This is a genomic window from Cupriavidus sp. CP313, from assembly GCF_054072015.1.
The window spans coordinates 1-57671 of the sequence record NZ_JBSVZB010000028.1; the positions used below are offsets into that span (position 1 = coordinate 1).

At 60.4% G+C, this 57671-nt stretch carries 49 protein-coding genes and 3 pseudogenes (1 of these 52 running past the window's edge); 34 read left to right on the plus strand and 18 right to left on the minus strand.

Annotation, left to right across the window (positions count from 1 at the left end):
* From ACW4E8_RS30105 to ACW4E8_RS30135, 7 genes and pseudogenes are all read left to right on the plus strand, one after another.
* Nucleotides 1-278, plus strand: a 278-nt coding sequence (locus ACW4E8_RS30105) for a zinc-binding dehydrogenase (protein ID WP_456807854.1), incomplete at its 5' end; no start/stop codon positions are given.
* Between the two features lie 33 nt (nucleotides 279-311).
* Nucleotides 312-1106 (plus strand): TauD/TfdA dioxygenase family protein, encoded by a 795-nt coding sequence (locus tag ACW4E8_RS30110; RefSeq protein ID WP_456807855.1) that lies wholly within the window; start codon nucleotides 312-314, stop codon nucleotides 1104-1106.
* 105 nt (nucleotides 1107-1211) lie between these two features.
* Entirely contained in the window at nucleotides 1212-2330 is a 1119-nt protein-coding gene (locus ACW4E8_RS30115) for a Re/Si-specific NAD(P)(+) transhydrogenase subunit alpha (protein ID WP_456807856.1), read from the plus strand.
* 10 nt (nucleotides 2331-2340) lie between these two features.
* A complete protein-coding gene (locus ACW4E8_RS30120; protein WP_456807857.1) occupies nucleotides 2341-2694 on the plus strand; it encodes an NAD(P) transhydrogenase subunit alpha in 354 nt (117 codons plus the stop codon).
* Nucleotides 2691-4160: an NAD(P)(+) transhydrogenase (Re/Si-specific) subunit beta gene (locus ACW4E8_RS30125; RefSeq protein ID WP_456807858.1), complete on the plus strand. Its 1470-nt coding sequence runs from the start codon at nucleotides 2691-2693 to the stop codon at nucleotides 4158-4160. The genes ACW4E8_RS30120 and ACW4E8_RS30125 overlap by 4 nt, the downstream gene beginning before the upstream one ends.
* Nucleotides 4161-4409: 249 nt before the next feature.
* On the plus strand, nucleotides 4410-4880 hold the full coding sequence (locus ACW4E8_RS30130) for a hypothetical protein (protein ID WP_456807859.1): 471 nt from the start codon (nucleotides 4410-4412) through the stop codon (nucleotides 4878-4880).
* A 387-nt stretch (nucleotides 4881-5267) separates the two neighbouring features.
* Nucleotides 5268-5798: pseudogene (locus tag ACW4E8_RS30135) on the plus strand (Rieske 2Fe-2S domain-containing protein); the annotation flags it as partial.
* Here the strand turns inward: ACW4E8_RS30135 and ACW4E8_RS30140 are convergent.
* Nucleotides 5780-6514, minus strand: coding sequence for a caspase family protein (locus tag ACW4E8_RS30140; protein ID WP_456807860.1), 735 nt, complete (start codon nucleotides 6512-6514; stop codon nucleotides 5780-5782). The pseudogene ACW4E8_RS30135 and the gene ACW4E8_RS30140 overlap by 19 nt on opposite strands.
* Before the next feature lie 4 nt (nucleotides 6515-6518).
* A complete protein-coding gene (locus tag ACW4E8_RS30145; protein ID WP_456807861.1) occupies nucleotides 6519-7706 on the minus strand; it encodes a hypothetical protein in 1188 nt (395 codons plus the stop codon).
* 681 nt (nucleotides 7707-8387) lie between these two features.
* Between ACW4E8_RS30145 and ACW4E8_RS30150 the strand changes: the two genes are divergently transcribed.
* Complete coding sequence (locus tag ACW4E8_RS30150) at nucleotides 8388-8486, plus strand: helix-turn-helix domain-containing protein (RefSeq protein WP_456807862.1); 99 nt, start codon at nucleotides 8388-8390, stop codon at nucleotides 8484-8486.
* A gap of 71 nt (nucleotides 8487-8557) precedes the next feature.
* Here the strand turns inward: ACW4E8_RS30150 and ACW4E8_RS30155 are convergent, their stop codons facing one another.
* A complete protein-coding gene (locus ACW4E8_RS30155) occupies nucleotides 8558-9439 on the minus strand; it encodes a LysR family transcriptional regulator (RefSeq protein WP_456807863.1) in 882 nt (293 codons plus the stop codon).
* Nucleotides 9440-9573: 134 nt separating this feature from the next.
* Between ACW4E8_RS30155 and ACW4E8_RS30160 the strand changes: the two genes are divergently transcribed.
* The 11 genes from ACW4E8_RS30160 to ACW4E8_RS30210 all read left to right on the plus strand — a co-directional run bounded on the left by ACW4E8_RS30160 (nucleotide 9574) and on the right by ACW4E8_RS30210 (nucleotide 22647).
* On the plus strand, nucleotides 9574-10689 hold the full coding sequence (locus ACW4E8_RS30160; protein WP_456807864.1) for an NADH:flavin oxidoreductase: 1116 nt from the start codon (nucleotides 9574-9576) through the stop codon (nucleotides 10687-10689).
* Nucleotides 10690-10928: 239 nt separating this feature from the next.
* Nucleotides 10929-11864, plus strand: a complete 936-nt coding sequence (locus tag ACW4E8_RS30165) for a Bug family tripartite tricarboxylate transporter substrate binding protein (RefSeq protein WP_456807865.1) — start codon at nucleotides 10929-10931, stop codon at nucleotides 11862-11864.
* Entirely contained in the window at nucleotides 11848-12561 is a 714-nt protein-coding gene (locus ACW4E8_RS30170; RefSeq protein ID WP_456807866.1) for an isochorismatase family protein, read from the plus strand. Before ACW4E8_RS30165 ends, ACW4E8_RS30170 begins: the two co-directional genes overlap by 17 nt.
* A gap of 24 nt (nucleotides 12562-12585) precedes the next feature.
* On the plus strand, nucleotides 12586-13497 hold the full coding sequence (locus ACW4E8_RS30175; RefSeq protein ID WP_456807867.1) for a LysR family transcriptional regulator: 912 nt from the start codon (nucleotides 12586-12588) through the stop codon (nucleotides 13495-13497).
* Nucleotides 13498-13727: 230 nt separating this feature from the next.
* Entirely contained in the window at nucleotides 13728-14621 is an 894-nt protein-coding gene (locus tag ACW4E8_RS30180) for an NAD(P)-dependent oxidoreductase (protein WP_456807868.1), read from the plus strand.
* Between the two features lie 25 nt (nucleotides 14622-14646).
* Nucleotides 14647-16356: an IlvD/Edd family dehydratase gene (locus ACW4E8_RS30185; RefSeq protein WP_456807869.1), complete on the plus strand. Its 1710-nt coding sequence runs from the start codon at nucleotides 14647-14649 to the stop codon at nucleotides 16354-16356.
* A 22-nt stretch (nucleotides 16357-16378) separates the two neighbouring features.
* Entirely contained in the window at nucleotides 16379-17725 is a 1347-nt protein-coding gene (locus tag ACW4E8_RS30190) for an NAD(P)H-dependent oxidoreductase (RefSeq protein ID WP_456807870.1), read from the plus strand.
* A 74-nt stretch (nucleotides 17726-17799) separates the two neighbouring features.
* Complete coding sequence (gene leuC / locus ACW4E8_RS30195) at nucleotides 17800-19242, plus strand: 3-isopropylmalate dehydratase large subunit (protein WP_456807871.1); 1443 nt, start codon at nucleotides 17800-17802, stop codon at nucleotides 19240-19242.
* Entirely contained in the window at nucleotides 19239-19874 is a 636-nt protein-coding gene (leuD, locus tag ACW4E8_RS30200) for a 3-isopropylmalate dehydratase small subunit (RefSeq protein WP_456807872.1), read from the plus strand. Before leuC ends, leuD begins: the two co-directional genes overlap by 4 nt.
* Nucleotides 19875-19930: 56 nt before the next feature.
* A complete protein-coding gene (locus ACW4E8_RS30205) occupies nucleotides 19931-21586 on the plus strand; it encodes an MFS transporter (RefSeq protein WP_456807873.1) in 1656 nt (551 codons plus the stop codon).
* Nucleotides 21587-21624: 38 nt separating this feature from the next.
* A complete protein-coding gene (locus tag ACW4E8_RS30210; RefSeq protein ID WP_456807874.1) occupies nucleotides 21625-22647 on the plus strand; it encodes a carbon-nitrogen hydrolase family protein in 1023 nt (340 codons plus the stop codon).
* A 367-nt stretch (nucleotides 22648-23014) separates the two neighbouring features.
* On the opposite strand, the gene ACW4E8_RS30215 is transcribed toward ACW4E8_RS30210, so the two are convergent.
* On the minus strand, nucleotides 23015-24775 hold the full coding sequence (locus ACW4E8_RS30215) for a DUF4041 domain-containing protein (RefSeq protein WP_456807875.1): 1761 nt from the start codon (nucleotides 24773-24775) through the stop codon (nucleotides 23015-23017).
* 319 nt (nucleotides 24776-25094) lie between these two features.
* Here ACW4E8_RS30215 and ACW4E8_RS30220 point away from each other — a divergent pair, with 319 nt between their 5' ends.
* The 3 genes and pseudogenes from ACW4E8_RS30220 to ACW4E8_RS30230 form a co-directional block, all read left to right on the plus strand.
* Nucleotides 25095-25913, plus strand: a complete 819-nt coding sequence (locus ACW4E8_RS30220) for a hypothetical protein (RefSeq protein ID WP_456807876.1) — start codon at nucleotides 25095-25097, stop codon at nucleotides 25911-25913.
* Between the two features lie 145 nt (nucleotides 25914-26058).
* Entirely contained in the window at nucleotides 26059-26391 is a 333-nt protein-coding gene (locus ACW4E8_RS30225) for a helix-turn-helix domain-containing protein (protein ID WP_456807877.1), read from the plus strand.
* Nucleotides 26392-26665: 274 nt separating this feature from the next.
* Nucleotides 26666-26956: pseudogene (locus tag ACW4E8_RS30230) on the plus strand (GSU2403 family nucleotidyltransferase fold protein); the annotation flags it as partial.
* A 101-nt stretch (nucleotides 26957-27057) separates the two neighbouring features.
* Here ACW4E8_RS30230 and ACW4E8_RS30235 read toward each other — a convergent pair.
* The gene (locus tag ACW4E8_RS30235) at nucleotides 27058-27312 is read right to left on the minus strand and encodes a hypothetical protein (protein ID WP_456807878.1); all 255 of its coding nucleotides are present in this window, start codon (nucleotides 27310-27312) and stop codon (nucleotides 27058-27060) included.
* A gap of 136 nt (nucleotides 27313-27448) precedes the next feature.
* On the opposite strand from ACW4E8_RS30235, the gene ACW4E8_RS30240 reads away from it, so the two are divergent.
* A complete protein-coding gene (locus ACW4E8_RS30240; protein ID WP_456807879.1) occupies nucleotides 27449-27712 on the plus strand; it encodes a hypothetical protein in 264 nt (87 codons plus the stop codon).
* Between the two features lie 170 nt (nucleotides 27713-27882).
* On the opposite strand, the gene ACW4E8_RS30245 is transcribed toward ACW4E8_RS30240, so the two are convergent.
* From ACW4E8_RS30245 to ACW4E8_RS30255, 3 genes are all read right to left on the minus strand, one after another.
* Complete coding sequence (locus ACW4E8_RS30245; protein WP_456807880.1) at nucleotides 27883-29292, minus strand: GIY-YIG nuclease family protein; 1410 nt, start codon at nucleotides 29290-29292, stop codon at nucleotides 27883-27885.
* A 689-nt stretch (nucleotides 29293-29981) separates the two neighbouring features.
* Nucleotides 29982-30671 (minus strand): hypothetical protein, encoded by a 690-nt coding sequence (locus ACW4E8_RS30250; protein ID WP_456807881.1) that lies wholly within the window; start codon nucleotides 30669-30671, stop codon nucleotides 29982-29984.
* 535 nt (nucleotides 30672-31206) lie between these two features.
* Nucleotides 31207-32109, minus strand: a complete 903-nt coding sequence (locus ACW4E8_RS30255) for a restriction endonuclease (RefSeq protein WP_456807882.1) — start codon at nucleotides 32107-32109, stop codon at nucleotides 31207-31209.
* Between the two features lie 262 nt (nucleotides 32110-32371).
* On the opposite strand from ACW4E8_RS30255, the gene ACW4E8_RS30260 reads away from it, so the two are divergent.
* The 7 genes and pseudogenes from ACW4E8_RS30260 (at nucleotide 32372) to ACW4E8_RS30290 (ending at nucleotide 46142) form a co-directional block, all read left to right on the plus strand.
* Nucleotides 32372-32947, plus strand: coding sequence for a DUF1294 domain-containing protein (locus ACW4E8_RS30260; RefSeq protein WP_456807883.1), 576 nt, complete (start codon nucleotides 32372-32374; stop codon nucleotides 32945-32947).
* Between the two features lie 349 nt (nucleotides 32948-33296).
* Nucleotides 33297-34409, plus strand: coding sequence for a DnaJ domain-containing protein (locus tag ACW4E8_RS30265; RefSeq protein ID WP_456807884.1), 1113 nt, complete (start codon nucleotides 33297-33299; stop codon nucleotides 34407-34409).
* 186 nt (nucleotides 34410-34595) lie between these two features.
* Nucleotides 34596-37943, plus strand: a complete 3348-nt coding sequence (locus ACW4E8_RS30270) for an STY4851/ECs_5259 family protein (RefSeq protein WP_456807885.1) — start codon at nucleotides 34596-34598, stop codon at nucleotides 37941-37943.
* Nucleotides 37944-37951: 8 nt separating this feature from the next.
* The gene (locus ACW4E8_RS30275; protein WP_456807886.1) at nucleotides 37952-44218 is read left to right on the plus strand and encodes a DEAD/DEAH box helicase; all 6267 of its coding nucleotides are present in this window, start codon (nucleotides 37952-37954) and stop codon (nucleotides 44216-44218) included.
* A 180-nt stretch (nucleotides 44219-44398) separates the two neighbouring features.
* The gene (locus ACW4E8_RS30280) at nucleotides 44399-44536 is read left to right on the plus strand and encodes a DUF5710 domain-containing protein (RefSeq protein WP_456807953.1); all 138 of its coding nucleotides are present in this window, start codon (nucleotides 44399-44401) and stop codon (nucleotides 44534-44536) included.
* Nucleotides 44537-44750: 214 nt separating this feature from the next.
* A pseudogene (locus ACW4E8_RS30285) lies at nucleotides 44751-45641 on the plus strand (IS110 family RNA-guided transposase); the annotation flags it as partial.
* 198 nt (nucleotides 45642-45839) lie between these two features.
* Nucleotides 45840-46142: a hypothetical protein gene (locus ACW4E8_RS30290; RefSeq protein ID WP_456807887.1), complete on the plus strand. Its 303-nt coding sequence runs from the start codon at nucleotides 45840-45842 to the stop codon at nucleotides 46140-46142.
* Between the two features lie 51 nt (nucleotides 46143-46193).
* On the opposite strand, the gene ACW4E8_RS30295 is transcribed toward ACW4E8_RS30290, so the two are convergent.
* The 5 genes from ACW4E8_RS30295 to istA all read right to left on the minus strand — a co-directional run bounded on the left by ACW4E8_RS30295 (nucleotide 46194) and on the right by istA (nucleotide 50968).
* A complete protein-coding gene (locus ACW4E8_RS30295; protein WP_456807888.1) occupies nucleotides 46194-46577 on the minus strand; it encodes a hypothetical protein in 384 nt (127 codons plus the stop codon).
* 104 nt (nucleotides 46578-46681) lie between these two features.
* The gene (locus tag ACW4E8_RS30300; protein ID WP_456807889.1) at nucleotides 46682-47521 is read right to left on the minus strand and encodes a hypothetical protein; all 840 of its coding nucleotides are present in this window, start codon (nucleotides 47519-47521) and stop codon (nucleotides 46682-46684) included.
* A complete protein-coding gene (locus tag ACW4E8_RS30305; protein WP_456807890.1) occupies nucleotides 47521-48348 on the minus strand; it encodes a hypothetical protein in 828 nt (275 codons plus the stop codon). Before ACW4E8_RS30305 ends, ACW4E8_RS30300 begins: the two co-directional genes overlap by 1 nt.
* A gap of 303 nt (nucleotides 48349-48651) precedes the next feature.
* Nucleotides 48652-49407: an IS21-like element ISRme9 family helper ATPase IstB gene (gene istB, locus ACW4E8_RS30310; RefSeq protein WP_456807891.1), complete on the minus strand. Its 756-nt coding sequence runs from the start codon at nucleotides 49405-49407 to the stop codon at nucleotides 48652-48654.
* A gap of 7 nt (nucleotides 49408-49414) precedes the next feature.
* Complete coding sequence (gene istA, locus ACW4E8_RS30315; RefSeq protein ID WP_456807892.1) at nucleotides 49415-50968, minus strand: IS21 family transposase; 1554 nt, start codon at nucleotides 50966-50968, stop codon at nucleotides 49415-49417.
* Between the two features lie 96 nt (nucleotides 50969-51064).
* Here istA and ACW4E8_RS30320 point away from each other — a divergent pair, with 96 nt between their 5' ends.
* The 3 genes from ACW4E8_RS30320 to ACW4E8_RS30330 all read left to right on the plus strand — a co-directional run bounded on the left by ACW4E8_RS30320 (nucleotide 51065) and on the right by ACW4E8_RS30330 (nucleotide 52170).
* Nucleotides 51065-51208 (plus strand): hypothetical protein, encoded by a 144-nt coding sequence (locus tag ACW4E8_RS30320; protein WP_456807893.1) that lies wholly within the window; start codon nucleotides 51065-51067, stop codon nucleotides 51206-51208.
* Between the two features lie 275 nt (nucleotides 51209-51483).
* Nucleotides 51484-51741, plus strand: coding sequence for a hypothetical protein (locus ACW4E8_RS30325; RefSeq protein ID WP_456807894.1), 258 nt, complete (start codon nucleotides 51484-51486; stop codon nucleotides 51739-51741).
* Between the two features lie 117 nt (nucleotides 51742-51858).
* Nucleotides 51859-52170, plus strand: a complete 312-nt coding sequence (locus ACW4E8_RS30330; protein WP_456807895.1) for a hypothetical protein — start codon at nucleotides 51859-51861, stop codon at nucleotides 52168-52170.
* Between the two features lie 82 nt (nucleotides 52171-52252).
* Here the strand turns inward: ACW4E8_RS30330 and ACW4E8_RS30335 are convergent, their stop codons facing one another.
* The 5 genes from ACW4E8_RS30335 to ACW4E8_RS30355 form a co-directional block, all read right to left on the minus strand.
* Entirely contained in the window at nucleotides 52253-52978 is a 726-nt protein-coding gene (locus ACW4E8_RS30335; RefSeq protein ID WP_456807896.1) for a hypothetical protein, read from the minus strand.
* Nucleotides 52979-53400: 422 nt separating this feature from the next.
* On the minus strand, nucleotides 53401-54159 hold the full coding sequence (gene ybgF, locus ACW4E8_RS30340; RefSeq protein ID WP_456807897.1) for a tol-pal system protein YbgF: 759 nt from the start codon (nucleotides 54157-54159) through the stop codon (nucleotides 53401-53403).
* A gap of 77 nt (nucleotides 54160-54236) precedes the next feature.
* Nucleotides 54237-54500 carry an H-NS histone family protein gene (locus tag ACW4E8_RS30345; protein WP_456807898.1) on the minus strand — a complete coding sequence of 88 codons (264 nt, stop codon included), beginning with the start codon at nucleotides 54498-54500 and terminating at the stop codon, nucleotides 54237-54239.
* 175 nt (nucleotides 54501-54675) lie between these two features.
* A complete protein-coding gene (locus tag ACW4E8_RS30350; protein WP_456807899.1) occupies nucleotides 54676-55941 on the minus strand; it encodes an H-NS family nucleoid-associated regulatory protein in 1266 nt (421 codons plus the stop codon).
* 213 nt (nucleotides 55942-56154) lie between these two features.
* The gene (locus tag ACW4E8_RS30355; RefSeq protein ID WP_456807954.1) at nucleotides 56155-57333 is read right to left on the minus strand and encodes a DNA-binding protein; all 1179 of its coding nucleotides are present in this window, start codon (nucleotides 57331-57333) and stop codon (nucleotides 56155-56157) included.
* A 104-nt stretch (nucleotides 57334-57437) separates the two neighbouring features.
* Between ACW4E8_RS30355 and ACW4E8_RS30360 the strand changes: the two genes are divergently transcribed.
* Nucleotides 57438-57671 carry the start of a tyrosine-type recombinase/integrase gene (locus tag ACW4E8_RS30360; RefSeq protein ID WP_456807900.1) on the plus strand. It continues 1041 nt past the right edge of the window, so 234 of the gene's 1275 nt are visible here — the first part of the coding sequence; it begins with the start codon at nucleotides 57438-57440; its stop codon lies off the right edge, out of view.

Genomic DNA, 57671 nt, shown 5'->3' on the forward strand with positions numbered 1-57671 from the left:
TCAATATCGCCCGCCTGGGCGCCAACACCGGCCCGCTCGACATGAGCCTGCTCTGGCTCAAGCGCCTGAAGCTCATCGGCGTGACCTTCCGCACCCGCACCGAGGAGGAACGCCTCGAGTGCATCCAGGCCTGCGCGCGCGACATGCTGCCCTTCCTGCGCCAAGGACGCGTGCGCCTGCCCGTCGATCGCACCTTCCCCATGACCGACGTCCTTGCCGCTCATGCCTACATGAAGCAGGACCAGCATGTCGGCAAGATCGTGCTGCTGGTCGATTAATCCTTTGAAGATAAAGATAGACAGGAGACATTCATGAGCATCAAGGTCACCCCGCTCACCGGCTCTGTTGGCGGCCTGGTCGAAGGTATCAACCTGAACGAGCCGCTTAACCGGGCGAACTTCGAGGCGGTGCACCGCGCCTTCCTCGAACACGGCGTACTGGTGTTTCGCAACCAGTTTCTCGAGCCCGGCGCTCACGTCGAGTTCGCCAAACTCTGGGGCACCCCGGCCCAGAACAATCCCCTGGACCCGAGCGTGCCGGGCTTCCCGGGGCTGATCCAGATCACCAAGATTCCCAAGGCAACCGCGTCAACCGAAGCCTGGCACTCCGACTCCATCTACACGGCTGTGCCGCCCAAGATCTCGATCCTGTCGGCCATCGTGGTGCCGAACGGCGGCGACACGATGTGGTGCAACCAGTACCTGTCATATGAGCGCCTATCGCCGTTGATGAAGAGCCGGCTCGAAGGGCTGCGCGCCCGCTTCACGGGACTGCGGCTGGCCCGCATGAAGGGTATCGATCAAGTGCCATCGGCTGTCCATCCGATCGTTCGCACCCATCCGGAGACCGGCCGCAAGGCGCTCTACGTCGGTCACCGGGAAACCGCGCAGTGCATCGAGGGCATGACCGAGGCCGAGAGCCGCCCGCTGCTCGATTTCCTGTATGAGCATTCGACGCCCCCCGACAACGTCTACCGCCATATGTGGCAGGAAGGCGACGTGGTCATGTGGGATAACCGCTGCACCATGCACTACGCCGTCCATGACTACGGTGAGGCCGAGCGCGTGCTCAACCGCATCACCATCGAAGGCGAAGTGCCGGCCTGAGCGTCGCCATGGCATGACACCGCATGCCGGCCCAAGGCGCCGGCATGCGCCCCCTGCGCCCGGGTGCCAGAAGCGGCACCGGCCGGGCCAATCGGAGACAGGACAATGCAGATAGGGATCCCGACTGAGATCCGGCCGGGAGAGGCGCGTGTTGCCGCCACACCGGAAACCGTCAAGAAATACGTTGCACAGGGCCACCAGGTCGTCGTGCAGGCCGGCGCCGGCGTGCACGCCAGCCAACCCGACAGCGCCTACGAGGCCGCAGGCGCCCGCATTGGCACCGCCACTGAGGCGCTGGGTGCCGACCTTGTGCTGAAGGTACGCGCGCCGGAAGTGGCCGAACTCGCCCATATCAGGCGCGGCGCCGTGCTGGTGGGCATGCTCAACCCTTATGACGGGGAGAATACCGCGCGCGTCACCGCCGCCGGCATCACCGCTTTCGCGCTGGAAGCCGCGCCGCGCACCACGCGCGCGCAGAGCATGGACGTGCTCTCCTCGCAGGCCAATATCGCCGGCTACAAGGCAGTGCTGGTCGCCGCGCATCACTACCAGCGCTTCATGCCGATGCTGATGACTGCCGCCGGTACCGTCAAGGCGGCACGCGTGCTGATCCTCGGCGCCGGTGTGGCGGGCCTGCAGGCCATCGCCACGGCCAAACGCCTTGGGGCGGTGATCGAGGCCTCCGACGTCCGCCCCGCCGTCAAGGAGCAGATCGAGTCGCTGGGCGCGAAATTCCTCGACGTGCCGTTCCTCACCGACGAAGAACGCGAGATCGCCCAAGGCGTGGGCGGCTATGCCCGCCCGATGCCGCCCGACTGGATGAAGCGCCAGGCCGAGCTGGTCCACCAGCGCGCGATCCAGGCCGACATCGTCATCACCACCGCGCTGATTCCGGGCCGCAAGGCGCCGGTGCTGCTGCAGGAAGCCACCGTGCAGCAGATGAAGCCGGGCTCGGTAGTGGTCGACCTGGCCGCCGTGCAGGGCGGCAACTGCCCGCTGACCGTGCCCGACGAAGTGGTCGAGCGCCACGGCGTCACGCTGGTCGGCCACACCAACCTGGCAGGCATGGTCGCCGCTGACGCCTCGGCGCTCTATGCGCGCAACGTGCTCGACTTTCTCAAGCTCATCATCAACAAGGAAGGCAAGGTCGCCATCGACCTGCAGGACGACATCGTCGGGGCCTGTCACATCACCGGCCGCCGCGAAGGCGCACTGGCAAGTTAAGGAGTTCCCAATGGAAATGATCAATCACACGGTGATCAACCTGATCATCTTCGTGCTGGCGATCTACGTGGGCTACCACGTGGTCTGGACGGTCACGCCCGCGCTGCACACCCCTCTGATGGCGGTGACCAATGCGATCTCGGCCATCATCATCGTCGGCGCCATGCTGGCCGCCGGCCTCACCCAGGGCGAAGTCGGCCGCCTGATGGGCACACTGGCGGTGGGCCTCGCCGCCGTCAATGTCTTCGGCGGCTTCCTCGTCACCCAGCGCATGCTGGAGATGTTCCGCAAGAAGGCCCCCAAGGCCGTCCCAGCCAAGGGACACGCGCACGCCGAAGGCACGCTGGTGGAGGTGGCGCGATGAACGCTCTCTCCATGAACGCGGTGACGCTGCTCTACCTCTGCGCCTCGGTCTGCTTCATCCAATCGCTCAAGGGCCTGTCGCACCCCACCTCGGCGCGCAAGGGCAACACCTTCGGCATGATCGGCATGGCGATTGCCGTGGTCACCACGGTGGCGCTGATCATCAAGCTGAAGAGCGAGTTCCTGGCGGCCGGCACGGCGCAGTCCTCGGTGGCCTCGGGCCTGGCGCTGATCCTCGGTGCGCTGGTGGTCGGTGGCGGCATCGGCGCCTACGTGGCGAAGAAGGTCGAGATGACCAAGATGCCCGAGCTGGTCGCGGCGATGCACTCGCTGATCGGTTTGGCTGCGGTCTGCATCGCGGTGGCGGCAGTGGCCGAGCCCTCGGCCTTCGGTATCGCTCCGGCCGGCTCGCGCCTGATCCCGACCGGCAATCGGATCGAGCTGTTCATCGGCTGCTTCGTCGGCGCGATCACCTTCTCCGGGTCGGTCATCGCCTTCGGCAAGCTCGCCGGGCGCTACAAGTTCCGCCTGTTCCAGGGCGCGCCGGTGGTGTTCGCCGGCCAGCACTGGCTGAACCTGGCGCTGGCCGTGGCGATGTTCGGCTTCGGTGTCGCCTTCTTCATGACGCAGGAGTGGATGCCCTTCCTGGTGATGCTGGCGATCGCCTTTGTGCTGGGCGTGACGATCATCATCCCGATCGGCGGCGCCGACATGCCGGTGGTGGTGTCGATGCTGAACTCGTACTCGGGCTGGGCGGCAGCGGGCATCGGCTTCTCGCTGACCAACCCGATGCTGATCATCGCGGGCTCGCTGGTGGGTTCGTCCGGTGCCATCCTTTCGTACATCATGTGCAAGGCGATGAACCGCTCGTTCTTCAATGTGATCCTGGGCGGCTTCGGCGCCGATGCCTCGTCGGCGGGCAAGACCGGCGGCGGCGAGCAGCGCCCGGTCAAGTCGGGCTCGCCGGATGACGCAGCCTTCCTGATGGGCAACGCCGAGACGGTCATCATCGTGCCGGGCTACGGCCTCGCCGTGGCGCGCGCCCAGCACGCGCTGAAGGAGCTGACCGACCTGCTGCACGAGAAGGGCGTGACCGTGAAGTACGCCATTCACCCGGTGGCGGGCCGCATGCCGGGCCATATGAACGTGCTGCTGGCCGAGGCCGAGGTGCCGTACGACCAGGTCTTCGAGATGGAGGACATCAACAGCGAGTTCGGCCAGGCCGACGTGGTGCTGGTGCTGGGCGCCAACGACGTGGTGAACCCCGCTGCCAAGACCGATCCGAACTCGCCGATCGCCGGGATGCCGATCCTGGAGGCGTACAAGGCCAAGACCGTCATCGTCAACAAGCGTTCGATGGCGTCCGGCTATGCCGGCCTCGACAATGAGCTGTTCTACATGGACAAGACCATGATGGTGTTCGGCGACGCCAAAAAGGTGGTCGAGGGCATGCTCAAGGCTGCCTGACAACAGTCGCGCAAGCTGCCGGTAGCATTGGCGGGGCGGCGAGTTGGCAAAGGCGAAGCCCCGCTTGCACCCCCCTGCACGCGGGGCGTGCGTGACTGCGAGTCCGCCGTCAATTTGAAGGATCCAGCCTTCCATCGCCCCCCGCCTTCAGGCCGACGCGAGCACCTCTCTGTAGGCATTCAACGTGCACGCCCCGCTTCCATTGCTGGTGACCGGGGCGATTCGTTAGATGAACTAAAGAGACTGAAATTGCATTCCGCACTGCGCCGCTGGGCGCCCACATTGTCTTCCGTGTATCTCTTGGCCTTAATCCGGCCCTCAGTCGGCTCCACGCACACGCAGAAAAAGGGCGCGTATCAAAAAAGGATATTCAGGCAGGTGGCCCACATGTTTCGATTCGAGTACGGAGCGGATAACGTTTATGCGCAGCTTGGCTTGGCGGATGCAGCAGACGCCCCCCTCAAGGCAGAAATCGTGACGGACATTGCCGGACGTATGCGCTCCGCCGGCATTCTGCTACAGGACGCCTCTGCCATTCTCGGCGTGCCTCAATACGAAATTGCACTCGCCCTCTGCGGGAAGTTCCAGAACTTTCGCGCTGATGAATTGCGGTGTTGGTTGGCTCGCCTCACTTCGGCGTCCGCAAAAACGGCCTACCGTCGCCGAGAAGCGCCTATGACCGCGTCGGCTAATGACCTGCCGAGCGACTTGAAGGAGTGAACGGGCGGGATGCGTGCGCTACACGAACCGTGGGGCGCTAATCGACCAACTCTGGCTGACACAGTCGGGGGAATTCCGGGGGCGCGCAGTCAGCGCTTCGCGAGTCGACCTAAGATGGTGGCTGGCCGCTGTGCGGCCAAGGCGTCGCGACGTCGTGACTCATTTTGGCTGCTCGGGCTTCCGCTTTCGGCCGAACTTCGGTCGTTCGCTGAGCGGTGCGCCAATGACCGAGAAGGGTCGGCAAGCGCCAACCGGCACATCATCGGAAATGGGGGATTTCTGTAAGTTCGTCAGATTTCGCGTAAACTGCGCGCTGATCTCCGTTCGCTTATTCGTCCGCTCTGTAGGCGACGGTCGAAGCTCACGTCTTGCAAGGAGGCGTCACGCATGGATGCAATGCCATTGTTGGATAGCAATGCCATCAATCTGCGCGCCAGCGCGGACGTGCGCGATCTGCGCCGTGTGCCCATCCACCCCGATCACTGGTATCCACTGGCCTGGTCACGCGAGCTCAAGCGGGGCAAAGCCCTCGGCGTGCGCTTTGCCGGCGATCCGATCGTGCTGGTGCGTACCGGGTCCGGCACCATATTCGCGCTGGAAGATCGTTGCGCACACCGGCAGGTTCCGCTGCACGCGGGCGTGGTGGAAGGCGAGTCCATCCGCTGCGGCTATCACGGCTGGACTTATGACTGCACCGGCCGTTGCGTCGATGTGCCATACCTCGGGCGTGAGCGCCTGCCCAACGGCGTGCGTGCCTATCCCTGCCGCGAGGCGCGCGGCCTGATCTTCGTCTTTCCCGGCGATGCGGCACTTGCCAGGGAGCGGCCGCTGCCCGCTCTGTCTTCGGTTGCGGACAAGGCGTACAAGACGCGCCGCTTCGGCCGTGAGGTCAAGTGCCACTACTCCTTCATGCACGAGACCCCGTTGCTGTCTCCGTAAGCCGGTTCGCCTTCGGTGGTGGATTCGATCCAGGTCGTTCCACGATTGACGTTGGCCGAGGAGGCTCCATCGTCCAACAACGCCGCCGGCCGTGAGCTGAGTCGTTCACCCACGCGCCGGCCATAGGTACGGCAGGCGTCGACGAAGACGTAGAGCTGGGCCGGTACCTGCCGCCATAGCGCGCGCACAGTGTTGGACAGGTCGAAGCTACCGGTCTGGAAGGGGCGATTACGATTGGCGCCGTAGTCATCCAGAAGCAGGATGTGCTCCGGGCCATTGCCCATCACACCGTGGCCGCAGAAGTACAGTACGCCCACATTGTTGGGGTGGCGTTGCACCTCGTCGAGCCAGCGGTCGAAGCCTGCCTGGACAAGGGGCAGCGAGGCCCGCTCGATGTCATGCATGGCGCCGGCCGCGTTGAGTTGCTCGCCTTGTTCCGAAGAGACCAGGATCTCCAACGTCGTAAGCGGCGCGTTCGGGTTGTGCAGGCCGCTGCCTGGTGCGCCATTGCCGTTGAGTATCCAGCGCGCCAAGTGCATCGCGGAGATCGGCGGCGACTGCAAGACATTGAGCCCGAGGTGCACCCCGCTGCGCGGCTCCGGCCCACCGCGCAGATGGCGGTAGTAACCGACGCCGATGATTAGCACATGCGTGCCCGGTGTCTCGTCGATGGGGCGCAGTCGAATCTGTGTCATCGTATCATTGTCCTCCTAGGCGCTGGCCCAGTCGCTTGTAGAAGCTTGGCCACTTGAAGTAGCCGGAATGCGCACCGGTGACGGGGTAGCCGGTGTTGTACTTGAAGTCATGGACCGTGTCGGGTACGGCCGCAGTAAAGACCGGCAGGACCAGGAAGCCCAGTACGTCATTGGTGTCGACGATATTCAGCCAGCGCTTGGCCCGAGTCGGCGATGCGATGGCTTCGCGAGGGGTTGCCGCACGGTCCACGCGACCGGGACTGCTCCACAGCAGCGACATCTCCTCGAACAGACCAACCTGAGAGCCGACGGTGACCCAGACGTCGATTTCCAGGTCGGAGTCCTTAGCATAGTGGGTCAGGATGTCGTAGACGATCTCACCACCGAAGCTGTGGCTGATGACCACCAGGGGTTCCTTCTTCTCGCGCGCGAGTGCCGCAGCATGCTGAAGTGTTTGAAGGACGCTCAAAGCAATCGGGCCTGGCTGCGCGCCACCCTCCCGCTCGGTCAGGTAGCGGAAGGCGTCGCCGATGAACGTCGCGAGTTTGCGGGTCAGGGGCCGGCGCGAAGGGCCGACAATGGCGTGGGACAGTTGATCCGGCCCCAGCAGCTTCAGCCGTTTGGCGCCTTCTTCCAACATGGCCCAGAAGCCGGCGCCGCCAAAGGTCTCGTCCTTGCCAGCAGGCTGCAGCGGACTGACGACATCGAGGACTTGGTCGAGTACATCGTCCTCCGTGGCCTGCGCCAGCCAGGGCACTGCCGTATCGGCTAGGCGATCCTGAGCCAGTTGATACGCCTTGGCTACAGCCAGGATGTCTGCGTCGCTCTTAGCATCCTGGATGAGGGCATCGAACAGTAGATCGATCGCCACATCCGGATGCTTGCGCGCTAGGGTGTGCAGAGTGTCTCCTGTCTGCACGGCGCCCTCGGTCACCGCAATCCCCAACGATGGCGGCAGTTCGTTCTCATCCGATCCGAATGTCTCGACCTCGCTGCCTTTGGGAATCACCGCTAGGTCGCGCCAGAAGCTGACCCCGTCGCCGCCCCAATATGGCGCGAATACCGGGTGTGCTGGATCAATACCGACGACGGGCGCGACGATTTCCGTGAGGAAAGCCGCCCGCATTTTCTCTTCCCGCAGATAGTCGGCGTCCTGGCGATTGTTGACGCCGTGAACAAACACGAATGGCATGAAATGCCCTCCTAACGCTGTTGCGATGGCACCTTGGCCGGAAACCGACAGTTGGGGCCGCGCAGAGATCTGCACCGAAGCGCGTCGCGCAGAACAATCGATCGCGATCAGTTGATCGCCTTTGTCCACAAGAACATACTTGAAGAAGGGCGATTAGGCCACCCTTCCGACGGCCGCTTGAACTCCAAATCGGTCGTGCGCCAAGATCACATGTGAACGGCCGAGAAGGGTCGGGAAGAGACGACCGGATAGAGGCGGAGATCCCTTGGGCGTGCCGCGCCGCGCTGCCCCTCCGGTGATGAAGACTCTCGCCGGGGCCCAAGGTCGGCGATGCCGCCGACCGTTCATGAGACATACCCGGCAATTATGTCTAAAGTTTGTTTGGGGTAGTGAAAACTAACGTTCGGGTGAATCTTCCTATCCGGCTAGGACAGCCTCGCGTCCTTTGAGGTCGAGATGGCAGAGAGCGGGTGCTTGATGGCGCTGTCAACTGGTAGTCGCTCACTGATCCGAGAACTGGAGAACATGATCGAACGTGGCGGTGCTCCGGCTGCCGCGTCGGCGGCCGATCGTTCCCCGAGCACCAGCCGGGAACGGCGGAGGCACCGCAGGATGCCGAAGCCCTGTTTCAGAAGCTGCTGGCCCAGCAGGTGTCGCTGACGCAGATAGAGTCCAAGGCTGATGAAGCTGGCCATCGACACGGCGCGTGGCGACCTGCCATCGGCAGCGCGCGTGCTGGGCATCACGCGGCCCCAGTTGGCCTATCGGCTGAAGAAGTGAGAACGGGCTGGCGCAACGCCAGCCCCATCCGAGAAATACGCGCCCCGGTAAGTACAGCGCAGGTGGCGAGCTCAACGAAGGCGCGCGAGCTCAGCCTCTAGCGCATCCAGGAATACCTTGACGCGAGTCGGTACATACCGCCTGGTCGGAGTAATGGCCCACACGCTAAGGTCTTCCATCGATGCGTCTCCCAGTTCGACCTGCACGAGCGACCCGTCAGCGAGCTGCCTGAAGACATCCCAGTAGGTCAGCATGGCGATTCCCAGACCCTGGATGGCCGCGCTGCGCACGGCATCAACGCTGCTGGTGTTGACCCGGACATTAACCCGCTTGCGCTCCAGTACGCCATGGATAACCAGCGGCCAGCGCGGCACGGCCTGCAGCCCGATGCACTGATGGCTGTCGAGTTCCGCCACCGTAGACGGATAGCCATGCCGTTTCAGGTAGCCCGGGGCGGCGCAGATCAGCCGCGGGTTGGGCGCGATCTCCCTTGCCACCAACTCTGAATCCGCCAGCGGCGCGACGCGCAACGCCAGGTCCAGCCCACGCCCTACGATATCCACGACGCGGTCGGAGACGTCCAGATCGATGCGCAGCTCGGGATGCCGTTCCAGCAGGCGGGGCAGCAATGGCAACACGATGCTCTGCCCGAACACGCTCGGGGCTGTCACGCGCAGTACGCCGGACGCTTTGGCCGGCGAAGGACTAAGTTCGCCCCTGGCACTTTCCTCGGCCTCGGTCATGGTGGTTGCGTAAGGCAAAAAGGCCTCGCCTTCTGCGGTCAACGACACCGAGCGCGTGGTCCGGTGGAACAAGCGCACGCCCAAGTTCTCTTCCAGCGCCGCGATCCGACGCGATACCTGCATCGGCACCACGTCGAGCTGCCGCGCGGCGGCTGACAAGCTGCCGGTGGAGGCCACCCCAAGGAAGATACGAAGGTCAGAGATCTGCACTTTTTATATCCGAATACGTTATGGTGGCTTCACCATTTGCCGCCTTGGTCTTGGCAGTACCACCGCCTAGCATGACTATGACACTGCAATTACCCCGAAATCGCAGGCGGAACTTTACCGAGGCAAGCCCAGGCATGACCGATTCCACTATTAGGATTCTATCCTCGCACGATATAAAAGGCGCAGTAGTGCGCAACCGCCTAGCCGTAGCGCCCATGACCCGCGTGACGGCCACGGAGGGAGGTCTGCCGACGCAAACCATGCGGGACTATTACCTGCGATTTGCCAAAGGAGGCTTCGGGCTGGTGGTCACCGAGGGACTGTATACGGACCAGGCCTTCTCGCAGGGCTACCGCTTTCAGGCCGGGCTGGCCGACGATGCGCAGGCACGGGCGTGGGCGCCCATCACCCGCCAAATGCACGCGCACGGCGCACTGGTGTTCGCTCAGCTGATGCACGCCGGCGCGCTCAGCCAGGGAAACCGCTTCCGCACGCACACGGTCGCCCCCTCCCCCATCCGGCCCAAAGGCCAGCAGATGACGTTCTACTACGGCGAGGGCCTCTACGCCGAGCCCGTGGAGATTACCGAAGCGGAAATCGCCGAGGCGATTCAGGGCTTCGTCGACGCAGCCCGTCGCGCCGTGCGGCTTGCCGGGTTTCATGGGGTAGAGATCCACGGCGCCAACGGCTACCTGCTCGACCAATTCCTGACCGCGCATACCAACCGGCGCACGGATCGCTGGGGCGGTGACGCTAGCGGGCGCGTGTCGCTGCTTGCTGAGATCGTCAGGGCGGTCAAAGCCGAGATCGGCGATGCCTTCCCTGTTGGCATCCGCATCTCCCAGGGCAAGGTGAACGACTTCGCCAGTAAGTGGCCGGGCCGCGAAGTGGACGCCGAAGTCATCTTCGGCGCGCTCGCTGCAGCCGGGACCGACTTCATCCACGTGACGGAATTCGAGGCCTGGCAACCGGCCTTCGAAGGCAGGAAGGACAGCCTGATGGCGCTGGCACGCCGCTACGCACCGGGCGTCTCGATCATCGCGAATGGCAGCTTGCACACTGACGGACGTGCGGCCGAGGCGTTAACATCCGGCGCGGACATCGTTGCGATCGGCCGCGGCGCGCTGGCCAATCCCGACCTGCCGAAGGTGTTCGAGTCCAGGCGTGAGCCGAGAAGCTTTGACAGCACGATTCTGGGACCTATCGCGAACATCAAGGATAGTGAGCTCGCATTTGAGCTGACGACGTAGCCGCCGAACCGCCCAGGCAAGCGGCCTCGTAGAAACCCTAGATACCTCATTCTGCGAAGAGGCCATGACCACTCGGCAATTCTGTTTCTCGCAGCATCCGCACTAACCTGACGGCGGCTGCTTGTGGACCGGAGTGCGTTTCATCCGAAACACCTTCGCCATTCCACAAATGAAGTCCCTGACTATATTGGAGACAATGCATTATGAGACGGAGTGTGGTGAGAAACCTGGGGTCCTTGATGGCTTGCCTGGCCATTTCCGGCGTGGCCGGTGCCCAGGATTACCCTTCGAAGGCTGTCACGATCATCGTTCCCCACGCCCCTGGCGGGGCGAATGATGCGGTTGCCCGCCCTATCGCTCAGAAGCTGGGCGCAGCCTTGGGCCAGTCCTTTGTCGTGGATAACAGACCAGGGGCAGGCGGCAATATCGGCACCGGCATCGCCGCTAAGGCGCCTCATGACGGATATACGCTGTTGCTCACAGTCGGAAGCAGCCACACAATCAATCCGTCCGTATACAAGACGGTTCCCTTCGATCCAATCAAGGACTTTGAGCCGATTGCGTTGGTCGCTACGGCGCCCTATGTCCTGGTTGTCAATCCATCGCTGCCGGTCAAATCCGTCACAGACCTCATTCAGTTTGCAAAAGAGAAGCAGGGGCAATTGACGTTTGCTTCCGCCGGCAATGGTTCGCTCGATCATTTGCTTGGGGAGATGTTCAAGCGCGCTGCGGGCGTCGAGATGCTGCATATCCCTTATAAGGGTGCGGCGGCGGCGAATACCGACCTTGTTGCCGGTCGCGTCTCTGTTGCCTTTGGCAGCCTTCCTGGTGTGATGCCCTTCGTCAAGGCCGGAAAATTGCGGCTAATTGCCGTGGCTACCGAAAAGCGTTCCCCACTTGTTCCCGAAGCACCAACCATTGCGGAAACCCTGCGCGGGTTCAGCGCCGAGTCCTGGTACGGACTGCTTGCCCCCGCGGGAACACCGAAAGAAGTGATCGCGCGGCTGCGAACCCAGACGGCGAAAGTCCTACAGGACAGGGGACTGAAGGAAACGCTGGCGAATCAAGGTGCCGAAGTGGCATCGGCGTCGACGCCTCCATTCGCGGATCTCATCAAGAGCGACCTGAAGAAATGGGCGGTGATCGTCAAGGATTCTGGTGCAAGAATCGATTGACCACCGCGCTGTCAATGACCGGACTTTCAGCGAGATGACGATGATGATCAGCGTGACAGAGAACTATCAGGGCGTGTGGGGAAACAGGGTCGGCTTCGGCAACAGGCCGGCGGTGATCGTCATCGACTTTGTCAAGGCCTACACCATTGAAGGATCGCCCTTGTATGCCGACGGGGTGATGCCGGCAGTGCGGAACAGTATCGATGTGTTGCGTGCCGCCAGAACAGCGGGGGTTCCGATAATGCATACGACCATTCGCCATCACCCCAGTGGCTTTATCGACGGGGGTGCATGGTTAAGAAAATCGCCGGTCGTGCAATGCCTGGCCCAGCCGCCCTACGATGAGTTCTGCCCGGGCGTGGAGCCGTTGGCAAGCGAAATCGTCATCCAGAAACAGTATGCAAGCGCGTTCTTCGGGACAAGCCTGGCAAGCACCCTGACGGCGGCCGGCATCGACACCATCATCCTGTTGGGCTGTTCGACAAGCGGCTGCATACGGGCTACCGCGGTCGACGGCGTGCAGCACGGATTCAACGTGATTGTCCCGCGCGAATGTGTTGGCGACCGCCATCCGGATCCGCATGAAGCCAACCTGTTCGATATCGACAGCAAATACGGCGACGTGGTGCTGAAAGACGACGTCCTGCGCTACTTGCGGGATGCCCATCCGGATCGCGGCGCCGTAGCAAGCTCGTAAGCGCACCTCTTGCCATATCCTCAGATGGATCGCTTTGTTATCAACCCCGCGCGGATAGATTTCGTCACGCTGCGACTATTTTGCCTGGTGGCTCAGTCAAAAAGCATAACGAAGGGTGCCGCACAATGTAACCTGGCGGTCTCCGCGGCGAGCCGGCGTCTGGCCGATCTGGAAGTAACAACCGGCTCGGTGCTGTTGGAGCGCTCCGCCCAGGGCGTGCAACTGACACCGGCAGGCCACATGGCGATGCAGCACGCGATGCGGCTGTGCCATGGCTTTGAGCTGTTCGGCGCCGAGCTGTCGGACTTTTCCCATGGCTACCGGGGCCATGTCCGGCTGTGGGCCAACATGTCCGCCCTGACGGAATGCCTTCCCGAAGCGCTCTCCACCTTCATGGAACGGCGCCCTGATATCAAGGTCGAGCTCGAAGAGCAGCTCAGCGGCGATACGGTTCGGGCGCTCGTGGACGGCTATGCCGACATCGGCATCCTGGCCGAAGGAACACCGGCCCATGGGCTGGAAGCGGCGCCTTTCCATGTCGACGAGTTGGTCGTCATCTGCCCCGCAAACCATGAACTGGCGTGCCACGAAGCAGTCCCGTTCTCGGCGTGCCTTGCCTATCCCTTCGTGGGCCTGAACCGCGGCAGCTCCTTGCTTGAGCTGATCACCCGGACCGCCCTGGACCATGGAACGACACTGCAATTGCGTGTACAGGTCCGCAGCTTTGGCGCAATGTGCCGCATGGTGGGCGCCAGGCTTGGTGTAGGCGTCATCCCTCGCGCCGCATGCGAGCCGCTGCTGACCGCGTATGGCATCAAGGCCATCAGGCTCACGGATGCCTGGGCTCGCCGCAAGCTGGTCATCGCGCACAATCCCGACCACCCCTTCTCGGCCGCCGCCGAACTGCTCTGGAATCATCTGCGCGGCCCGCTGTAAGCGTTGCGTCCTGACTGACTGGTGACGCCCCCTCTCCTTTGAGCAACGGACCTAGCCGAAAGCCGGTTCGATGCACGCATGTACGCGAGTAGCCGGCACCGTCAGACATAGGCGGCTAGGTATAAACCCCAGCGTCCTCATTTCGCGAAGACATCGTCTCCAGACAGCAATTTTCGGGGCTCCTGATCGCAAATATCCTGACGTTATCGAAACCTTAGCGACTTGAGATCATGAGAATCGGCTTCGTTGGGCTTGGCCAGATGGGCAAGCCAATGGCGATGAACCTGCTGAAGCGCAGCGGCGCTTCTGTCACGGTCTACTCCGTTGAACAATCCTCTTACCCCGACTTCAGGAAGGCTGGCGCATCCGCCGCGTCAAGCCCGGCGGAGCTGGCCGACGCACAGATCGTGCTCCTGTGCCTGCCGAACGGCGACGTCGTGCGGGACGTGCTGTTCGGTGAGGCCGGCCTGGCCGCTGTGTTGCAGCGGGACGCCATCGTTGTCGACACCAGCACGATCGAACATTCAGCAACGCTCGCCATCGCGAGTGACCTGGCCGCCCGGGGCATTAGCTTCATCGACGCGCCGGTGTCAGGCATGGAGGCGCGTGCCATCGACGGCACGCTGACGGTCATGTGCGGCGGCGAGCGATCGACATTCGAGCGCGTCGAACCGTATCTGCGCTGCTTCGGCAACAACATCCTCTTCATGGGCAAGACCGGCAGCGGACAGCTGACCAAGCTCATCAATCAACTGCTGTTCGACATCAACTGCGCCGCCATCGCCGAGATTCTTCCGATGGCGCTCAAGATGGGACTCGATGCCAGCAAGGTTGCATCGGTGGTGAACAGTGGTACCGGTCGCAGCTATGCCTCGGAGTTCTTCATTCCGCGCGTATTGCAGGGAGACTTCTCCAACGGCTACCCGCTGCGCAATGCCTACAAGGATCTGGTGAGTGCAGCCGAACTCGGCGCACGCCAATGCATCCCCATGCCGGTGCTGGCCGCTGCGACCGCGTCTTATCAGTTCGCGTTGCTGGAAGGCCATGGCGCGCTGGACAAGGGCGCCATGATCCTGCCGTTCGAGGACTGCTTGCAGGTCAGGTTTCGCGCCAAGGCCGATTAAGTACGTTATTCATACGGAGCAAGAGATGACGAAAGAGGACGTGGGGCTAAACCGGGGCCTTACCAATTACGGGGACCGGGAGTTCGCCCGGTACCTGCGGCGATCGATGGCGCGGTCAATGGGCGTTTCGACGGACCTGTTGGACAAGCCCGTCATCGGCATTGCCACATCGCCGAGCCAGTTCAACAACTGTCATCGCTACATGCCGGAACTCGCAGAGGCAGTCGCCCGCGGCGTCCTGGCCGCCGGCGGCCTGCCCAGAGAGTTCCCGACCATCTCCCTCGGTGAAGTGTTCCTGAATCCGACCAGCATGGTGTTCAGGAACCTGATGTCGATGGACGTGGAAGAGATGATCCGGGCGCAGCCCATGGACGCAGTGGTGCTGATCGGCGGCTGCGACAAGACTGTCCCGGCTCAACTGATGGGAGCGGCATCGGCCGGGCGTCCGGCCGTGCAGCTTGTCACGGGCCCGATGATGACCGGCCGCCACAAGGGTGAACGGCTCGGTGCCTGCACCGACTGCCGCCGCTACTGGGGAAAGTTCCGCGCGGGCGAAATCGACGCCACGGAGATTCAGCAAGTCGAGGGACGGCTTGCCACTACGGCAGGCACTTGCGCAGTCATGGGTACGGCCAGCACGATGGCGTGTATTGCCGAAGCGCTTGGCATGTCGATACCTGGCACGGCGACGATTCCCGCAGTCGACTCCCAGCGCCTGGTCGCCGCGGAGGAAGCGGGCAAGCGCGCCGTCTGGCTCGCCCGGAACCCCATCACGCCCGATCGCATCATTACCCAGGCCTCGGTCGAGAACGCATTCCGCGTGCTGATGGCCTTGAGCGGCTCGACCAATGCCATCGTTCACCTGACCGCCATCGCCGGCCGCCTGGGCATCCGCATTTCGCCGGAACGGCTGAACCAGATCTCGGATGAAACCCCAGTACTGGTTGACCTAAAGCCGGTCGGTGAAGGCTATATGGAGGACTTCCATGCTGCCGGCGGAGTCGGCGCGGTGCTGCGGGAACTGCGTCCGCTGCTGAATCTGGATTGCCTGACGATCGATGGCACGACCCTCCGGGAGCGGCTGGATGCCCCGGCCGGTTGGGTCGACCGCAAGGTCATCCGCGCGTTCGACAACCCCGTCAGTCCGGTGGGTGGCCTGATTGCGCTGAGCGGCAACCTGGCGCCCGGCGGTGCCATCTTCAAGCGGGCCGCGGCTACCCCTTCCCTCTTCGAGCACGAGGGCCGGGCGGTGGTATTCGAAGGCTTGCAGGACCTTGCGCAAAGAATCGACGACCCGGATCTCGATGTGAATCCCGACGACATCCTGGTCTTGAAGAACGCCGGTCCGTTGGGCGCTGGCATGCCGGAGGCCGGTTACCTTCCGATCCCGTCAAAACTGGCGCGCGCGGGTGCCAAAGACATGGTGAGAATCTCCGACGCGCGCATGAGTGGCACGGCCTACGGCACCGTTGTCCTCCACATAGCCCCCGAAGCCGCCGCCGGCGGACCGCTGGCTGCCGTGCGCAACGGCGACCGCATCCGCCTGTCCGTAAGCGCGAAGCGCATCGAACTCCTGATCGATGAAGCAGAGATCCAACGGCGGCTCTCGGGATGGACACGCCCTGCCGAGCCGGCCCGCGGGTACCAGCGACTCTATCACCGCACGGTGACACAGGCGCCCGAGGGCTGCGACCTCGATTTCCTGATTCGCGACCCCGACCAACGAACGCTCTGACAACCCTTCTCCAGCCACCATCATGAACCTGTTCTCGAAACTTACCCAGCTCGGCCAAGAAGGTCGCCCCCTGCGCATCGGTCTGATCGGCGCAGGCAAATTCGGTTCGATGTACCTTGCCCAGGTCCCGCGTACGCCGGGTGTGCACCTGGCCGGCATCGCGGATCTGTCGCCCACGAATGCGAAGGCAAACCTCGAACGCGTGGGTTGGCCAGCATCGCGCTTCGAAGCCGCATCGCTGGACGAGGCGATGAAGCATGGCACTACGCATGTCACTGACGACTGGCGCGCCGTGGTGGCGCATCCCGAAGTCGAGATCATTGTCGAATGCACCGGCAATCCTATCGCCGCGGTCGAGCATTGCCTGGCCGCATTCGCAGCCGGCAAACACATTGTCAACGTCACGGTGGAAGCCGATGCATTCTGCGGGCCGCTGCTGGCAAAGAAGGCCGAACAAGCTGGTGTCATCTATTCGCTCGCATACGGCGATCAGCCGGCGCTTGCGTGCGAACTGGTCGACTGGGCTCGGGCCAGCGGCTTCCCGGTGGTCGCCGCCGGCCGCGGCCACAAGTGGTTGCCGAAGTACCGCGAATCGACGCCAGATACGGTGTGGGATCACTGGGGCGTGAGCGCCGAGCAGGCACGTATCGGCGGCATGAACCCCAAGATGTTCAACGCCTTCCTGGACGGGTCGAAGCCGGCCATTGAAAGCGTGGCCATTGCGAACGCGACCGGCTTGGAGGCGCCCGACGACGGCCTGACCTTCCCACCCGGCTCGGTTGAGGACATCCCGAGCCTGATGCGTCTCAAGGAAGATGGCGGACACCTGGCGAAGAAGGGTGTCGTCGAGGTGATCTCTTCGCTGAAGACGGATGGCACGCCGGTGGGGTATGACATCCGCAAAGGGGTCTGGGTCTGCGTCGAAGCGCCAAACGAATACATCAAGCGCTGCTTCAAGGAGTACCAGGTCGTCACGGATCCTGGCGGCAACAACATGGCGCTCTATAGGAAGTGGCACCTGATCGGCCTGGAGCTTGGTATCTCGGTCGCGTCGATCGGCTTGCGCAGCGAAGCCACGGGCGTGCCCCGGTATTTCAATGCCGATGTGATCGCTACCGCCAAGCGCGACCTCAAGCCCGGAGAGACGCTGGACGGCGAAGGCGGCTATACCGTCTTTGGCAAGCTCTTCCCGGCGAAAAAATCGCTGCAGCTCGGCAGCCTGCCATTGGGCCTTGCGCATAACCTGCGCATCGTCCGACCCGTCGCGAAGGACCAGTCGCTGACCTGGCTCGATGTTGAAATCGACCCCACCCTGCCAGCCTACCGCGTTCGCCGTGAAATGGAACAGATGTTCTCGCGAAACGCCTGAGCGTGAAGCCGCCGCTGGCGGTCGTGCCAGCGGCGGCTGCCGCGCGGAGCCTGAATCCAGAATGAGCGTTAAACATGAACTCCCCTACACCAGTTGTCGTTCCTGATTCACCCCGAACGCTGTTGCAGAAGCTTTGGGATCGGCACATCGTTGAGCTGGGTCCGGACGGCGTTGCCTTGTTGTATGTTGACCGGCACCTCGTGTACGAGGTCACCAGCCCGCAAGCCTTCGAGGGGCTGCGGCTTGCCGGCAGAAGCCCATGGCGAAGCGAAACCGTCCTCGCCACCGCCGACCACAACGTCCCTACTCAGGCCCGCGAGCGCGGCATTCCGGACCCGTTGGCCAGCCGGCAGGTTGCCCAGCTGAGCGCGAACTGCGAGGAATTCGGGATCCTCGAATTCAAGCTCTCGGACCGCCGGCAGGGCATCATCCATGTCGTCGGCCCCGAGCAAGGTGCGACGCTGCCGGGAATGACCGTGGTCGCCGGCGATTCGCACACCAGCACCCACGGTGCCTTTGCTGCGCTGGCATTCGGCGTCGGGACCTCGGAGGTCGAGCACGTACTGGCAACGCAATGCCTGTCCATGGCGCCGATGCGAGCCATGCGCGTCAGCGTCGACGGCCAGTTGCAGCCAGGCGTTACCGCCAAGGACCTGATCCTGGCGATCATCGGTCGCCTCGGTACCGGTGGCGCTACCGGCTACGCGATCGAGTTCGCCGGAAGCGCCATCGCAGCGCTATCGATGGAAGGCCGGATGACCCTGTGCAATATGGCCATCGAGGCCGGGGCACGGGTTGGACTGGTCGCTGTCGATGACAAGACCATCGACTATCTCCACGGCCGCCCGTTCAGCCCGAGCGGCACCTTGTGGGCTCGAGCCGTCGCCTATTGGCGCACCCTTCATAGCGATCAGGGCGCAGTCTTCGATCGGGAGATCTCCGTCGATGCGTCCGCGGTGCGGCCCATGGTGACCTGGGGCACCTCGCCGGAAATGGTGGTCTCGATCGACGGCCTGGTGCCGGACCCCGCCAATGAAGCAGATCCAGTCCGACGCGGCGATATGGAGCGCGCGCTTGCGTACATGGCGCTCGAGCCAGGTACTCCGATGACCGATATCCGGCCGGACAAGGTCTTTATCGGCTCCTGCACCAACGCACGGATCGAGGACCTGCGTGTCGCTGCCGCCATTGTGCGCGGACGCCGCGTCGCCCCGACGATCCGCCAGGCGCTGGTTGTCCCGGGCTCCGGGCTCGTCAAGGCGCAAGCGGAGGCAGAGGGTCTGCATCACCTCTTCCTGCACGCGGGCTTCGAGTGGCGGGAGCCAGGTTGCTCGATGTGTCTGGGCATGAATGAAGACCGTCTCCTGCCAGGTGAACGCTGCGCCTCGACATCCAATCGGAATTTCGAAGGACGGCAAGGCGCCGGCGGCCGCAGCCACCTGATGAGCCCGGCCATGGCGGCCGCCGCCGCGATCGCAGGCCATTTTGTCGAGATCACCCCGGAGGGCGCAGCATGAAAGCGTTCACAAGAATGGTTTCGCGTGCGGTGCCGATCGATCGTGCCAACGTAGACACCGACGCGATCCTGGCCAAGCAGTTCATGAAATCCATCTCACGTACCGGGTTCGGCGCCAACCTGTTCGATCAGTGGCGCTATCTCGACAAGGGCGAACCGGGCATGGACCATGAAACGCGTCCGAAGAATCCGGATTTCCCGCTCAACATGCCCCGGTACGCGGGCGCCCGCATTCTCCTGGCGCGAGACAACTTCGGCTGCGGATCAAGCCGAGAGCATGCGGTATGGGCGCTCGCCGACTATGGCATCCGCGCCCTGATTGCACCGAGCTTTGCCGACATTTTCTACGGCAACTGCTTCAAGAACGGCCTCTTGCCGATCCAGCTTGACCATGCCCTGGTCGACAGCCTGTTTGCGCAGGCCCGGGACGAAGGCGGATTGACGCTCGTTATCGATCTTGAGAGGCAGACCATCGAAGGTTCCGGCGAAGGGGTCATCGAGTTCGCCATCCCGGCAGAGCGCAAGCGCAAGCTGCTGGCTGGCCTGGACGACATCGCGCTGACGCTGGAGAAGGCCGGCCGCATCCGTGAATACGAGACCTGGCGGAGGTTGGAGGAGCCGTGGCTCTTCTGAAGTCGCCGGTCAACGTTGCTACCTAACTATTAGAGATTCCGTTTCGGGGAGACACTATGTCCACCACTGCCACATCCCAACCTCAGCCTATCGCTGAGGATCACCACAGCCTGTCGGCCAGGGAGGAACGCCAGGTCGTCCTGGCCTCTACGCTCGGCACCTTGTTCGAGTGGTACGACTTCTACATCTATGGGTCGCTTGCGGTCTTCATGAGCTCAGTCCTGTTCCCGCCGAATAACCCGACTGCAGCGCTGCTGGCCTCATTGGGCGCGCTGGCCGCCGGTTTTGTCATTCGCCCGCTCGGGGCCATCTTCTTTGGATACCTTGGCGATTTGCTGGGCCGGAAAGTCACCTTCCTGATGACGGTGGTGATGATGGGCGGCGGCACTGTACTGATGGGCTGCATCCCGTCATACGAAAGCATCGGCCACCTTTCATGGATCCTGCTGATCCTGCTGCGGCTGGTGCAGGGCCTGGCCGTGGGCGGCGAGTATGGCGGTGCGGTGATCTATGTGTCGGAGCATTGCGTGCCGAAGCGTCGCGGGCTGTTGACCTCGTGGATACAGACGACCGGCTCCGCCGGCCTGATGCTCTGCCTGTTCGTGATCCTGGCGACTCAAGCCTCGATGAGCACGGAAGCGTTCAGGTCGTGGGGATGGCGCGTGCCCTTCATCCTCTCGCTGGTGCTGTTGGTGGTCTCCATCTATATCCGGTCGAAGCTCCATGAGTCGCCGGTATTCGCGCGCATGAAGGCTGACCGCCGCCTTTCCAAGAATCCGATTCGCGACACCTTCATGGATTGGGGCAGCGTGAGGACCATGCTGATCGCCCTGTTCGGTGTCACTGCCGGCATGGGGGCCACCTATTTCACCGGCCAGTTCTACGTCATGATCTTCCTGCAGCAGGTCGTGCAGATCGAGCAGACGCTGGTGTACAAGATGGTCATCGCCGGCTTCCTGATCGGCGCCCCGGCGTATGTCTTCTTTGGCTGGATCTCGGATCGCATCGGGCGCAAGTGGGTGATGATTGCCGGACTGCTGCTCGCCGCGCTGTGCTACCGCTTCCTGTTCGGCGCGCTGCTGGAAGCTGGCAACCCTGAACTGGTCGCGGCAATGAAGCATAGTCCCGTGACGATCCATGCTTCCGTCGATGGCGATGTCTGCAATGCCCGCATGTCGGCGGCACTGGTCGGCAGCCACCCCGACAACAAGAAGGCCTGTGTACTGGCGAAGAAGCTCCTGGTCTCGCGCGGCATCAGTTTCAGCTATGCGGCGCCTGTCCCGGGCACCGATGTCGCCATGACCGTTGGCGGCACCACTATCCGCGGCTTTGACGCTGCAGCGTATGACAGCACGCTGGCCAAGGCGGGTTATCCCAGGAAGGCCGATCCGATGCAGGTGGACGTCACGCGCATTGTCCTGATCCTGATCTTCATGACCGCCATGGTCGCCATGGTCTACGGCCCCGTCGCGTCATATCTCGTTGAGCTCTTTCCGCCCCACATTCGCTACACGTCATTGTCGTTCCCCTACCATATCGGCGCGGGTGTCGTTGGCGGCAGCCTTCCGTTCCTGGCGACCTTCCTGTCAATCTCGGGGGGCAATGTGCTGACCGGGTTGTGGTATCCCGTTGTCGTGACATCGGTCACCGCAGTGGTCGGCGCGCTGCTGCTTCCCAATACCAACAAGGCGGGCGCCAACAAGGCTTCGTGACACTTCCGATTATCTTTACTACTGCCAAGAGGAACCAGATGCTCAACTTGCCCAAATTCACTGCCGCGGCCGTGCAGGCGGCTCCGGTGTTCTTCGATACCGATGCGACGGTCAGCAAGGCCTGTGCGTTGATCGAGGAAGCCGCACGGAACGGTGCGACCCTGGTCGCGTTCCCGGAGGTCTTTGTCTCGGCATATCCTTACTGGAGTTGGGTCATGAACCCGGTTGAAGCGAGCCCGTGGTTCGAGCGGCTGTGCCGCTCGGCGATCGAGGTGCCCGGACCGGAAATCAAGAAGCTCCAGGACTGCGCCCGCGCCAATGGCGTCACGGTCGTGATCGGCGTCAATGAGCGTAGCGCGACCGGGGTGGGTACGGTGTACAACACCCTGCTCACCATCGGTCACGACGGGCGGCTGCTCGGCCGGCACCGGAAGCTGGTTCCCACGTGGGTGGAGAAGCTCTCCTGGGCAAACGGTGATGGCTCGTCGCTGCGGGTGCATCAAACCCCGGTCGGCCCGCTGGGGGTGCTCGCGTGTGGCGAAAATACCAATACTCTCGCCCGCTTCAGCCTGCTGGCCCAGGGAGAACTGGTGCATGTTGCGAGCTACATTGCCAACCCTGTGTCCCCCGCAGACTACGACATGGCCGAAGCGATCCGCCTGCGCGCCACCGCCCATTCCTTCGAAGGCAAGGTCTTTACTGTTGTCTCCTGCTCAGCGGTGTCAAAGGAAATTGTCGACGCCATCGCCGAGAGTCATCCGCAGTCACGCGAGCTGTTTGCGCGCTGCAACAGCGCGTTCTCAGGCGTGATTGGCCCTGACGGCCGCGTGATTGGCGAGCCGCTGATCGATGACGAGGGTATCGTCTATGCGGAAATCGACCTGAACCGCTGCATCCAGCCGCGCCAGATGCACGACATCACCGGTCATTACAACCGTTTTGACGTATTCGACCTGCAGGTCAATCGCCATCCGTTGTCCGCGGCCCGCTTCCTCGACCCAGAAGCGGCTCCGGACGAGTCGGCGGCTGAGCTACGCCAGGACAGTGAAGCTGAGGCGTGAATTCCTTCGGCCCGTCTGCCAGGCCAGGACAAGGGGCGCTTGGCGCCCCTTCAGGTGCTTGCAAAGTAAGAACCGTGAGTGTTTTCGCCCCCCTCTCATCTGCAAGAAGGGCAGCGAACAAAAGCCGCGCATTCACACGGGGAGAGTTTGGATTGTTGCGGTCGTAGAAGCTCTCGCATGAGTAGTGCACAACCACAGTGTGCTCCAGCGTTTCGCACAATTCCTCGAGCTGCTTGCAAGCCCGTTTTCATTTACGGTGAAAATCTCGCTGTTTTCCCATCGCGATTCCAGCCAATCGTCACTGCCCAACTATTACAACCGGTCCAAACCAAGTCCAGCATTGGCGCGACACGACACCACAGCGGCATCAGGTCCCAGTGGGCGACAAGACGGTCAGTTCCAGTTCGGGCTCCGCCGCGCTAGCACTGTCAACGCGTACAGGCGGCTCGCTTCCGTCCTCACCCGTTTCGCCTTCAAGCGCCAGTCGAGCTTCATATGCAAGCTGCTGGCGGAACCATTTGTCCCGCATAACAGGGTCGGCCTCCAACTGACGCTCAATTGCTTGGGTTTCCCGGAACTCAGCCGCGACGGCAGACATCGTCCAGGATACGTTGAGCCCAAGTTCTTCCACAGTTTGGCGCAGGTCCGCGATTCCCACGCGGAAGAACTCCTTGCGGGGGTTAATCTTGTTGACTTGCACTTCAACGAACTTGCGATGCAGGAGCGTTTCCAGCGCCGGCGCGTTGTCGGACCAAATCATCGCGTGCACATCGAAGGGGAACGGCACGCTGGCATCGCCAAGCTCACGCACGCGGTCGTGCGGGTCGAGGCGGCGCGTCAAGCCTACCTTATAGACATGCTCGCCGAACGAGCCAATGTTGGAAATGACGTACACATGGCCGGCCTTCGTTTGCTGCGCCATCGACAGGGCGCGCTGGTTCTTTTCCTCAGCCTGTTTCAGTTTCTCTTCCAGCTCTGCCAGCTGCTGCTCGAACTGGGCTTTCTGTTCTTCCGAAGCGCGCGCGATTTGCTGTTGAGCCTTCTCCATGGCCTTACGCAGCAGCGCCTCCTCCTTCTCGGCGTCTCGCATCGCCCGCTCGTACTCGCGCCGGGCACGCTCCTCTTCACGCATCTGCTCGCGAATGCGGCGCTGCTCTTCCTTCTCGTTTTCGCGTAGCTCGATTGTGCGAGAGGCCCAGACCAGCTCGTCGATACGCGCGTCAACGTACTCCTTCAGGATTCGTGCGTTCCTGAACGCCGTACCGTTGTGATTCACCAGCGCAGCCGCGTCTTTGATTTCTTGCTGCAGGGTGCCGACGTTATCGACCTTCACACGAGACAGAATCGAGTCAACCTTCCCATTAAACGCGTCTACGACAAAACGGATTGCGGTGACTCGTCGATTGTTCTCCACATATTCACAGGTCGCGGCACGACCTTGCGCAACCATGACCTTGGAGTATTCCCGCACTACCTTGAGTTGCTTGCCAGCCTCGGCGAACGAGTACGCCTCAGCCAGCTCATCGAGCAAGCTGTGGGCAGGAATCATGTATCTGTCACCGTAGCCTTCGATGACATTCCGCATGGCGATGCTGATTCCTTCGAGCTTGTCAGCGTCTTCCAAGGCTCGCATTGCGTCGCCAGCAATCTCCTTGGCTCGTTGCTGGGCGTCTTCGATAGCCTTGGCAGCCTGGGTGCTGGCTCGACTCAGCATTTGTTCTGACGCGGCGCGCTTAGACTTCGCGTCCGCCGTGGCATCCGCAGCAAGCCTTAAACCTTCGGCCTTTGCTCGTTCCACTATGTCAGACGCCTCCTTCTCCGCCTTGCTCACAGTGTCGGAGGATTCTGCAATCAGGCGCTGGGCTTCCAAGGAAACGTCTCGAACATGCTTGAACTGGGCGAGAGAGTCGCGGTCCTGCTCGGCAGCCACGGCTCGCTCTGTGAGGACGCGAATTGACGCAGCGTTTGTGGCGTCTAGCTGCTCCTTAGCTTCACGCAAAACGTTGAAGCGAATCTCCAGGTCGTGGTGAGCCTTCTTCGCGCTCGCCAGCTCTCGACCCACCTTCCTGGCTCGCCAGACCAGGAACACGATGCCCACCACCAGAAGAAGCACCAACAGTTCCATCATTACCCCTCGAATATCGCGCTGGTCGGTGCCACGCCTGAGCGCTGCCAGCGTCTACCACTTATTGAAAACACTAACTCTCCTCAATAATCCTTGTTTCCAACTTCGCAAAGCCCTCTTCAGTGGGGTTTTTGGGGGGGCGTGTACCGTTTGCGTATCGCATTGAGGAACGCATAGCTCAATCGGGTGAAGCTTGTGATTGACCACCCGCGACTGGCCCGCGAGTGCCATCAAAGATGGTGTCATGGACGTAGTGACCTGACGTCAGATTCCGCAGGTCGCGCCGATATAATGGCGGCTTGCCCACAATTGGTCAGATTCGATGGAGCAGCTTCTCGAAACAACGCGTCTTCTCGCCGCCGTCAAGCGAGTTGCGGCTCTGAAGCCTAAGGACCGTATACAGGACCCTTGGTGCCAAGCCCTGATGCGGCAGCCAGGCGCCCGTCGCCACCTCGCAAAACAGGACGTGCTGCCCGCCCATATCGCACAAGTTAGCTATGTGGCAATGGTCGTCGGCTCTATTCTCAAACTTGAGGAATCTATGCCCCTCCCGTTGCCAGTGTCGGGGCATAAGGCTGGCAGGATTAGGGCAGCCGCAAAGAAGCTGGATGACGAGGTGGAAGGCGTTACGGCATTGAGCAGCACTATCGCTCAGCCTGCGTTTCGGTCAGCCCTAGACCAATTGCGCGAATTCTCCCCACCGCAGAACGTTCCTGTTCGCACCCGCAAAGGGAACCCCGAGCGGCGACAGTTCATCTGGGCCGTTGCAGAAAACTTCTTCCGGCATTTCAAAAGCTTCCACATCGAGGCAATCACGGAAATCGTCGCCTTGCGTTGGCCCGAGACCGACATACGCAACGTCCGTCACGAACTGACGACGGAGCGCCAGGGCCAGATTGCTGAATCGGCAAAGAGGCAAACCAAGGTCAGCGGGGAGGCAGCCATCGTCGCGGCCGCCGCCCTGACTCGAGCACAGCGCAAGGAAGGCACAGCGGTTGAGGACCTGCGAACCGATGCTCAGCGAATCGGCGAGGCACTCGCCACGTTGGAAGGAATGGAGGACAGCGAGTTGGCCGCCAGTCTGGCTCAGGGCCTTCAGTCTGTCCTGGCGGACTTCAACTACCAATTTCCGGAGGGCTAAGTCAAGGACACCAAAACGGGAAATTTCGCGATTTGGTGTCCGAACACAGAGGCTGCGTTTTTCGAAAAGTGCCGACTTATACTCTTGGCGGCAATTATTTGATGATTGAGGCGTCACAACTCCTCTGCTTTAGAGCGGTAGCCTCATGAACCTCGAACTGTTTCCTTCGTACGACCAGCCCAGCAGCTCCTCTCCTCAGACCTCGCCAGAGCCGTCTTTTCGAGACCGCCGCCTGGCCGAAATCTCCAAGCTGCTTCACGGCAATCATCACACGACGCAAACCCAGCGCCTGGCAACCGCGCTCAAGGAACTCCAGTCGGTATCGACTTACGAGTGCCGCAAGTTTCTGGACATCTACTGTCCGCCTGCGCGCAAGTTCGACTTGGTGCAGCAGGGCCTCCATATTGAAACGCACTGGCAAACCGTTCGCGTGGAAAGCGGCCAGGAGCATCGCGTCGGCGTCTACGTCCTCGTTTAGGCCGGCAGGGCCAGGCTTGGCGGGCGACGCCTCATCGGCTCTACGCGTGGCTCCATTCGGTGCCTCACCTTGCCCCTTGCATAGCCTACAAGGAGGGCTAGATCAAAGGTGTGTCCAGGGAAAAATCTGTGCGGGTTTCCGCAAAATCGCGGTGCAACAAAATCACGGACGGAAAAACCGAATAGTTTCGGATATGCCTCGTCGGAGTTGGCTTTGCGGGCGATGACAGGCGCGTTATCCGAAACTAATCGACGTTGCCAGCCGCGAGTACCTCATTAGGACCGGCGTTGCCAACAAACAGAAAAGCCTTGGGACGCGCTTCGAAAAGACCGAGGAGGCCGCAGATCTTGACCCCCACCCGCTTCAATTGACCGACGATGAAGACGACCTCTGGGCAGTCCAGGCGCGACGCGCAAATGTCCTGCTGGGATCGCCTCCCTTCTCGGCGCCCATCGTTTCCGTGATCGGAAGGATGGCTCGGATGACAACTATCAGTCCAACCGCCTTTGTCGACTTCAAGCGTTGGAGGGCATCGACCGCCGATTGTGATCCGCTCAAGGTTTCCCGCGAGACTACAGGCATCGAAGAACTCGCCAATCACTTCCCGCTCGGAGTTTGGCGAAGCGGCCCGTCTGCTCGATGGGCCCTCGCCACAAAATCGGAAACTCAGGACTCCAGACACCGCGCACGCGGCAGCACGTCGTCAGAATTCGCAGCGTCATCGGCAATATGCCGATTTTGCAGGCGGCTATGCATCGCCTCACACCGCATCATCATCGTACCTTCGGGTTCCTGTTTAGTGTCGACAAAGCCATCATCCGCGGTGACCTGCAGATAGACTTGCCGCGAGACAACGGCGATGATCACAATGATGGTGCCGACGCCGAACGCTCGAACGGCAATGGAGAGGTACTGCGCCATGGCGAAATTACTGTATAAGCATGAGGTGATTGGCAGCGAGCCTACACGAGGCCGCCTCGCAACGGTGTAACGCCTTTGCAGGATTGACACACTACGTTTTGCCGCGGCGGCGAGGTCGTGCGTTACGTGACACCGCATGGCGGTGCTGACAAGAATGTTCCGGAAATCGATCGAAGCCTTACCGAGCGGCCACTACTGGGCCGTGCCCCACGCGCCCTTCCCGCTGGACGGTGGCAACGGCCATGATGAGGTGTTTCCCGGCGCCCATGGCATCAGCGACGGCAAGTGGGTCACCTTCTACAAGGACGGCAAAGAAGTCTGGGCGTGCAATGCACTGTATGCAGCCGCCCATTTCGACTTTGTCCCCATTCCCGCCAACCGCTCGACGACAGCTGACTGAGGGGCGGCCGGCCCACACCAGCCCTGGGTCACCTGCCCCTGTCCACAACCAAGCCCCAATACCTCTTTTTTCTCTGATCGGTCGTTATGTCAAATGGAGTCGGGCGCCCCGTTCGCAAAGTGCCTCGCACTGCCGAATGCAAGGATTTCAGCGGAACAGCCAGATCTCCATTATAAATACGATTTTACCCCTCGCTTTGCTCCGTTTTTTTTACGCCCTTTCCCCTGCTTTGCATTAATCATGGACGCATCGCTCTTCGTCATCCAAATGCAGTTGTCAGGATAAAAATCTCTAGATTTATTGAGTCTGGCGAATGCCATCCCAGCCATCGGTGGCTGCCCGACTTCTGCAAGAAATTGTTGGAAATCCAGCCACCGCTTGTGAACTTTCACACCGGGTATGTACTCCTTGCTCTTGGGATTCATCACGCAGTAAGCCAGCCTGCTCCAAGCCTTGTACGCCGGCGTCTTGGTAATTGCTTCTCCCGGTTTGGAGGGGGATCGGACATCGAGGCGACCTTTTTCGATTCTTTTTTTCGCAGCCGAAAGAGAAATTCCGCGGGTTCCGGCTACATGTTCTGTAGCTGCACGCACACTCGGAAAGCAGATTCCGTCAATGGTGATCCGACGGCCATGTGCACCACCACTTCCTCCTCCCGGTGAAATGTTAAATCCATGAGGGATAAGTGTGTCAAGTTTAGCAATCCACTGCCGCTCCTTGCTCTCCAAGCCAGCCTTGGTGGTACCCCGATCGATCTCGCTAATGTGGAACTGCTCGGGGCCGTGTTTACGAATCGCAGCGTGCAGCGATCTAAAATTCTTGATTCGTGCCATCTCAGCTTGTTCAATATGGCGCCGCCACCTTTCTTCGATTGACGCAATCGTAAGTCCCACGTACTTACGCTTGGACGTAGTGTGCTCTATCAAATAGATTATTCCTTTTGCGTAGCCAGGATTTGGGATTTTAGCGAACGCTACCTCAGGCGATATCCCGGAGGAAAGCCATCGGGAGATGGTGGCACTCGATGCCGGTGGATCTAGGGCCCGAACCGCGGCCTCCATGTTGGGATAATTGATTCCGTGAACGCATAATGGATTCACAACCCGCTCAGAGCGAAGGAAGGCATCGTCAAATATCTTCTCTTCGCTCATTTGCGCTTCGCGACGTTTGAGAGCTCTCCAATAGTTCACCCCCAAGCTCTTGCACTTTTCCTTAAACGAATTCTTGTGCTGCAGCAACCTGGCGCAATCGGGACACTTCGTTCCACGAAGATGGTTACTTGGCGTCTGATAGAACGGCCCATGTTCGGAACAGATTATTTCACCCTTGACGCCTACGCCGTGATAAACAAACCTGCTGTAATCATAGATCGCTCCGTGCAACTTCACCGCACGCTCAATGAAATTCTTTAGGGGAAGATTATCGTCCTTGTATTGCCCGCGAAGTTCGGGGGAACCTTTGAGCTTGTTGGACAGGCAGGCTCTGCAGCCGGTATGACCGTCCACGTGCGCGCGAGCTACTTGTAAGAATAGGCGGTCGTGCTGCAAGCAATGGATCAGGACTTCGTCATTGAGCTTCAAATTCTGCGGGACGCGGCTGTAATCATAACGGCCGGCATGGGCGCGAGTCGCTACCTCGATGAAATAATCAATGCCAGCTCGGCGGCGCTCGAAGTAGCATTTCCGGCATCCGACGCCGTTCTTATGGTGGTGTGGCGTGACTGTAAACGGACCGTGGACCCTACAGATTACCCTGACGTGACGACTGGCGCCGCTGTACCGAACTAAGCTGTAGTCATAACGTGCCCCGTGGGCTCGACGGAACGAAATCAGAATTTCCGCTTCGGTAAGTTTCCTAGGCATTGCATTCATTCCAAGGAGAAAATTCCGGCGTATTGTCCTTCCTAAGGATCCATTCACCGAAAAATAGCTGTGTTGTATCTTGGTATCCGTCACACACTTTGTATGTGTTCTGGACCACGCTTCCGTTATGGTCCTTGAAACGGTCGCGCCTATGGGGTAAGGCAACGTTATAGAGCCTTATCGTCTCCTCTCGCGTTGCTGAGTCACCTTCATCCGAACGCCGCTCGCTGAGGCACCCATTGCTTGTCCGAGCGGACGGGGAACGCAGCGGCGGTATTCGGCAAGTGCAACCGCTTTGCGGCTGACGGAAGTCGCTTCCCGGCCAGAACCGGTCATACACCAACTAAAAAGAAGTCGTTCAATGCCCAATTAAGCCGCGCCTTGAAGGAGACGCGGACCGGAATGAATTATTGCGCATCAAATCTAGGCTTATTGTGTGTCTGCACTGAATTCAAGTATTCTTCAAATGAAATCAAATCAGATTCATTTAGACAATTGAGATACGTATTCAAAACAAGAGTTTTATAATTTGACTTATTTTCATGGCATATAGTTTGCCTGATGATCTCATTAATATTGCCTTTCATTCTTCTGTGCAATAAGTTGCATCCGTCGTTAATTATTTTTGCGACTTCCCTCCCAAAATTAATCGTATCTTTACGGTTTGGTATAACCCCTTTATGAACAACAGAGTTTCTTAACTGGACCAGTGGCTGTGACAAAATTTCTGGCGATGACCCAAAAACATTGACATATGTGAATATATAGCCGCCCAATTGGCGCTCCGACTGAGAAGCCACATGCTTCCAGGCTTTTTCAAATTGCCCTCTTTGCCAACCCGCGGAAATTACTCTGACGAAGAATTCATAGTATCTCTCGAGGCTTGCAGCAAAGGAAGAAATGGCTTCCCTATGATAGCCATCAACGATTGCACGAGTGGCAACTTCGAATAATATTTCGTGCTTTTGCTGCGTTATCAAGAGAGAAAATTCATGACCTTTATCACATATAACTTTATGACGATTATCGTTTCCTATTTCTATCAACGCAGCCTCTTCCTTGGGCCCACATTGGTGGCATATAGTAATAATTTTCAAATTCCATCTCCAATATAAAATTTCACTATGTAACTTTGAGTAGTAATCGCTATAGAGACCTAGCGCTCGCGGTAAGACGCGCACAAGAGCGAAGACTGAGGGCACTTAGAAGTGAATTCTCTGCAAGTTTGATATCGATGCCCCACGCCCCACGCCGTTCCAGTATCAATGCGCTGTAGTGGACTTTATCTCTTGGATGAAAGCAAACTTGGGCATAAGCACGACTGCGAGCGAAAATTGTTGTGGATACTGTACACCGATGTTCGACTGTCCGATTTGTAGCACCTGCGTAGAAGGCTGCTTTGGGTCGGGACGAGCCGACCGGATAGGGGCGGCAGGTCTTTGCCGGCGTCCACGCTGCTCTGCCTCTCCAGTGATGCAGACTAGCGCAATGCCGCAGCTTGTTCATGAGACATATCTGGCAACCTAGTATCAAGGCAGAAAATCGACGCTCGAGCCTGCCGAAGAACCAGCCTTTCCCGAGAGTAACCTTGTTGCCTGAGAGCGTGGCGGCGATGATTGATCGAGCCGGTTCCTAGACGTTGCGGACCAGTCTAACCTTGCAACCGGGATAGTTTTGGCAACCCCAGAATGGCCCGGCGGGCCCTTTCCTCTCCACCATCTTGATTCCGCAGGCAGCGCATGTCGGCGTCAGGTAGTCGCCCCGAAACGCCAGCTTCAGTAACGTCGATTGCATATACTGATCGAGTGCGCGAATCCGTTCGACGATTCCGGCACCATCAAGTAATTGAATGCCGGCCCGCTCTGCAGACTCCTGCACCGGCCGCCCGACATAGCCAGACAACGACCAAAAAACGCCTCGACGCACCTTGTGTTCGTGCATGACGCCGGCAAGTGCGCGGACCTGTTCCACCTTCACCGGCTTACTCCATGCTTTGCATTGGACCACGGCCACGGGAACATCCAAGCCAGCCTTGTACAAAGTAGCATCGATGCCGCCATCGGGCCCATGGGGGACGGTCTTGACCGTGAACCCCATCGCCTCGTAGTACCCAACACAAAGCAGCTCAAATCGCTTCCACTCTAACTGCCTGAGGGCATCCAGCGTCCAGCTATTAATTTCTGGCTTCTCCGGTACGGGTACTCTCCGCGCTGGCGGGCCAACGGCCTCCTTTGACTTGGCGGATTCACTGGAGGACCGGGGTGACTTGGGCGGCGAGGACGGTCGGCTCGTGCGGAAGCGCCGAGCCTTGATCGGGACTTCTTGCTTGCTGGTCCCTGCTCTACCTCGCGCACGGATGTATGACAGCACACCCAGGAAGCCGAACATGGCGGCGGGAACCCAGGCTAACGACTGGCTTAACACGGAAATGCCCGTCAACAACGGACTCGACGCGAATATCGCTGGCACGACCGCGCGAAACACAATGTAGGCACCCACGGCCAGCGCGGCGGATACCCACCACGGCGCATCCATCAACACCTCGCTAAGCGAGGGCTCCTTTCTCCTGCGACCCATTTCTCTACCTGTTGTTGTTCTTCATCTCATGCGGCGGCATCCCGCCATCGGCAAATCTACCTGATCTGATATACACGGCGGGTTGCAACAGGCCAACACCCCACCGACTACGGGTGGCCGAGCAGCCGGCCTATACCCTGGTGACTTCACGGATTTCGCCATAGTTTCGCTTGACGGCATCCCTTAAACTGGATCCTTCGCGCAACACCAGACGAAAACCATGAGAAAGGCAGGTCGGGTCAAGACGTGGCATGCAGACAAGGGCTTTGGCTTTATCGACGTCCACGCGGACACGAAAGATGTGTTCTTTCACATCACCGCCCTGCAAACGCGCGCCGTGACGCCGACGCCTGGCGACCGCGTGAGTTTCGAGCTCGGCAAAGGGCGGGACGGCCGGATACAAGCCTTGAACGTTGCCATCGTCGGTGCACCGAAGGCGCGGTCCGACGCGAGCCCTTGGCCGGTGTTCGCCGGTCTGGCGGCCTTGGGGCTCATCGCCGGCGGCGCCCTGGCGGGTTATTTCCCGCGCCAGGCCGGCATTGTCAGCCTCCTGGCCAGCCTCATCACGTTCTTCGCTTATGCCGACGACAAGACGCGGGCCAGCCGAAATACGTGGCGCACGCCTGAGACCACCCTGCACCTCCTCGCGCTCTGCGGCGGCTGGCCGGGCGCGCTTGCCGCCCAGCACCTGCTCCGACACAAGAACCGGAAGCGGGCGTTTCAGGTGACGTTCTGGGGCACGGTCAGCGTGAACGTTGGCTCCATGATGCTTTGGCAATCCGTCATGGCCGCGTGAGGAAGGGACAGCCGAAGTCCACGGCCGCGAAGTGAGCTAGATCTGGCGTTATGTTAAATCCAGGTCCAAGCTACAAACAACTGTGACGTAGCTCCGGGCGTTGGATGAACCGGGGGTATGTCTTACAAAGGGTGCCAGCCCGGGACGACGACGCCTTGCGCTTGCAAGGTCAGGCACTTTAGTGCTCCCAAGGCCCTCAAGACGTCCAGTAGAATGGCCAGGGGCATTTCCGGACACGCATCAAACTCTATGCGCGTCGCTTGGTCACTCTGAATAACGAAAGAACGGGACGATATGAAAGGTGTCGTGGCACCCGCCGCCATCTTCCATAAGCACAACGAGAACAGAAATGACGAGAGTTCACACGCACTATGACAATCTGAAGGTATCGCGCAATGCGCCACCAGACGTTATCAAAGCTGCGTACAGGGTGCTTAGCCAGCGTTACCACCCGGATAAGAACAGCAGTCCTGACGCCACGAGAATCATGAAGATTCTCAACGAGGCGTACGCGATCTTGGGCGATCCAGAAGCTAGGCGCCGGTACGATGAGAAAATTGCTCAAGAGCAGATCGACTCAACCTCCGAGGCACGCGCTAACTCTGATCGCAAGGCATCGACTGACTCTGATCGCGAGGCACCAACACCCAACGATCAATCGAGCACCCCTCGTTATGCCGCACACCCATCGGCACCCCATGGTGTATCGAGCAAGTGGATTTTTTTGAGTTTGGGTGGGTTGCTATGCGCCGCCTTTCTCCTCAGGAGCCTCGACCGTTCGTCCAATGCAGACGCATCTCAACACCCAGCACCTTCAACCGTTGCCCCGTCATCTTCCGGCCTATACGCCAGGAACGTCGACCGTTCGTCCAATGCAGACGTGTCTCAATACTCGGCACCATCAATCGTCGCCCCCTCCTCTTCTGGCCTCGACGCACTGCCTACCAGAAAGGTGCCGAATATTACGAGCTTCGACTGCGATAAGGCGCGTTCGAGTTCCGAGAAGCTGATCTGCGACGACGCCGATCTTGCTGCTATGGATCGCGACCTAGCGACCACCTTCGCCCACGCAAAAGCTGCCGCGCCGGACAAGCGGACCTTCACGGAGATAGCGCGTCAGAATTGGAACTGGCGCAACAAGAATTGCACGGACAAGGCTTGCCTTGTTACTTGGTACGACTATCAACAGCGCTGGCTCCTCGAGATATCGGATTCCCCGTCGCAAACGATTGTCAATCACCAAGTACCAGCTGTTCAAGCAGCTCAATCTATTCAAGCTACTCCAACTGCTCAAGCTACTCACACCCCGCAAACTGTTCAAGCTCCTCAAGCCGCTCAGGTGGACACCAAAGTGGATACTGTGCCAATGAACGGGATATATTTCCCAGTAAAGAGGCAGAACAGGGAAGAATGCCTCAAGACAGCTGCAGCCACTTTGGAAGGTGTGGCTGCATGTCAATGAGAGCCTGCGCTACTAACGAGCGCCGATGAGGAGGCGGGAACTGGCTCGCTTTATAAAGCTGACAGGGAGAAGATCCACAATAACGAGCCTCTACTCCTTTTTTGCAAAAAGCATTAAAGACCTTATTCCATTGATGTTGCTCAAGGCTTGCTGAGTGAGGCCGCGCAAGAAATTATGAGTCGGACTATGGCAACCACACCTCAATCCTCTTTCGTTGAATTTTTTGCCGTATTTTTTCTGGCACGCGGAACTTCCGGTCCTGCGGGAATCCCACTTTATGGTTACCAGGTGTCCGCGAGTGAACTTGAAGAGCTCGTCGCCATTTTGCGTAAATTTTCGCGACATGTCGTGCTGCCGACCAACCGCCGCCTTTGGGATGCGGCGTTTTGTTTGTTCGTCTCCGAAAGATTCAGGCGCGACTACGATGCAGGGCCGGATGGGTGGGCTTGGGGTCCGTTCGAGCAGGAACTGCGCTGCCAGCTCACCCCTGCGGTGCGCCGCGACATTGTTCACAATGGCCTCGCTTACTGGAAGCGGACGGTACGTCAGCATGAGAGCGGGAATGACAATTTGCTCGGGTCGCTTTTTATCGAAGGTGGGCTGCCCTGGCCCCTCGTCAAGAGCGAGCATCACGGCTTTGGGCGCGTCGTACGCCGGGGGCTGAAAAACTACTACCGCGCCCAATCCGGGCTGAAAACGCTCGCTGAGATGTTGGACGACGGCAAGGATGACCTGCCGCAAACGTTCCGCACTGTTGAAACGCTCGAATTACTCGCTGGCATTGTTGAGCATCTTATGGATCTGGCGACTCGTCACGAGTTGCAAGGCAGGCCTGATCCGGCGGGGTATCTCGACGAACGAGATCCGAGTTGGCGGCGCAACTTCCCGCTGCCGTTGGACGAGGACAACGCGCGCACCTTGATTAACGAGTGGCTGATCGATGCAAGTCGCCAACGCGCAACCCGCGAAGCACAGCAAAGGGAGGATGGATACTTCTCCTGCATGCATCGACTTCTCGACGATGGTGATGTCTGGTGGTATCAGACCGATGTCACCATTCCGCGCACCGCTCGGTTCCAAATGGATCCGAGCATCGTCAACCCCGGCCGTCTTGAGCTCGCCTTCTTCGAGGGCGACCGTTTGTTGGCGCGCGCGGGCACGGCGTATGGCTGTCGTGACCCTGAGACACAAGAGGTCAAGGTTCGCTTCTTGCAAACGAACCTGTCCCTGCGTCGTTCAAACCTGGGCAACCGGCTGACACTTCGCCTGCTCGCAAACGGTCGCGTCGCTTGTCTTGTTCCCTTCGATAACGGGTCCTTCGCACTGAACGATGCGCCTCTGGTTTTCGAGTTGCGTGGAGATGAATGGTGGTTTGTGGCGAGTGCGTCCTGTTCCACTGCGGCGAGCCGTGTGCGTGTCAGATTGCCCCAGGCATTGGCCTACGTGGGTGCCGATGTGCGCGTGGTGCGCGAGGAAGACTGCGGACCCAGGTGGATCGAGGCCGATTCGGACCTGACAATCCTATCTGCTAACGGTGACGGCGGCGAACGTTACTCGGTCCGTCTCAGGGATGCTGGACAGTCTCCGTGGACGCTGTCGCTTAAGGGGCAAATGGCCTACTACGAATCGGTGCCGACCGTCGTTCACCGTGGCTGGCCGCGTCTGGAGGTAACGAAGCAGCCGGACGCAACTAACCCAGTACTTCGTCAATACAGTAACCGGCTCCCCGTCACCAACGCGAATCGTTCGGAGCAATTTGGAGCGATCCGATACTATGTTCGCAACGAAAATAACGACATACTGCTGCAACGCCGCATTGGCGTAGTGCCTGTCGGGTTCAGGATCGACTCCTACCCGGAGGTCGCGGAGCGGCGAGCACGTCTGGTTATAAGAGAATCGCGGCAACTCCGATTGCATGTAGTCGATGCGGAGATTCAATACGAAACAGAAGTCTCGGGCCAGGACACGATCTTGTGGTTGAAGCCTGTTTCGGGACAGCCCCCCTCGTTCTTGGCGCTGGAGGTCTACGGCCAGTCCACCAGCGAGCCGATTCGTTTCAAACTTCCGTATCCATACCTGGGTGCCCGCCTTCTCGATGCTGAAGGTGGCACCCTGACAGACCGAAATCTGACCATCAACACCTTGATGGGTTTGCGCCTGGCCGTGTCCACCACACGAACGGCCCGCACGCTGCTTAGGTTTGAGTTCAACAGCCGGGATGACCGATTCGCGCGGACCTACCCGTTGGGCTTTGATGCGGGCACGAGGCTTATCAGTCTGTTCGGGTACTTGAACGACATTCAGCAGATGCTTGGCTCGGTCCGAAATCAGGACGCCTATCTGACGGTCCAGGCTATGGCAGAAGATCAAAAATTGCTTGAGTTCTATGTGCGTCGCTATAACGGCGTCGCGAATCGCGAGGGTGATGGCTGGGAGAACTTTTACCTGACCAAGCCGACAAGTGCTCACGTTTGCACGGACGCACGCGTTCAGGCGATGCTCTTGACAGATCCCAAGCAAGCCCCGGTCCCGGTGCCAGAGATCACCACGCAAGGCGTTGGCACCGGCCGATTCGGACTGCCTGCATCCATGCACGACGATGGGCCGTGGCTGATCTACCCGGCTCCCGACTCAAGCACACAGTTTCGCCCAGAAGTTCAAGCGACCGAGGTCAGCCGGACCGACGGCGCCAATTGGAAGGTCGGTGAGATCCGCAGTCTGCATGCGGCGGCTCGCGCCTTTCACCCGGTGCACAACCGGAATGCTTTCGCCGGGCCGATCGAAGCGATGGCTGAGGACCTCGATCATTCTGGTTGGCAGTATCTCGCGAATCTGAAGACGAACTATCACCATTTGCCGTTGTCAGCTTTCGAAGCCTGGCTGGCACTAGCACGCAATCCATCGGCGCTTGCCATGGCGGTCCTTCGCCTTGAGATGATGGACGAAGCGTTCTGCGAACGCATTCGCGATGAACTCGCCACACTCTGGGAGTGCATCCCGCTTCCACAGTGGCCCGTCGCCTACGGAAAGTTCAAGGCATGGCTCAATACAAAAGGATTCTCGGAGTCGATCACGGAAAGTGTCTTGCAATCCCGCCTCGCGGTGTTGCGTCACGTGGTATCAGAGTGTGAAGAGCTTGGGCGCTATTTGGAGACTGGGGATGCTCGAACCCTCCCACGCGTCCCGCTGGAATCAATTTTACCTGGGTGGTACCAGACCTTGCGGCGCACCCATGAGGCAAACGACCGCTGGCCTCAAGACTTGGGTCTCCACCTCAAGGAGTGGATTCGCCGGCAAAAATTGCCGGCGGCAGTGATCAATCTGTCGTTGGTGGACTACTCCGATGCCGTGACAATCCTGCCGATCTTCATGGCGTACGTTAGCGCCGGCCTGGCAAAGATTGAGGATTTACCCGTCTCCGAAGCTCGCCTTAAGTTTTCGATTCGGTTACTAGCCGATTTTGACCGTGAGGCGTGGTACGCCCCTTGTCACGGCATGGTCGTGTCCTATCTCCTGCATTCGCAAAAAAACTGAGAAAAAAGATGCGCTACTTTACGAATTTGATTGAACAAAGCCTGAGCCGCACTCGGGAAGCGACTCTGAGCGTCCTTGGCATCAGCAACGCCAGCTTGCGTCGCCACCTGAGTGAGCAGATGAGTGACACCCTTGGCGCCGAAGGCTGTTTCTTGGCCCCTCCTGTGTTCGAACACACTTTCGGTTGGCAAGAGTCTGAAGATGCGACCTTCGCTGGGCTGAGTGGGAATTTGCTTACTCCTCGACTGGTTGAGACGCTGGCCAATGCCATCGGCGACTACAAGTTCGCACCTCACATGCACCCCTATGTGCACCAGATTCACGCGTGGAAGACCTTGCTTGGCCAGACGCCGAAATCCGTCGTCATCACGAGCGGTACCGGCTCGGGTAAGACCGAGTGTTTCATGGTGCCCATACTGAATGACCTCATCGACGAACACGAACGCACCAAAGAGCAACTCGTCGGGGTTCGCGCGCTATTCCTATACCCGTTGAATGCGCTCATCAAATCCCAACGCGAGCGGTTGCATGCATGGACCAGGCCTTTCAACACCAACATCCGCTTTTGTCTATTTAACGGCAATACCGAAGAAAATGCAGCGGCTGTGCGCGATGCGCAGCGCCTCGTGCCAAACCAAATTCTGTCGCGCGAAGAGTTGCGCAGGGCACCGGCACCGATGCTCATGACTAACGCCACCATGCTCGAGTACATGCTGGTGCGGCAAGCGGATGCTCCGATACTCCAAATCTCGCGTGAAAAGAAGTCCCTCAGGTGGATCGTTCTGGATGAGGCGCATACCTACGTGGGTTCTCAGGCAGCGGAATTGTCATTGCTGCTGCGTCGCGTCGTTCAGGCTTTTGGCAAGAGCGCCGAAGAGATTCGCTTTGTTGCGACCTCAGCAACCATCGCAGATCGCGATGCAGAGGAAAAGTTGCGGGCGTATCTGGCTAACCTCGCCGGCGTTGGTACGGATCGAGTTGTCGTCATTGGCGGGACGCGTAAAGTTCCTGACATCCCGCAAGGTGATTCGATTTCTCACAGCTACTCGGACATCCTCGCGATCGACCCCGATGCCGAAGTGTCGGCTGAGCGATTCGGGGCACTTGCCCACCACCCCGTCGCGGCGAGTCTTCGGCACGCCATTGTCAGCAAGGGTCGTCCGCTTGACCTCAACGAGCTGGTCGAGGTTGTCGCGGATCGCATCGCCGACGCCCCTCAAGCCGATCGGCAGCGCGAAGTCCTCGGCTGGCTCGACGTGATGACCGGCACGCGCCCGGCTCCTGGCGTCCAGCCATTCGCCAAGTTGCGTATCCACATGTTCCAGCGGATGATGCATGGCTTCTGGGCTTGCGTGGATCCCGAGTGCAGCGCCAAGCCAGCGGGGATGAAGGAATGGCCATTTGGTAACGTGTATGTCACACAACGGCCTCGTTGCGACTGCGGAAAACCGGTCTTTGAACTCGCGCATTGCGAAGAATGCAAGACTCCGCATTTGCTGGCAGAAGACCGCCATGGATACATGGTGCAGCGTAGCCCCTACGCGGAAGACGACTTCGAGATCAGCTACGAGGCCCCAACCGACGATGAGTCGGATGCTCCCCGCCAAGACGCGAGCTCACGAGTTGAGAAGTACGTGATTGGATCGCTTGCTTCGGAGAAGGAACCTTACTTTCTGATGGGTATCAATTTCGACACTGGTGAGATCGACGGATCTGGCTCAGGTCGTCAGATCGCTGCAGCGCACGACGGACACGCTAGCTGCTGCCATTGCGAAGCGCCGTTCTCTAGCGTTCAACGTGGGTTGCGGCTGTCCTATCTTGGTGCGCCCTTCTACGTGGCCAACGCCGTTCCGACCGTTCTGGAGTTCTGTCCTGATCCGTCCCCCGCGGATTGCGAGGGCGATTCGCCTGAAGAGCTGCCTGGCCGCGGCCGCAAGCTGATCACGTTCACGGATAGCCGCCAGGGCACCGCCCGCATGGCGGTGCGTATGCAGCAGGAGGCAGAACGTTCACGCTTGCGCGGCCTCGTGTTCGAAACACTTCGTAATGCTTTGGCAAGGTCAAATGCTGAACCGCAAGATGATCTCCCGAAAGATCCGGCGGAGGCGCGCAGGCAAATTGCTGGGCTCGAAGCTCTTGGCATGAAAGCGGAAGCGGACAAACGCCGGAAGCAACTGGAATTGCGCGAAGCTGGGGTCTCGCTCCAGCCGGTTTGCGAAGTGCCCTGGCACGACATGGTGAACGCGCTTAGCTCGACACGGGACATTTCCCGTTCGATTCTGAACTACAACCGCTACGCCAATCCGGAGCTGCTCGGTACGCCCACCGCATTGGCGGTCGGCCCCTCCACGATGGCAAGACTTCTGCTTGCCCGAGAGTACGGGCGTCGGCCGAAGAATCAGAACAGTACGGAAACGCTCGGGCTGGTTCGAGTCGGCTATCAAGGTCTCGCCCGTATCAACAGTGCGCCGACAGCGTGGCTCAACCGCAAGCCGGGCCCGATGACTGCCCCCCGCGACGGATCCACAAACCTGACGGTTCAGGACTGGAAGGACTTCCTGAAAGTTGCGCTCGATTTCCATGTGAGGGAAAACACGTTCGTGCGCCTCGACCAGACGATGCAGCGCTGGATGGGATCGAAATTCACGCCAAAAACTCTCCGGAATCCGGCGTGGAACGGGGTTGAAAGCAACCAGATCAAGAAATGGCCACAAGTCAAGACAGGCGTAGCCAACCGTCTTGTTAAGCTGCTAGAGCTTGGGTGCAATCTCGACCGCAAGCGCCCCGCTGATGCCGATGTGATCAACCATTTCCTGGTCGAAGCGTGGCAGGCACTCGTTCACGCCGACATCCTTCAGCAGAACCAGGATGGGTTCGATATCGCCCTCGAATCCCTGACATTTTCGCTGCCGACGCAAGCGTGGGTCTGTCCCGTCACGCACCGCCTGCTTGACACCGCGTTTGTTGGCCTTACTCCGTATTTGCCGCACAAATTCCGCGATAGCGACTACCGCTGCCGCAAGGTGGATCTGCCGGTCTATTCCGGGTTCGCCCCTGGCGCTCGCGCCATCTCGATACACAACGAGATCAGGGCGTTGGTGAATGCCAACGAGCGAGTTCAGAATCTGCGGGCCGAGAATCTCTGGTCTGACATCAGCGATCGCACCGTGGAAGGCGGCTTTTATTACCGAACGGCCGAGCACTCCGCGCAGCAGTCCTCCGAGAAGTTGGAGGCTTACGAGGATATGTTCAAGAAGGGCAAGATTAACGTCCTGAACTGCTCGACGACCATGGAGATGGGGGTGGATATCGGCGGCATCTCAGCCGTTGTCATGAACAACGTCCCTCCCCACCCAGCCAACTACTTGCAGCGAGCTGGGCGTGCCGGACGTCGGAGCGAGGCCCGCGCCATTGGTTACACGCTGTGCAAGGGGGACCCGCACAATCAGCGTGCGTTCCGCAACCCCACGTGGCCATTCGTGACCGCCATCCCGGCTCCGAGCATCACCCTGAGTTCCGATCGAATCGTGCAGCGGCATATCAACTCGATGCTGCTCGGGAACTTCCTGCATTCGCTTCCTGATACTGGCGAGGATCGTCTTCGGCTGACCGTTCAGTGGTTTTTCGACGGGAGGGAGAACTCCTTTTGCAATCGCTTTATCGACTGGATGCAATCTAAGCCGGTCGGTTTGCCGACAAAGGTTCAGCAATTGACAGTCGGGACGAGTCTCACGACGCGACCGTTTGATGCCATTGTCGAGGCGACCGTGGCGGCAATACGCCCGCTTCAGGAGCGATGGGCGGATGAGAAGGACATGTTGGATCAGCGGCTTAAGCTCGCTCCGCCAAAGTCGCCATACAGCAAGGCGCTTGCCAAGGAACTGCACCGACATGAGGCGGAGTACCTACTCCGTGACCTCGCCGGTCGAGCTTTCTTGCCCGGTTACGGCTTCCCTACCGATGTGGTTAGCCTTAAGGCATACAACATCGAAGACTACATGGCCCAAGAACGAGCCAAGGAGAATAAGAGTCGCGAAGACAACATCTTTTCATTGCGCGAGCAACCCTCGCGAGGCCTGAATATCGCCATCAGGGAATACGCACCGGGTTCTCAAATCGTCATTGACGGACGCGTGTTCCGCTCGGCAGGCGTCGCGCTCCATTGGCATTCGGGAGGTCGTGCCAATGAAGCCCAAAGATTTGACACTGCCTGGCAATGCCGGGCATGCGGGGCATCGGGCGTCAACGAGAACCACTACGCCAACAGTGGGGAGGTTTCCTGCTCACAGTGCAACGCGCCTATCGATCGTCGCGACAGGAAGCAGGTCCTGCGTCCTGTTGGGTTTATCACCGATTTTTGGGAGGGTACGACCAACGACGTAAGTTCGCAGAAGTTCGTCCGCGTGTCGCGACCGCGCATTCAACTCGATGGCGAGATGATGTCGATGCCAGACAGTCGCTGCGGCCACTTCCGTTTCGGGCATCGTGGCAAGGTTTTTTATCACTCTTCCGGCGAGCACGAAAACGGCTACGCGATTTGCATGACCTGCGGCCGTGCAGAATCGATGACGCTTAACAATGAGCGCCCCCATCAACTGAAGCTGGACGTCGCGCACCGCCCGGTCGGTGGGATGGCGGGGGGAAGTACCAAAGAGATGGCCTGTCCGGGCACAAATGTGATGGAGAACATTCACCTCGGCTATCACAGCACGACGGATGTGTTCGAGTTGGCGCTGAGAAGCCCAGTCACAGATCAATGGCTTGGCGTTACGGAGTCCGAACGCGCAATTGCCACGACGCTTGCGGTCGCTATGCGCGAGGCCATCGCAGACGAACTTGGTGTGGCGAGCACCGAGATGGGCTTTGGTACCCGCCAGGAAAAGGACCTCGCGACTGGACATGTGCGAACGGTCATCCAGCTATTCGATCAGGTGGCTGGTGGCGCCGGCTTCGTTTTGGCTGGTGTGCCCAACCTCGTCAAGTTGCTGAACGTGGCCGCTCGGAAGTTGCACTGTCCCGCGAACTGCGACAACGTTTGTTCGTCGTGCCTTTCTGGCCAGGACAGTCAGGTTGAGCGCGAGGAAATCGACCGCAAGGCCGCATTGACATGGATGCTGGAGCACCAGTATCTGGAACATCTCGTACTTCCTGCGGAATTCAACGCCATTCCGGGCGCGAACTACTGCTCGTTTGGGCCCGACCGATTCGCTCGTGAGCACATCAATCGCGGCGCACGTTCGCTCAGCGTCATCCTCAGTGGAGATTCGCATGCGTGGGATCTGGATCATCCGGGCTTCCGCGATCGCGTGCATACCTGGCTCTTCAGGGACAAGATCACCGTGAACCTTTGCCTGCCGGCAGGCGCAGAACTGACAACTTCGCTCAAGCGAAGCCTCGGCTTCCTGGGGCGGTTGGGCGTCAAGATTGCGGAGGCGACAGGTCAGCGCCCATCACTGGCTATCCCCGTACTACAACTGCATCATGACGCGGTGACGCAGACCCTGCTGAGTATGGACGAGTCCCATACGGTCCCGGGTGAGCATTGGCTGGGCACCACGGCCGAGACTATCTGGGTGTCGTCGGGTCGGATTGCAGCATTGCGGGGGCGCGACATCGACACCAACGGTTGGGATACCAATGAAGCCGGCACGACAGTGGTAGAGGTCTTGGACGAACTTAACGGACAGGTGTCGGGCGTGACTTCGCGCCTGAAGGCTCTGTTCGATAAGCATTGCCCGGAACTTTCGGCGCTTCTGCGCGATGATCAGGCGGTGGAGATTCGATACTGTGACCGCTACCTCCGGTCGCCGTGGTCGATCATGGTCCTGGGTGAGTTCCTGTCGCTATTCAATGGCGCCGCGCTACAGCGTGTGGAGATCGCCACCCTTAGCCCCAGGGAAGAACTTCCAGGGCGACACGTCAAGCATGACTGGAACATCGCCGGTGCAGCAGACTTGCAACAAATCATGACCGAGTGGATCAAAGCCATGACTGACGTTGCGCCGCAACTGAGCTTCGTGGATCGGACCAACGACCTGCAGCACGGGCGCGTGCTCGCGGTGACGTGGTCATCGGGACGGAAAACCCGAATCATTCTCGACCAGGGTGTGGGTTACTGGCAGCCGAAGACCCAGTATCGTGAGCAAACCGATTTCAATTTCGGTGCGACGTTGGAAAAGCAGATCGAGCAGATGGCGGAAAAGTACAAAATGACCAATATGGCAAACACCGCCGACTGGAAGACGTTCATCTACATCACGAACGATCCGGCATGATCGCGTAACATCGAGTCCGCGGACGGCATCCGTACTGCGGCGTAGGTGGCATGAGCTAGTGCAAAGGGCTCATGCCACCGTGCCGAGCTAGTTCGGGTAAAGATGGCGTCTTGATGCGGATCCTCTTTCGTTACGCCGTGCAAGTCATCTACCTCGACGTTCCCTTTCCCGAATAAGACGCTGGGTGCGCGCTGGGACGGGCAAGCGCGTAAATGGTTTATCCCGCCAAATCTGCCTCATGGAGCCGTTCGCACACAGTGGCTACCGGCCGGTTTCCGTCAACAAGAATCGGCGTCGTACTTTTGGTACGAAATCTGACAGTAGCCAGCTGGTGAGCCGAATGCAGCAAGGCTTCGGGGCTGTCCGCACTTTGTGCAGGGGTTCTTGCAACCCATTGATCCGTATGAATTTTTGGTGCCAACCCGCTAGATGGAAACTGCGCCAAACCAATGGGATGGACGCCCCCACTCGAACGGCATCGGTGTGCCAAAGTGGAGTTGCATACCACCACTTCACGGAGGGAGCGTCCATCATGAAGGCTACAACCATTGGTATCGATCTGGCAAAGAACGTATTCCAGGTTCACGGGGTTGCCGAAAACGGCAAAGTCATGTTGAGAAGGCAAATCAGGCGTGAGCAGATGGCTACCTTCTTCGCGAACATTCCACCTGCCCTCCTCGGTATGGAGGCGTGCGGCAGCGCCCATTACTGGGCTAGAAAGCTGCAACGCATGGGACACACGGTAAGGCTAATGGCACCGCAGTTCGTCAAGCCTTATGTGAAGACCAACAAGCACGATGTGGCGGATGCGGAAGCAATTTGTGAGGCGGTTACGCGCCCTAACATGCGCTTTGTTCCGATCAAGAGTGTTGAGCAACAGGCAATGTTGGCTCTACACCGAGCTCGTCAGGGATTTGTGAGGGCTCGCACCGCGCAGGCCAATCAGATCCGCGGTCTGCTTAGCGAGTACGGTTACGTCCTTCCTCAAGGTATCGCCTACATCGCTGAAAGGGTACCGGACATCATTGAAGACGGCTCGAATGAACTACCCGGGATGTTCCGGCAGCTCATACAACGCCTGACGGACCATCTAAAAGCGCTTCACCAACAGGTCGTGGAGATCGATGCCGAGATTAGAACGTAGCACAGGCAGAGCGACCTGCGCTGCAAACTCGAGAAGATACCAGGTGTCGGACCCGTGACAGCCACTGCGCCGGTGGCAACAATCGGGGAGGCGAAGCATTTCAAGAATGGCCGGCAGTTGGCCGCTTGGCTAGGCCTGGTGCCAAGGCAACACTCAAGCGGTGGAAAGCAAAATCTGCTTGGAATCAGCAAGCGTGGCGACTCCCACTTGCGGACGCTGTTGATTCACTGTGCGCGCTCGGCAATCTTCGCCTTGCGACGCAAGGGCATCCAGCAGGGATGGGTGTACTAGGGGTTATGCCGGGATAAAGCCGGAAATGATACTTAACACCAAAAGTAATAAAGAACGCCACCTTTATGCGATTAGTTAACGTGGCGTCAACTGCGACACGATGCTGCAAGGCTGACAGACGAAGAGATTGCCGAGCTCGTTGTCTTTGCAACGCATGTACGCCACGGGCTAGAAGCTGCAGGAACGATGGTACTCGACCCGTTCACGCTGATGGTCAAGAAGCCTGGCGCCGAAACCCAACTGACGGCGCTGGCCATCAACCTGCAGAAGCAGGGGAACACCACCGCCTATGCGGCCACGGCGGTCTGGGTGCACTCGCTGCGCGCCGCTAGCCGTCAAGCCCTTCGGGCTCCGGTAGCCCGGATGTGGCAGGAATTGCGTCGTGGCTTCCCTCACATTGCCCAGGCCAGGGAAAGAATCCACGCTCTGGTGGGCACGGACGTGGAGATCTCAGACGCTACAGCCTTGCCGCTTGGTCTCGCGGCCTGATTTGGCGACGGCCCAGCGAACTGAAAAAGCAAAGTGCTGCACGTCATAGCATCAGCGTCGGGCTTGTGAGCATTGCCTAAGATAGCCAATGGCATCGTTGAATCCACGGACTGCACGCCGATAGTTGTCGGAGAACTCGTCGACATCCGGAGCATCCCGTGCGCGCCTGGCACGTGTGGCGGCATCATCGAGCTCCGAATAGGCGCTGGGACAATTGATATCACTTGCGGCCATCGCCGCGTCCTCAAGGGCATTTTTGGCACGACGGGCGTTGTCTTTGGCCTCCTCAAAATCACTGCTCTTGGCGATTCGATCCAATCGCGATCGGGCTTCGTCCAACGCAAAGCGCAATGTGTTCCAGTCTGCGTGGCAGGCTGGCGCCGCCATAGCGACAGCACATGCCACCGTGATTGCTCTCCAGTAAATTGAGCTCATTTTCGCCTCCATCGGAAATTTGTCCGTGATGGTCTCGGCCGGTACTACGTTCGAGACCGACAACAAAAAGCCCGCCGAGGCGGGCTATTGGTTATCGGGAACGGTTATGCGAGCCAACTCTTGAGCTGGCCTGCCAGAGCTTCGGGTCGCGTATCGGAATATGAAGCGACCCCCATATCCTGCACTTCCTCGAGCAACTGGCCCGTCTTCTTCGCAATCGCACCATCGACCGGGGTTTCCGGATCAGGTAGAACAACAAATAGCGCGGGGGGCGCAACGTGTCGCTGAGTAAGATTGTGGGCGACTAGAACATCTTTGATCGACTTGTAGATATGACGCTCAACAGTCAGCATGCTGGAATATCGAGCCGAAAGGATATTTCCGAAGCTCGTCCCATTGTCGAGTCCGACATGCAATTTCCTTGAGCCGACAGTCAACTCACGATTAGGCACAAATATCTTGCGCGGCAAGGACTCTAAGGCCTTTCGCATCTCCATGTACGCCCAGTCATCATCCATTGGCGACTCACGCGGCGCGGTATCAACCCACAGAGCGCCGGCATGGCGTTTAAGCAGGCTTGTCAGTTCCTTCTCGACGTGATCCGTAGCGAGGTAGCCGCAAGCCACCACCCTGATATGCGGCGTACCCGTTGAAACCCTCGCGAGTCCTTCCCTGAAGCTCGCGCCAATGGCAGCCTCAGCACCCGACACCAAGTCACGAATGTCCGTTCCGCTGAGAGCATCACCGTATAGGCTGGAAAGCTTGTTGAATGCCGGGAGCCATCTAAGCAATGGACGCTCGTCGCCCTTAATCGCCGCCGCAACACCTATGACGAAGTCTTGCTGGCTACCGAGGTCTGGACGAAAAAACAGGATCGCCCACTCTCCAGTGAAGACTGGTTCGCGCACCGCCGCCGCTCGCGAAATAAGAAGAGAGAGGTCCATTAGAGTAGGCGCCCGCATGCTTGCGCAAGCGTACCGTTGCTGGCTCGCGCGCTCATGTATTCAACGATTGTGTCAATTTGCGCCGGGTCCAGGAGTCCTGCCAAGTCGCCTCGAACCCGCTCCGACACCGCCGGCCAAACGTCCTGTGTCGCCATGCCCTCTTGTAGCACAGACGTGTACCATGATGAGAGTTGCGAAGGTGTCAATTCCCTCCGCGCCATCAAATTAAGTTGATTCAGCGCCATCTCATCTGGCCACGAGGTGTGCCAGCAGGGGCCTCCTCCCACTGAGCCTTGGTCGATCGCCACGTACTTCATATCGTCCAGGTATAGGAAGTTGGCATCACTGCGATCGCTATTACCTGTGACATGGTCGACGCCAGTGAGGACATGCGCGAACTTGCTCTTGAAGAAGGCTGCTAGCTGATTCTGATTGAAACTGGCTAGGCGACGCAAGAAGCGAAACGGCTTGGCGTTCTGCACAAACGTCGCGGCCCAACATACAGCCAAGCCAGCGCCCTTGTCGACGTATGCCGTGAGGTCGGCACCAAAGGTTGGCAGCATCCCCTGAGGCAGCAAGATGACGCCTCCCCTAGCCGGTTGGGAAACGCCCCGTATTGCATTCGCCGTGAAGCCAATGGCTTCGTTTGCCACCCCGCACGAGTCAGCGGGGTAAAGCTTGATCACCGTATCTTCCGGCTCACTTGCCCCAGGCCATAGAACTCGCCCCACGAAGACAGGCTGAGCACCAGTCGCGTGGACAGCATCGTGGTCGTTGATCCAGGCCGAGAATCCGCAGTATGCATCGGCGTGCAGAACGCTAATCAAAGCCACTCCTATCAGAACGCATCGGTCCGACAGGCAGCGACCGATCAGATATTGTGCATTAGGCACTCATTGGGTTTGACGGCATATTGTCGTCGCTTGCCAACGCTGGCGCAAGAAAGGTCACCAAAAGTTGCTTACTCGTCTCACGAAGCTGCCCCACGTGCTGGCACCTAAAGAATTTGGGGGTATGCGAGGGGGTATGAATCAACGTGCGGATTTCGGTGAAGGTGATCAGCGGTTTCGGTGAACGTGATCAGGGAAGGAAGGTGGTACTGCGCGGTCAGGAGATTGTAGCGTAGGTGATCACGATGCCCGTTTCTTGGCGTCGGTTGCCGTGCGCTTGCGCATGGATTCGCCTTTGAGCGGCACCTTGTGCGCCTGGTGGACCAGCCGGTCCAGGATGGCGTCAGCCAGCGTCGGATCATTCAACCACTGGTGCCAATGCTCGATCGGGAGCTGGCTGGTCACGATGGTCGAGCGGGTACCGACGCGATCGTCCAGAACTTCCAGCAGATCGCCGCGGGCGCTTTCAGAAGGCTCCTGCAGGCCCCAGTCGTCCAGCACCAGGACATCGATGCGCGCGAGCTGCGCCAGGCGGCGGGTGAAGCTCCCGTCGCCGTGGGCGATCTGCAGTTCCTCGAACAGTCGCGGCACCCGCAGATAGAGCGCGGAGAATCCCTGTCGACAGGCCTGCTGGGCAAACGCACAGGCCAGCCAGGACTTGCCGGCACCGGTCGGCCCGGTCAGGATGAGGCTCTGAGCATTGCGGATCCAGTCGCAACTGGCCAGGGTGGCGACCAGCCGCTGGTCAAGGCCGCGGTTGCCGTCATACATCACATCCTCGACGCACGCCTGGGTGTGCTTGAGCTTGGCCGTGCGCAGCAGCCGTTCCAGCCGCCGGGTGTCGCGCCAAGCAATCTCCCGGTCGACCAGCATGGAGAAGCGTTCCTCGAACGGCAGGCTGGAGCTGGCGGGCAGGACGGACTGTTCCTCGAAGGCCCGCGCCATCCCGTCGAGCTTGAGGGCCTTGAGCTGGCCGACGGTGTGTTGCATCAGCATAATTTTCCTAATGGTAGTAGTCAGGGCCACGCACGTTGTCGTGCATGGGGGAATGCCACTCGGCTTGCGATACCGGCAGAGTGGCTTGCCGGTCCAGATGGTTTTCAAGGATGGAGACCACCGACTTGCGCGTGAGCGAGCCGATGGCGACGGCGCGGGCGCAAGCGGCTTCGAGCCGGTCCTTGCCGTATTTCTTGGTCAGGCTCAGCAGACCCAGGCAGGCGCGATAGCCCATCTCGGGATGGCTCTTGTGGGTGAGCTGGTATTCGACGATGACGGCGACGCTGGGCCCGATTGACGCTGCCCAGTTGAGCAGCCGGCCGGGCGTCCATTCGAGGTGGGCTCGGTGCGCCGCCGGCATGTGTTCCTTGACCGTGCTGTGGCTGCCCTTGCGGGTATTGCGCGCGTGCAGCGCCACGCGCTTGCCACCGTACAGGATCTCGATGGTGTGGCGGGTTACGCGGGCCTCCACCGCCTTGCGCACCAGAGCATGCGGCACGCTGTAGTAGTGTCCGTCGATCTCGACGTGGTAGTCGACGTTGACGCGGCACTGTTTGAATGTTGCCACCTCATAGCGCCGCGCCGGCAGAGGTCGCAGCACTGGCCGGTCTAACCGCTCGAACCACTCACGGCGCGTGCCGGGCAGCTTCTTGAACGGTCGATCGTTCAGGTCGGCGACGAGCTTCTTGATGGCCTTGTTGAGCTCGCCCAGGCTGTAGAAGCGGTGGTTGCGCAGCCGCGCCAGGATCCACCGCTCGACGATCAGCACGCCGGTCTCGACCTTGGCCTTGTCTTGCGGCTTGCGCGGCCGCGCCGGCAGCATGGCCGTGCCGTAGTGATGGACGAAGTCCTCCGCAGTCCGGGACAGCACCGGCTCGTACCGGTCAGGGCGAGCCACCAGCGCGCGCGGGTTGTCCGGCACCAGCAGCTCGGGCACGCCGCCGACGAATTCCATCGCGCAGACCATGCCCCCGATCCAGTCGGCAGTGGTCTGCCCCCGGGTGGCGCATGCGTAGGTGTAATTAGACGCGCCCAGCACGGCGACGAAGATGCTGGCTTCGAAGGCAGCGCCGCCTGCCGGGTCCAGAATCGGCACCATCTGGCCGGCGAAGTCCGCAAACAGCTTCTCGCCGGCGCGGTGCTGCTGGCGCATGGACCGCTTGAGTGTCGCTGCCCAGTCCCGGTAACGGCAGCAGAACTGCGTGTATTGGTAAATGGGGACCCCTGGATTCGCGTCCAGGTATTCCTCCCACAGCAACTGCAGTGTCACGCCCTTGCGGCGCAGCTCACGATGCAGGTAGGGGAAGTCCGGCGTCACCCGCCCGCCCGGGCTGTTGGCCGGCCTCTGCGCACCGAACAGCCGCTGCTCCAGCGTAGCCTCGTTCAGGCTGTCCGCCTGCGGCCAATCCAGCCCCGCTGCCTTCGCCATCGCCGCGTACTGCGAAACGGCGCCAACACTCACACCCGTCGCCCTGGCGATCTGCCGGTGCGAAAGGCCACACGCCCACTTCAGGCGAAGCACTTCCTTGATCTTGCGCATGGTCATCCGGTTGGCCGGCATCAGCTTGCTTCCTTGAAAAAAGGAAACAGCGTATCGCCGGCGTTCTAGCCCATGCGCAGTCCCACCCCCAGCCCTTGCCCGGCCCCACTACGGTGCGTGATCGCCCGTTTCGGCTGCTTGATCACCGATTTCGGCAACGTGATCACTCGTTTCGGGAACGTGATCACCGATTTCGGCGCCGTCGCCGAAGTGATCACGTTCCGCCAAAACCAGCGATCAGCTTCCCGCCGAAACAGGTGATCACGTTCCCCCGAAATCGCTGATCACGCGCCCCGAAATACGCAAATCAACGAGAGGCAGCTCGGCTTTATGCTGGAAGCCAACGAGGAGAATCTTTCCGATTCCTCGCTTCGCACCAATCAAATCAAGCACTTAGCCCAGCCAGCCAACAACTTTTCCACGAAAGCCCTTTGCGCAAGCCGTTGATACAGAACGGATTTCTTGCTGAAACCGTGTCGATCCGCACCGAAAGCACGATCACCCCATGATGGACGCTCCCTCCGTGAAGTGGTGGCATGCAACTCCACTTTGGCACACCGATGCCGTTCGAGTGGGGGCGTCCATCCCATTGGTTTGGCGCGGTCTCCTTCGAGGGCGACACCGTCTCGTTCGATTTTGAGACGACCGAGGCAGGCTACCGGAACGTCATCAAAGAGACCCTCATCACGAAAGACAAGGCCGGCAAAGTCGTGGTCCGCGGTGAACGCGGCGAGAAGCCTTGGCGGACGGCGACCACAAGATTGCCGGGCAGCCGCCGCAAGCAGCGCGACTAACCCGCGGACACGGGACGTTGAGGCCTTCGCAATCACCCCCCGCTTTCGCGGGATTTTGCAGCGCGCCATGCCTGTTACCCTGATCGGTCCACAAACGGCAATCTCGGGAGCCAGGTCTTGAAAACATTCGTCGCCATAACGCTGCTCGCCCTCTCCACCGTGACGCATGCCCGGGGCGCGGGCGGCCATGCCTCAGGCGGTCACCAAAGCCACAGCGGATTCCCCTCCGCGTACAGCAACTCCAATGGCGGTTTCGGTTCGGCGCAAGGCACCCATAGCGTCAGCGGCCACGTGCGAAGCGATGGGACTTACGTTCAGCCGCATATGCAAACCAATCCCAACGCCACGCGCAACGACAATTGGTCGACCCGCGGCAACATCAACCCGTACACCGGGACGCTCGGAACAAAGCCGCGCGACGGCCAGTAAGGGCGCTCGACCACGCCGGCACTCGCGGCCCTGCTACCGCCTGACCTAGCGACCGATCCGCGGCGGCCGGCATGAAGCACTCCTAAGCCGGGCTCGGCAACCCTATAGCTCCGCCACCGTCACCTGGACTGGCGCCCTGTTCGGCGCTGGCAATGCTGTGGACGATTTTGAGGCCGGACCCCTCGGTTGGGGGAGCGCGGTCAAGGATCGATTGAGCCAGGGCGTTTGACTCTATGAGCACTGTCCTGATCCCGGCCATGGCGCTAAGGATCTCGTAGCCCTTCAGGAGGTCCGCAGCAGGGTCACCCGTCTCTTTGATCTCGATGGATTTGAGTTCACCCTGCTTCTGCGAGACGATTTCAAGCTGCTCCCGGAAAATGGGGGCAGGTCGCCCGACCCCTTGCCCTCTTAACTCGTCAAGACCGACCCACAGGGTGTGCACAACGTCGTAAGCGGAGATCATTTCAGCCAACAACGCCGCGTGGTCGTTGTACATGTCTTTTGCATCGGCGGCTATCTTTGACAGCCGATCCTCGATCCCTTCCACCATCTTCCCCGTTGAGTCCTCACCGACGTAGTCGCGGCGCATGAAGCCATCCTCGTGACGATAGGTGAACGTCGTTACGATGATGTCCCCACCAATCCTCCGCAAGTCGGTAGTCGTCATGAAAAACTTCCACTTCTCGAATCGAGGGTCATACCGTTTCATCTCAAGAAGAGATGCCTGTGACTTTTGCAGAATCACCACCTGCGCAAAGAAATCATTCTCAAACTTTTCGGCCCAGTTCCCCATATCGGAGAGATCCACCTGAGTTTCCTCGCCGTTTTTCGCTTGCTTTCGCACCATGATCCGTCCCCCGTCGGCTTTGCGACATTCCGCAATGTGGTTTCCAAGACCGAGTCGGGTCCCATGCTAGACGGAACAACAACGGCGATTTGTGCGCCAAGACACCAAGGTTCTCGGCCATAAGAATGATTGCTGTCGTGCGTTGACGGCTACACCCCATAAAAAGGAAAGCCCCCCATCGAAATGATGGGGGGCTTCGTCGGGTCGTACAGGGGGTCATCGTACTTTCCGTGAAAATAATGGCGGTAGCGGACCGCAGACCCGCCTGTAGCAAGGCTTTCCGGCGCAATAAATCACGCGCCGCCGGAGTATTTGTAATCTCTTGATAGATAAGCATTTTTCTGTGCATACCGCCAGAAAATGCACGGAAAGTACGATGACCCCTACTTCAGCGTCTTCAACCGGTTGTTCGCCGCACGCGCGCCTTCGGTACCTGGATACTTGGCCACCACCTGTTCCAGCGTTTTGCGCGCGGCATCCTTCTGGTCGGACTCGAGCTGATTATTGGCCACCGCGATCATGGCGTCCGGCACCTTGGGATGCGTCGGGTTGGCATGGATCATTTTCTGCAGCACCCAGGTGGACCCCTTGTAGTCGCGCTGCGCGTAGAGCGAGTTGCCGAGCCAGAACTGCGCCAGCGGCAGGTAGGGGCTCTGCGGATATTTCTTGATAAACGATGAGAACGAATTCCCGGCGCTCTTGAAATCGCCCGTCTGGAAATGCTTGAGCGCGGCGTCGTATTCGGGCTTCTCGCCCGGCTGCGACGTGCCTTGGTGGTCTTCGACCGAAGCGTGCTGCGGCTCGAACTTCTTCAGGCGCGCATCCAGGTCGGCGTAATAGTCCTTCTGCTGCTTCTGCAGCGTCGCCACCGTGTTCTGCAGCACTTCGTTCTGGCCGCGTAGCCGCGCCAGTTCCTGGCGTAGGCCTTCGAGCTGGTTCTGCAGGTCGAGCGTGGTGCGGCTGTTCTGCTCGATGCGCTGGGTCGCAGTCGCCTGGAAGCTGTTGAACTGGTCGCGCAGGTTGATGACCGTCTTGCGCGCCTGCTCATCGTCGAACACTCCGGCGTGTGCCTGCGTGGGTGGCAGCATACCGCCGCTAGCCATGGCGGCGAGCCACAACAGGGTGGAAACGTGTACTTTCATGGATGGGTCGTCGTTGGTTGTGTCGGTAAACCCTCGTCAGATCGCCGTTGGTCTGAGGGCCGAATGCATCGGCGGGCCTATCCGACCCGGAAAAACTCGACGCTCTGCCCCGCATTGACCGCCCGCTTGAGCCACGACGGCATCTCGCCCTGCCCGTCCCAGGTCAGCCCTTCCGCGTTGCGGTAGCAGACCACCGGCGGCGGCGGTGCGGCCGGTGGCGGTGGGGACGGCGGCGGTTCGAAGCAACCCGCCGCGTCGAGGTCCTCCAGGGTGAGCCCGTAGTCGTCCATCTGCGCCTGGATCCAGCGGATCGCGTCCGCCCGCTCAGTTTTTGCTGTCATCGCTGCCGTCACGGCTGTCGTTGCCTTCGTCCTGATTGTTAGGCAGCGCCGCCGCCCCCGGCTCGTTGCCCGGCTCTTCCCCTTGGGCTTCCTACGCAGTGGCCGCCGAACTTCCGGCCTGCCGAGTTTGCTAGTCAGAATAGGGGCGGACCGGCCGCGCCCGCCAACCTGTCGTTCAGTACAAGAGATCGATTAGGAAACGCTCGGGCTTCTTGCCAATCCACGCGGGTGCCCGACCGCGCCCCGACCAGGTCTGGCCCGTCTTGGGGTTGCGGTACCTCGGAGGCGGCGTGGCCTTCGTCTTCGTCGGAACAGCGCGGGCAGCGGGCTCAACACTGGGCTTGCCCGCAATGTCCTCAATGCTGAGGTCGTACTCCTGCATCAACTGCCGAATCTCCTCCACGACCTTTGGCACTTCCGTGGCTCGCAACTGCTCAAGTTGCGCATTGACAGATGCCAGTTGAGCGAGCAGTGAGGATTGGGACGGGCTTTGGGTTGCGGTAGGCGCTTTTTGCTCCTGTCGCGGCTTCCGGGTTTGCGTCTTCTGAGTCGGCGCTTCCGGGGCAGCCTCCACTCCAGGCAGTGTTATCTGCTTCGGCCCGCGCTTCCGGGTTGGGGTCTCTTGAGTCGTGACTTCCGGAGCGGCAACTTCAGCTAGGATTTTCGGCTTCCGACCGCGCTTTGGGGTCCGCCTCTCTTCCGGCGCAGCTTCCGGAGTGGCAGTTTCGGTGAGCGCTTTCGGCTTCCGACCGCGCTTCGGGGTCCGCGTCTCTTCCGGCGCAGCTTCCGGAGCGGCAGTTTCGGTGAGCGCTTTCGGCTTCCGACCGCGCTTTGGGCTCCGCCTCTCTTCCGGCGCAGCTTCCGGAGCGGCAGTTTCGGTGAGCGCTTTCGGCTTCCGACCGCGCTTCGGGGCCCGCGTCTCTTCCGGCGCAGCTTCCGGGGCTGGGGCGTAAAGCGGTGCTACCGGGGCGGCCGTTTCGGTCAGTTCGTCCTGGGCGGCAGCTTCCATCGGTTCGTCCGTGGCCAGGACTTCAACCGGAGCTTCGGCCACGGCTTCAGTGGTCGCTTCCGAGGGCATGACTTCAATGGGCGCTTCCGGCGCGTCAGATTCAGTCAACGCTTCCGAGGCGGCGGCTTCCATCGATTCTTCCGCTGCCACGTCTTCCGTTGCAGCGTCCGGGGCTGCGTAAGGCCGCCGGCGCCGATATGACACGGTCGCCGTCGGGCCACTATCCCGGCTTGTCGCCCAGAAGTCCAAGCGTCGGACCTGAGTGTCAACGCTGCCACCACCGACGCATGCATCACTGGCTTCACCAATGACGGGATCCGCGTCGCGCATCGCCTCAGCGATGGGAAGCTCCATCTGACCAAGTCCGTCCGTCGCATTGCTCGCGACAACGGGTTCAACCACTTGCTCGGGGGCCAATTTGTTCTCCTTCATTGAAGTCACTGCAGGTGCAGACGCTTCCTTATCCCATGGACGGTGAGACCTTGTCTCTCGCGTGTCGTTCGCTTCTCGCCAAGCCTTCCTTCCGAATTCTCGCGCCCAATCAACGCCGTACGACTTCGGGACCTTTCTGCCGACCTCGCCGTATTCGACGTCCTCGGGCTCGGTGTAATAGAGAGACTGGATGAGCGGATCGCGTCCGCCCGCTCAGTTTTTGCTGTCATCGCTGCCGTCACTGCTGTCGTTGCCATCGTCCTGATTGCCAGGCAGCGCCGCCGCCTCCTGCTCGTTGCCCCGCACTTCCCCCTGGTCTTCCTGCGCAGTCTCTTCCTGCGCAGTGGCTGCCGAACTTCCGACCTTGCGCCGCCGCCCCCCGTCGCGTTCGCGCGGCGCGACGCGCAAGGTGGCCAGCAGCTGGCGCGCGAGCGCCGCTTCCGCTTCGCCGCGCTCGGCCCGGCGCAGTGCCGCGGCGAGTTCCGCCTGCACGGCCTCCAGGTCGCCCGCCGCCTTGCGTTGCGCCTGCTCGGCTACCGCGAGCCGATCGGCCAGCGCCGCGGCCTGCGCTTCGAGCTTGGCGCGGCCCTCCGCCTGCGCCACGGCCGCATCGCGCGCTTCGCTGCGTGCCGCCGCCAGTTCGGCGCGCAGGTCTTCGGCCGTGCGCTCGCTCTTCTGGCGCGCGGTGCGCTCCTGGTCGAGTTCGCGCAAGCTGCGCCGCTCGCTGGCTTCGGCGCGTTCCTGCGCCAGCGTCACTGCCTCGCGCGCTCGCTCCAGCTCCGCCGAGAATTGGGTTCGCAAGGCGTCCAGCTGGCGCCGGCCCGTTTCGAGTTCCGTCCGCCCCGCCTCGAGCCGGGCCTGCGTGGCGGCGTGCGCCTGTCGCTCCGTGGCCAGGCCTGCCTGCACCGTGTCGTGCGCCTGCCGCGCTTCCGCCAGCTGGGCGGCAATGGCCGCCGCATCCTCGCGCGCGGCGGCCGTCTCCACGCGCGCCGCGTCGCGCTCGGCTTCCGCTTCGCTCGCGACGTGCCGGGCTTCCGCGCGCAGCGTCGCCAGTTCGGCGGTGGCCGCTTCGTTGGCCGACTGCCAGATGGTCTGGACCGCCTCGGCAGCGATCTGCTTGAGGGGGTCCGGCAGGTCCGGATGGTCGATGGTCACGCGCGTACGGCCGCGCAGCTCCTGCCAGAACTGCTGCAGCACCTCGGCGGGCGTGCCCATGCTGCCCTTGCGGACCAGGCTGTAGAGCTTGTTGGCCGTGGGTGTGACGCCGTAGCGGAAGAACAGCAGGCCGCAGACCTCGCGGTACAGCGCGCGGGTTTCGGGAAAGCGCCCGCGCAGTTCGGCCAGGTCGGCCTGCAGCGTGGCATCGGTCAAGTCGAGGTCGGCCACCGGCATCGGGAAAAAGTGAGTCATGTGACCATATATAATACTACGTATTACGTTTAATAGTTAACGTTTGTTATCATACTTTAGACATAACTGCGCTTATGTCTATAATAATGGCTCGAACCGCCTCCCACGCTGACCCGACCTTGGAATCGCCCGCCCATCCGCCCTCCCCGCCTGCTTCCGGCCTCCTCGCCGCATTGCCCACGCCGCTGGAGCAGCTGCGCCTGCCGCCGGCGCTGTCCGGGCGCGACGGCAGCAACCGCGCACCGGCCACGGCCACACGCATTGCTGCGACCGACGACCTGCCCGCCGTCACCGCCTGGCTCGCGCGCTATGCCGACAGC

Bases quoted from the DNA above. Each gene is read 5' to 3' on its own strand.
- ACW4E8_RS30110 (WP_456807855.1), top strand. From the start codon at position 312: ATGAGCATCAAGGTCACCCCGCTCACCGGCTCTGTTGGCGGCCTGGTC.
- ACW4E8_RS30115 (WP_456807856.1), top strand. From the start codon at position 1,212: ATGCAGATAGGGATCCCGACTGAGATCCGGCCGGGAGAGGCGCGTGTT.
- ACW4E8_RS30120 (WP_456807857.1), top strand. From the start codon at position 2,341: ATGGAAATGATCAATCACACGGTGATCAACCTGATCATCTTCGTGCTG.
- ACW4E8_RS30125 (WP_456807858.1), top strand. From the start codon at position 2,691: ATGAACGCTCTCTCCATGAACGCGGTGACGCTGCTCTACCTCTGCGCC.
- ACW4E8_RS30140 (WP_456807860.1), bottom strand. From the start codon at position 6,514: ATGACACAGATTCGACTGCGCCCCATCGACGAGACACCGGGCACGCAT.
- ACW4E8_RS30145 (WP_456807861.1), bottom strand. From the start codon at position 7,706: ATGCCATTCGTGTTTGTTCACGGCGTCAACAATCGCCAGGACGCCGAC.
- ACW4E8_RS30150 (WP_456807862.1), top strand. From the start codon at position 8,388: ATGAAGCTGGCCATCGACACGGCGCGTGGCGACCTGCCATCGGCAGCG.
- ACW4E8_RS30160 (WP_456807864.1), top strand. From the start codon at position 9,574: ATGACCGATTCCACTATTAGGATTCTATCCTCGCACGATATAAAAGGC.
- ACW4E8_RS30165 (WP_456807865.1), top strand. From the start codon at position 10,929: ATGGCTTGCCTGGCCATTTCCGGCGTGGCCGGTGCCCAGGATTACCCT.
- ACW4E8_RS30175 (WP_456807867.1), top strand. From the start codon at position 12,586: ATGGATCGCTTTGTTATCAACCCCGCGCGGATAGATTTCGTCACGCTG.
- ACW4E8_RS30180 (WP_456807868.1), top strand. From the start codon at position 13,728: ATGAGAATCGGCTTCGTTGGGCTTGGCCAGATGGGCAAGCCAATGGCG.
- ACW4E8_RS30185 (WP_456807869.1), top strand. From the start codon at position 14,647: ATGACGAAAGAGGACGTGGGGCTAAACCGGGGCCTTACCAATTACGGG.
- ACW4E8_RS30190 (WP_456807870.1), top strand. From the start codon at position 16,379: ATGAACCTGTTCTCGAAACTTACCCAGCTCGGCCAAGAAGGTCGCCCC.
- leuC (WP_456807871.1), top strand. From the start codon at position 17,800: ATGAACTCCCCTACACCAGTTGTCGTTCCTGATTCACCCCGAACGCTG.
- leuD (WP_456807872.1), top strand. From the start codon at position 19,239: ATGAAAGCGTTCACAAGAATGGTTTCGCGTGCGGTGCCGATCGATCGT.
- ACW4E8_RS30205 (WP_456807873.1), top strand. From the start codon at position 19,931: ATGTCCACCACTGCCACATCCCAACCTCAGCCTATCGCTGAGGATCAC.
- ACW4E8_RS30210 (WP_456807874.1), top strand. From the start codon at position 21,625: ATGCTCAACTTGCCCAAATTCACTGCCGCGGCCGTGCAGGCGGCTCCG.
- ACW4E8_RS30215 (WP_456807875.1), bottom strand. From the start codon at position 24,775: ATGATGGAACTGTTGGTGCTTCTTCTGGTGGTGGGCATCGTGTTCCTG.
- ACW4E8_RS30220 (WP_456807876.1), top strand. From the start codon at position 25,095: ATGGAGCAGCTTCTCGAAACAACGCGTCTTCTCGCCGCCGTCAAGCGA.
- ACW4E8_RS30225 (WP_456807877.1), top strand. From the start codon at position 26,059: ATGAACCTCGAACTGTTTCCTTCGTACGACCAGCCCAGCAGCTCCTCT.
- ACW4E8_RS30235 (WP_456807878.1), bottom strand. From the start codon at position 27,312: ATGGCGCAGTACCTCTCCATTGCCGTTCGAGCGTTCGGCGTCGGCACC.
- ACW4E8_RS30240 (WP_456807879.1), top strand. From the start codon at position 27,449: ATGGCGGTGCTGACAAGAATGTTCCGGAAATCGATCGAAGCCTTACCG.
- ACW4E8_RS30255 (WP_456807882.1), bottom strand. From the start codon at position 32,109: ATGGATGCGCCGTGGTGGGTATCCGCCGCGCTGGCCGTGGGTGCCTAC.
- ACW4E8_RS30260 (WP_456807883.1), top strand. From the start codon at position 32,372: ATGAGAAAGGCAGGTCGGGTCAAGACGTGGCATGCAGACAAGGGCTTT.
- ACW4E8_RS30265 (WP_456807884.1), top strand. From the start codon at position 33,297: ATGACGAGAGTTCACACGCACTATGACAATCTGAAGGTATCGCGCAAT.
- ACW4E8_RS30270 (WP_456807885.1), top strand. From the start codon at position 34,596: ATGGCAACCACACCTCAATCCTCTTTCGTTGAATTTTTTGCCGTATTT.
- ACW4E8_RS30275 (WP_456807886.1), top strand. From the start codon at position 37,952: ATGCGCTACTTTACGAATTTGATTGAACAAAGCCTGAGCCGCACTCGG.
- ACW4E8_RS30290 (WP_456807887.1), top strand. From the start codon at position 45,840: ATGGTACTCGACCCGTTCACGCTGATGGTCAAGAAGCCTGGCGCCGAA.
- ACW4E8_RS30295 (WP_456807888.1), bottom strand. From the start codon at position 46,577: ATGAGCTCAATTTACTGGAGAGCAATCACGGTGGCATGTGCTGTCGCT.
- ACW4E8_RS30300 (WP_456807889.1), bottom strand. From the start codon at position 47,521: ATGGACCTCTCTCTTCTTATTTCGCGAGCGGCGGCGGTGCGCGAACCA.
- istB (WP_456807891.1), bottom strand. From the start codon at position 49,407: ATGCTGATGCAACACACCGTCGGCCAGCTCAAGGCCCTCAAGCTCGAC.
- istA (WP_456807892.1), bottom strand. From the start codon at position 50,968: ATGCCGGCCAACCGGATGACCATGCGCAAGATCAAGGAAGTGCTTCGC.
- ACW4E8_RS30325 (WP_456807894.1), top strand. From the start codon at position 51,484: ATGCAACTCCACTTTGGCACACCGATGCCGTTCGAGTGGGGGCGTCCA.
- ybgF (WP_456807897.1), bottom strand. From the start codon at position 54,159: ATGAAAGTACACGTTTCCACCCTGTTGTGGCTCGCCGCCATGGCTAGC.
- ACW4E8_RS30345 (WP_456807898.1), bottom strand. From the start codon at position 54,500: ATGACAGCAAAAACTGAGCGGGCGGACGCGATCCGCTGGATCCAGGCG.
- ACW4E8_RS30350 (WP_456807899.1), bottom strand. From the start codon at position 55,941: ATGAAGGAGAACAAATTGGCCCCCGAGCAAGTGGTTGAACCCGTTGTC.
- ACW4E8_RS30355 (WP_456807954.1), bottom strand. From the start codon at position 57,333: ATGCCGGTGGCCGACCTCGACTTGACCGATGCCACGCTGCAGGCCGAC.